Source organism: Paenibacillus lacisediminis, from assembly GCF_046567315.2.
The window spans coordinates 57,672-106,958 of record NZ_JBKIAX020000021.1 but is presented as its reverse complement, the minus strand read 5'-3'; the positions used below and the strand labels follow the sequence as shown (position 1 = coordinate 106,958).

Annotated in this window: 50 protein-coding genes (1 of these 50 cut by a window edge); 46 read left to right on the top strand and 4 right to left on the bottom strand. The window is 54.2% G+C overall.

The genetic code is table 11. The annotated features are described in order from the left end of the window. Positions 1-405: 405 nt before the first annotated feature. From ACLD72_RS28240 to ACLD72_RS28195, 10 genes are all read left to right on the top strand, one after another. A complete protein-coding gene (locus ACLD72_RS28240; protein WP_411002252.1) occupies positions 406-1,005 on the top strand; it encodes a histidine phosphatase family protein in 600 nt (199 codons plus the stop codon). Between the two features lie 105 nt (positions 1,006-1,110). After that, positions 1,111-2,199: a hypothetical protein gene (locus tag ACLD72_RS28235; RefSeq protein ID WP_411002253.1), complete on the top strand. Its 1,089-nt coding sequence runs from the start codon at positions 1,111-1,113 to the stop codon at positions 2,197-2,199. Positions 2,200-2,268: 69 nt separating this feature from the next. After that, positions 2,269-2,775, top strand: a complete 507-nt coding sequence (locus ACLD72_RS28230) for a gamma carbonic anhydrase family protein (RefSeq protein ID WP_411002254.1) — start codon at positions 2,269-2,271, stop codon at positions 2,773-2,775. A gap of 57 nt (positions 2,776-2,832) precedes the next feature. Beyond that, on the top strand, positions 2,833-3,012 hold the full coding sequence (locus ACLD72_RS28225; protein ID WP_411002255.1) for an IDEAL domain-containing protein: 180 nt from the start codon (positions 2,833-2,835) through the stop codon (positions 3,010-3,012). A gap of 166 nt (positions 3,013-3,178) precedes the next feature. Continuing rightward, on the top strand, positions 3,179-3,610 hold the full coding sequence (locus ACLD72_RS28220) for a DUF2487 family protein (RefSeq protein WP_411002256.1): 432 nt from the start codon (positions 3,179-3,181) through the stop codon (positions 3,608-3,610). 174 nt (positions 3,611-3,784) lie between these two features. Beyond that, positions 3,785-4,327 (top strand): ubiquinol-cytochrome c reductase iron-sulfur subunit, encoded by a 543-nt coding sequence (locus tag ACLD72_RS28215; RefSeq protein ID WP_251586358.1) that lies wholly within the window; start codon positions 3,785-3,787, stop codon positions 4,325-4,327. A 16-nt stretch (positions 4,328-4,343) separates the two neighbouring features. Continuing rightward, entirely contained in the window at positions 4,344-5,015 is a 672-nt protein-coding gene (qcrB, locus tag ACLD72_RS28210) for a menaquinol-cytochrome c reductase cytochrome b subunit (protein ID WP_016311825.1), read from the top strand. A 42-nt stretch (positions 5,016-5,057) separates the two neighbouring features. After that, a complete protein-coding gene (locus tag ACLD72_RS28205) occupies positions 5,058-5,930 on the top strand; it encodes a c-type cytochrome (protein ID WP_411002257.1) in 873 nt (290 codons plus the stop codon). Positions 5,931-6,000: 70 nt separating this feature from the next. Continuing rightward, a complete protein-coding gene (locus ACLD72_RS28200) occupies positions 6,001-6,627 on the top strand; it encodes a DUF1405 domain-containing protein (protein WP_411002258.1) in 627 nt (208 codons plus the stop codon). Between the two features lie 470 nt (positions 6,628-7,097). After that, on the top strand, positions 7,098-7,997 hold the full coding sequence (locus ACLD72_RS28195; RefSeq protein WP_411002259.1) for a sporulation protein YpjB: 900 nt from the start codon (positions 7,098-7,100) through the stop codon (positions 7,995-7,997). Between the two features lie 100 nt (positions 7,998-8,097). Here ACLD72_RS28195 and ACLD72_RS28190 read toward each other — a convergent pair whose 3' ends face one another. Further along, on the bottom strand, positions 8,098-8,967 hold the full coding sequence (locus tag ACLD72_RS28190) for a YitT family protein (protein WP_411002260.1): 870 nt from the start codon (positions 8,965-8,967) through the stop codon (positions 8,098-8,100). A 185-nt stretch (positions 8,968-9,152) separates the two neighbouring features. On the opposite strand from ACLD72_RS28190, the gene ACLD72_RS28185 reads away from it, so the two are divergent. The 24 genes from ACLD72_RS28185 to ACLD72_RS28070 all read left to right on the top strand — a co-directional run bounded on the left by ACLD72_RS28185 (position 9,153) and on the right by ACLD72_RS28070 (position 33,558). Next, positions 9,153-9,467 (top strand): nucleotide pyrophosphohydrolase, encoded by a 315-nt coding sequence (locus ACLD72_RS28185; protein WP_251587215.1) that lies wholly within the window; start codon positions 9,153-9,155, stop codon positions 9,465-9,467. Between the two features lie 92 nt (positions 9,468-9,559). Then, a complete protein-coding gene (locus ACLD72_RS28180) occupies positions 9,560-10,090 on the top strand; it encodes a tetratricopeptide repeat protein (RefSeq protein ID WP_411002261.1) in 531 nt (176 codons plus the stop codon). Between the two features lie 22 nt (positions 10,091-10,112). Beyond that, positions 10,113-10,916 carry a 4-hydroxy-tetrahydrodipicolinate reductase gene (gene dapB / locus ACLD72_RS28175; RefSeq protein WP_411002262.1) on the top strand — a complete coding sequence of 268 codons (804 nt, stop codon included), beginning with the start codon at positions 10,113-10,115 and terminating at the stop codon, positions 10,914-10,916. Between the two features lie 20 nt (positions 10,917-10,936). Further along, positions 10,937-11,359 carry a methylglyoxal synthase gene (gene mgsA / locus ACLD72_RS28170; protein ID WP_411002263.1) on the top strand — a complete coding sequence of 141 codons (423 nt, stop codon included), beginning with the start codon at positions 10,937-10,939 and terminating at the stop codon, positions 11,357-11,359. Then, positions 11,356-12,069: a bacillithiol biosynthesis deacetylase BshB1 gene (gene bshB1 / locus ACLD72_RS28165; protein WP_411002264.1), complete on the top strand. Its 714-nt coding sequence runs from the start codon at positions 11,356-11,358 to the stop codon at positions 12,067-12,069. Before mgsA ends, bshB1 begins: the two co-directional genes overlap by 4 nt. A gap of 41 nt (positions 12,070-12,110) precedes the next feature. Next, positions 12,111-13,271 (top strand): N-acetyl-alpha-D-glucosaminyl L-malate synthase BshA, encoded by a 1,161-nt coding sequence (bshA, locus tag ACLD72_RS28160; protein WP_411002265.1) that lies wholly within the window; start codon positions 12,111-12,113, stop codon positions 13,269-13,271. 63 nt (positions 13,272-13,334) lie between these two features. Further along, complete coding sequence (locus tag ACLD72_RS28155) at positions 13,335-14,690, top strand: CCA tRNA nucleotidyltransferase (RefSeq protein WP_411002266.1); 1,356 nt, start codon at positions 13,335-13,337, stop codon at positions 14,688-14,690. Next, complete coding sequence (locus ACLD72_RS28150) at positions 14,672-15,652, top strand: biotin--[acetyl-CoA-carboxylase] ligase (protein ID WP_411002267.1); 981 nt, start codon at positions 14,672-14,674, stop codon at positions 15,650-15,652. Before ACLD72_RS28155 ends, ACLD72_RS28150 begins: the two co-directional genes overlap by 19 nt. 281 nt (positions 15,653-15,933) lie before the next feature. Continuing rightward, positions 15,934-16,803: a 3-methyl-2-oxobutanoate hydroxymethyltransferase gene (panB, locus tag ACLD72_RS28145; RefSeq protein ID WP_128634086.1), complete on the top strand. Its 870-nt coding sequence runs from the start codon at positions 15,934-15,936 to the stop codon at positions 16,801-16,803. Continuing rightward, positions 16,800-17,702 carry a pantoate--beta-alanine ligase gene (gene panC / locus ACLD72_RS28140; protein ID WP_411002268.1) on the top strand — a complete coding sequence of 301 codons (903 nt, stop codon included), beginning with the start codon at positions 16,800-16,802 and terminating at the stop codon, positions 17,700-17,702. Before panB ends, panC begins: the two co-directional genes overlap by 4 nt. Then, positions 17,703-18,086: an aspartate 1-decarboxylase gene (gene panD, locus ACLD72_RS28135; RefSeq protein WP_251586330.1), complete on the top strand. Its 384-nt coding sequence runs from the start codon at positions 17,703-17,705 to the stop codon at positions 18,084-18,086. A gap of 172 nt (positions 18,087-18,258) precedes the next feature. Continuing rightward, a complete protein-coding gene (locus tag ACLD72_RS28130) occupies positions 18,259-18,864 on the top strand; it encodes a hypothetical protein (protein WP_458476319.1) in 606 nt (201 codons plus the stop codon). Positions 18,865-19,062: 198 nt separating this feature from the next. Beyond that, positions 19,063-21,945, top strand: coding sequence for an ATP-dependent DNA helicase DinG (gene dinG / locus ACLD72_RS28125; protein WP_411002270.1), 2,883 nt, complete (start codon positions 19,063-19,065; stop codon positions 21,943-21,945). A gap of 12 nt (positions 21,946-21,957) precedes the next feature. Continuing rightward, a complete protein-coding gene (locus ACLD72_RS28120) occupies positions 21,958-22,614 on the top strand; it encodes a redox-sensing transcriptional repressor Rex (protein WP_411002271.1) in 657 nt (218 codons plus the stop codon). Further along, positions 22,604-23,902: an amidohydrolase gene (locus ACLD72_RS28115; protein ID WP_411002272.1), complete on the top strand. Its 1,299-nt coding sequence runs from the start codon at positions 22,604-22,606 to the stop codon at positions 23,900-23,902. Before ACLD72_RS28120 ends, ACLD72_RS28115 begins: the two co-directional genes overlap by 11 nt. A 475-nt stretch (positions 23,903-24,377) precedes the next feature. Further along, positions 24,378-24,863, top strand: coding sequence for a cell wall elongation regulator TseB-like domain-containing protein (locus ACLD72_RS28110; protein ID WP_411002273.1), 486 nt, complete (start codon positions 24,378-24,380; stop codon positions 24,861-24,863). Between the two features lie 143 nt (positions 24,864-25,006). Further along, positions 25,007-26,002, top strand: a complete 996-nt coding sequence (locus ACLD72_RS28105) for a phosphotransferase (RefSeq protein ID WP_411002274.1) — start codon at positions 25,007-25,009, stop codon at positions 26,000-26,002. A gap of 180 nt (positions 26,003-26,182) precedes the next feature. Continuing rightward, complete coding sequence (locus tag ACLD72_RS28100) at positions 26,183-26,716, top strand: hypothetical protein (RefSeq protein WP_411002275.1); 534 nt, start codon at positions 26,183-26,185, stop codon at positions 26,714-26,716. Beyond that, positions 26,709-28,214, top strand: a complete 1,506-nt coding sequence (locus ACLD72_RS28095) for an AAA family ATPase (RefSeq protein WP_411002276.1) — start codon at positions 26,709-26,711, stop codon at positions 28,212-28,214. The genes ACLD72_RS28100 and ACLD72_RS28095 overlap by 8 nt, the downstream gene beginning before the upstream one ends. 136 nt (positions 28,215-28,350) lie before the next feature. After that, positions 28,351-29,223: a 3-hydroxyacyl-CoA dehydrogenase family protein gene (locus ACLD72_RS28090; protein WP_128634077.1), complete on the top strand. Its 873-nt coding sequence runs from the start codon at positions 28,351-28,353 to the stop codon at positions 29,221-29,223. Next, positions 29,220-30,428 (top strand): acetate/propionate family kinase, encoded by a 1,209-nt coding sequence (locus tag ACLD72_RS28085; protein WP_411002277.1) that lies wholly within the window; start codon positions 29,220-29,222, stop codon positions 30,426-30,428. Before ACLD72_RS28090 ends, ACLD72_RS28085 begins: the two co-directional genes overlap by 4 nt. Before the next feature lie 60 nt (positions 30,429-30,488). Continuing rightward, positions 30,489-31,784 carry an asparagine--tRNA ligase gene (gene asnS, locus ACLD72_RS28080; RefSeq protein WP_411002278.1) on the top strand — a complete coding sequence of 432 codons (1,296 nt, stop codon included), beginning with the start codon at positions 30,489-30,491 and terminating at the stop codon, positions 31,782-31,784. 33 nt (positions 31,785-31,817) lie between these two features. Then, a complete protein-coding gene (locus ACLD72_RS28075) occupies positions 31,818-32,504 on the top strand; it encodes a DnaD domain-containing protein (protein WP_411002279.1) in 687 nt (228 codons plus the stop codon). Positions 32,505-32,649: 145 nt separating this feature from the next. Continuing rightward, on the top strand, positions 32,650-33,558 hold the full coding sequence (locus tag ACLD72_RS28070) for an ATP-grasp domain-containing protein (RefSeq protein WP_251586308.1): 909 nt from the start codon (positions 32,650-32,652) through the stop codon (positions 33,556-33,558). Between the two features lie 409 nt (positions 33,559-33,967). On the opposite strand, the gene ACLD72_RS28065 is transcribed toward ACLD72_RS28070, so the two are convergent. Next, on the bottom strand, positions 33,968-34,336 hold the full coding sequence (locus ACLD72_RS28065) for a DUF423 domain-containing protein (protein WP_411002280.1): 369 nt from the start codon (positions 34,334-34,336) through the stop codon (positions 33,968-33,970). A gap of 230 nt (positions 34,337-34,566) precedes the next feature. On the opposite strand from ACLD72_RS28065, the gene ACLD72_RS28060 reads away from it, so the two are divergent. The 3 genes from ACLD72_RS28060 to ACLD72_RS28050 are packed head-to-tail and all read left to right on the top strand — an operon-like array spanning position 34,567 to position 37,584. Continuing rightward, entirely contained in the window at positions 34,567-35,574 is a 1,008-nt protein-coding gene (locus ACLD72_RS28060; RefSeq protein WP_458476313.1) for a FecCD family ABC transporter permease, read from the top strand. After that, positions 35,575-36,588: a FecCD family ABC transporter permease gene (locus ACLD72_RS28055; protein WP_411002282.1), complete on the top strand. Its 1,014-nt coding sequence runs from the start codon at positions 35,575-35,577 to the stop codon at positions 36,586-36,588. It abuts the gene before it with no gap. Positions 36,589-36,612: 24 nt separating this feature from the next. After that, positions 36,613-37,584 carry an iron-hydroxamate ABC transporter substrate-binding protein gene (locus ACLD72_RS28050; protein WP_411002283.1) on the top strand — a complete coding sequence of 324 codons (972 nt, stop codon included), beginning with the start codon at positions 36,613-36,615 and terminating at the stop codon, positions 37,582-37,584. 46 nt (positions 37,585-37,630) lie between these two features. On the opposite strand, the gene ACLD72_RS28045 is transcribed toward ACLD72_RS28050, so the two are convergent. Continuing rightward, on the bottom strand, positions 37,631-38,791 hold the full coding sequence (locus ACLD72_RS28045) for an asparaginase (protein ID WP_411002284.1): 1,161 nt from the start codon (positions 38,789-38,791) through the stop codon (positions 37,631-37,633). Between the two features lie 395 nt (positions 38,792-39,186). Between ACLD72_RS28045 and ACLD72_RS28040 the strand changes: the two genes are divergently transcribed. The 9 genes from ACLD72_RS28040 (at position 39,187) to ACLD72_RS28000 (ending at position 47,523) form a co-directional block, all read left to right on the top strand. Further along, positions 39,187-39,687 carry an RNA polymerase sigma factor gene (locus tag ACLD72_RS28040; RefSeq protein ID WP_411002285.1) on the top strand — a complete coding sequence of 167 codons (501 nt, stop codon included), beginning with the start codon at positions 39,187-39,189 and terminating at the stop codon, positions 39,685-39,687. Continuing rightward, positions 39,684-40,130: a hypothetical protein gene (locus tag ACLD72_RS28035; protein ID WP_411002286.1), complete on the top strand. Its 447-nt coding sequence runs from the start codon at positions 39,684-39,686 to the stop codon at positions 40,128-40,130. Before ACLD72_RS28040 ends, ACLD72_RS28035 begins: the two co-directional genes overlap by 4 nt. A gap of 31 nt (positions 40,131-40,161) precedes the next feature. Then, a complete protein-coding gene (locus ACLD72_RS28030) occupies positions 40,162-41,253 on the top strand; it encodes a hypothetical protein (RefSeq protein ID WP_411002287.1) in 1,092 nt (363 codons plus the stop codon). A 109-nt stretch (positions 41,254-41,362) separates the two neighbouring features. Continuing rightward, entirely contained in the window at positions 41,363-42,058 is a 696-nt protein-coding gene (locus ACLD72_RS28025; protein WP_411002288.1) for a response regulator transcription factor, read from the top strand. 3 nt (positions 42,059-42,061) lie between these two features. After that, positions 42,062-43,066: a sensor histidine kinase gene (locus tag ACLD72_RS28020; RefSeq protein WP_411002289.1), complete on the top strand. Its 1,005-nt coding sequence runs from the start codon at positions 42,062-42,064 to the stop codon at positions 43,064-43,066. A gap of 82 nt (positions 43,067-43,148) precedes the next feature. Continuing rightward, positions 43,149-43,919 (top strand): ABC transporter ATP-binding protein, encoded by a 771-nt coding sequence (locus ACLD72_RS28015; protein ID WP_411002290.1) that lies wholly within the window; start codon positions 43,149-43,151, stop codon positions 43,917-43,919. Further along, positions 43,894-45,861, top strand: coding sequence for an FtsX-like permease family protein (locus tag ACLD72_RS28010; protein WP_411002291.1), 1,968 nt, complete (start codon positions 43,894-43,896; stop codon positions 45,859-45,861). Before ACLD72_RS28015 ends, ACLD72_RS28010 begins: the two co-directional genes overlap by 26 nt. A gap of 45 nt (positions 45,862-45,906) precedes the next feature. Then, positions 45,907-46,527, top strand: a complete 621-nt coding sequence (locus ACLD72_RS28005; protein WP_411002337.1) for a DedA family protein — start codon at positions 45,907-45,909, stop codon at positions 46,525-46,527. Positions 46,528-46,611: 84 nt separating this feature from the next. Further along, positions 46,612-47,523, top strand: coding sequence for an undecaprenyl-diphosphate phosphatase (locus ACLD72_RS28000; RefSeq protein ID WP_411002292.1), 912 nt, complete (start codon positions 46,612-46,614; stop codon positions 47,521-47,523). Positions 47,524-47,904: 381 nt separating this feature from the next. On the opposite strand, the gene gcvPB is transcribed toward ACLD72_RS28000, so the two are convergent. Beyond that, positions 47,905-49,287, bottom strand: the 3' portion of a protein-coding gene (gcvPB, locus tag ACLD72_RS27995; protein WP_411002293.1) for an aminomethyl-transferring glycine dehydrogenase subunit GcvPB. 138 nt of this gene lie beyond the right edge of the window; 1,383 of the gene's 1,521 nt are visible here — the last part of the coding sequence; its start codon lies off the right edge, out of view; the stop codon is at positions 47,905-47,907.

Here is a 49,287-nt window from a genome sequence, read left to right as displayed (position 1 = left end):
TCCATGCTTCCATGTTTGAGCGGAATCGCAGCAAAGCGGTCGAGTTGCTTGCCCGATTTAGAGATCATGCAACCGTCACATTTTACAAGGGATCTCCTATGCTCTTGATCAACGAAGTAGCCCAAAAAGCCGAGAAGACACTGTCCGCCTCTGATTCAGCGTAAACTCCGGCAATGGATTGCTGCTTTGCCCAGCTAAATCAAGGCTTGTCCGCCGATTTTTTGCTGCGAAAGTTGAGTTGCAAATTTTCAGCGGATCTGAACAATTCTATAATCGCAAGTAAAATTTCCTTAAAATGCGGTCTGTCTTCATAGGGTGTACGGCGATATAAATTTTTCTTATAATAAAGTAATACTCGCTAAAGCCGTATACGGGAATGTGAAAGCACACATAAGGAGGATGATTATGCTCGTTGGGTTAGTACGCCATGGACTTACCGATTGGAATGCAGCGGGAAAAATCCAGGGGCAAAGCGATATTCCGCTAAATGAAGAAGGAAGAAGGCAAGCGAAGCGGCTGGCGCACAGATTGCAGGAGGAGCGGGAATACCGCTGGGATTTTGTCATTACGAGCGGGCTGTCGCGGGCGCAGGAGACAGGCTCCATCATTGCCGAGGCGCTGGGCATTCCGCTGTACGATCCCGATTCGCGGCTGATGGAGCGTGCGTTCGGTCAGGCCGAAGGGCTGACGTCGGAAGAGCGGGAGACGTTATGGGGCAAAAACTGGGATGAGTTGGAACTGGGACAGGAAAAAGACGCGGATATTCGCAAACGCGCGCTCGCTTTTATGAAGGATTTGGCGGAGCGGTACCCGGACAATAACGTGCTTGTCGTTTCGCACGGCGGATTGCTTGCTCAACTGTATATTGCCTTGTACCAAAATAAATACAGCGAGCGGATCGGCAATTTGTCGTTGACGATTTTGGAGAAAAACGACGAGGATTGGCAAATGCGCTTGTACAATTGCACCCGTCATTTGGAAGAAGCGATCGAAGAAAAGAAGTAACCCCGGCTGAGGCCGGGTTATTTTTTTCTGTATAAAATCGCTTGCCGCGGAATAAACACCGGTAAATAATCCCATAATGGAATTAAAACGGCGAGGCGGTAAACTATGAATCTGGCGGATATGCTTTCTTTTGCCGATATCGGACAGCTTAGCAGAATAGCGGATCATTACAGGTGCGAGTGCAGCGGTCATTCCAAGCATGAACTGATCCAATCCATCCTGCAAACCGTGGGACGCCGTGATTTTATCGATCGGCACTTCAGCGGAATGAGCATGGAGGATTTGCGTTTCTTGAATACGCTGCTATTTTGCGGGCGCCGTCAGTTCAGCCTGGAGGAGCTTATCGCTTCCGCGCAAGCGTCGCGGTTTACGCAGGATGCCAAGGACCGGGAGAGCCCGCGGGAAATGATCGCCAGGTTCCGGCAGCGCGGCTGGCTGTTTAACGGAAGCACGCACCAGACCCGTTACCTGTTTGAAGTCCCCGAAGACTTAAAACAGCGGTTCAGGGAAGCGCTGGAGATCCGGTTTAAGTCCGAAATGAGATCCGCGCCGGCCGAGCCTCCGGTCTACCGTGAGGAGCCGGACATGCTGGCGGCCGATCTGCTGCTGTTTTTGCGGTATGTATGCAATCATGACGTTCCGCTGAACAATGAAGGCGTGATGTACCGGCGCAACCAGCTGCAAATCATGGAGTCGCTGCACGTGTCCGAGGCGCTGGCCGGCAAGGGCTGGCGGTTCGGGTATGGAAGGCGGTTCAAGGATTATCCCAACCGGTTTGCTTTGCTGTACGATTATGCCTACCATTCCCGTTTCATTCAAGAGAATGGCAGCCAGCTAGAGTTGACGGAGACCGGACAAGCGTATCTGACGGAAGGTAAAAAAGAGCCGGCAATCCAGTTCGTCCGTTTTTGGTTAAGGCTGTACAAAGGTCCTATTCCCAATTTGCTGTCGCTTGTCTATTGGATCGAACGCTGTTCGAACCAGTGGGTGACGGTGTCCTCGCTGTACGGCAGAATAGAGTCGCTGATCAAGCCGTTTTATTATGATGCTCCCGCTGCGATATTTGAGGAGCGCATCCTGTTCATGATGCTGCATCTCGGCATGGTGCGCATTGGGGAGGACGAGCAGCGTGAACGTTACGTTCAGGCGACGCCCTTTGGCCATACGGCGGTGGCGAAACTGCAGGAAAAATAGGTTTGACAACGCCTGAAGGTACTGCTACAATCACTCCCAAATTCTAAGCAAAAGGGGAGCGTGAGCAGCGTGCTGATTCGTTATCAAGGAAAGCTGCCGGTCGTGGATGCAAACGTATTTGTTGCCGATGGCGCCAAGCTGATCGGCGATGTAACGGTAGGAAGTTGGGCCAGCATTTGGTACAATGCCGTGCTGCGCGGGGATTTGGCGGAAATCGTGATCGGAGATCGGACGAACATCCAGGACGGCGTAGTTGGACACGTCAATACTTCCCAGCCGTTGATCGTAGGAAACGATGTATCCGTCGGGCATTCTGCGATCATTCACGGGTGCCATATAGGCCATGGCACATTAATCGGGATGGGGGCGATCGTCCTAAACGGCGCCGACATCGGTGAATATGCTTTAATAGGAGCAGGTTCGGTGGTTACGGAAAACAAAAAAATACCACCCTATACACTTTCTCTGGGCTCGCCGGCCAGAGTCGTACGCGAACTGACGGAAGAAGATTTGCAGCGCATGAAGCTGACGACGGAAAGCTACGTGGCGAAAGGAAAAGAATATAGGATCTCTTAGAGAGGCAGTTGAACCCAGTTGAACTCGTTTTAAAACCATGGTTTGGAGGTGCATCCTATGGATCAGATGAAGGTTACTTATGAAGCAATGCTTAGTTTGGCGGCCGAAATGGTATGGGACGAAGCGCTCCGGAAGCATCGCTCGGAACAAATCTACAGTGAAATTGATACCGCCTTGGCGAACGGCGATGAGGTTGCCTTCCGGCTCCTGACGGATGAACTGAAGACATTGGAATAACGTTGAGATTGGATCATCCGCAGCAATATATAATGTAGAAAAAGGTCGAGCGGCGACGAAAAACGCTGCCCGATCTTTTTTTAGATATCAGGACGGAAGGATGGTATTGTCAATCGTTCGTGTTTATAATTGGGAAGGAAATCATCAAGAAAGGGGATAAGGACTTATGAAGTTCAGTGAAGTGGAAGCTTCCGGGTGGGAGGAGCTGCGCCCGTATTTGGACACCTGCCTCATCCCGGTCACAGGGTTAACCGGTCTGGAGCAACCGTATGAAGTGACGGGAAAATTGGAAAGACTTAAGGGTGTCATGGATTGGGTGGAAATCCCTTTTAAGGGCAGAGTCGTCACATATCCCTCGTTTCAATATACAGGCGATCGTTTGTCCCAAACGATCAATGAGGTTTGCGAAAATGTCAAGCGGAGCGGATTTGCCTATGTGATCGTTATATCCGCCGACCTCGATTGGGCTGACGAGGAGCTGCCGAACGCCGATCTCATTGTGACGCCGGGGCGTTTTTCCGATCTCGATGGCGAGACTGCGGCTGGAAGGGTTAAAGAAAAAGTCCAGCATTTGTGGACAACCGGGTCAAGAGTTTGAATGTGACAAATTATTGACATTTTCGAGGATGACAAGGTTTTGCAGCCGCAAAAAGATGTGACAAATTCTTGACGCTCTTAAAACGCTAATATATTATTAATATGTCTTAGACGATATTGTGATTATTGTCATTGTAAGTCAGGAATAATTGGTTGCAAAGGGGGTTGAAGACATATGAGCAATCAGCACGACCAGCATGAATCATCGCATAAACCGCCCATTCGCAAAGAAATGTCCCGTCGGCAATTTCTTACATACACCCTTGGGGGCGCCACTGCATTTATGGTGGGTGGTGTGACACTTCCCATGGTTCGGTTTGCCGTAGATCCAATTTTGCACAAGAAAGGCGAAGGCACTTTTGTAAAAGTGGTCGAAGTCAGCAAAATTACAAATGAGCCGCAGGAATTCTCCTTTGAATTGCAGCAGCAGGATGGATGGTATCAGAGTACGGCATCGCTTACGGCGTGGATCCGTAAAGACGAGAGTGGAAAAATTTATGCGCTTTCACCGATCTGTAAACATTTGGGTTGCACGGTTGGCTGGAACAATGACAAAAGCTTTCCGAACGAATATCATTGCCCATGCCATGGAGCTCATTACACGATCGAAGGCAAGCAGCTGGCGGTTGCGCCAAAGCCGCTTGACGAGTACAAGGTCATGGTGAAAGACAATTGGGTGTATTTGGGTCAAACGGTCCCGAATACGATCGTGAAATAAGGAGGCGTAGATACGGATGTTTAAAAACGTATACAACTGGATTGACGAACGTCTGGATATCACGCCGATTTGGCGGGATGTCGCCGATCACGAGGTTCCGGAGCACGTCAACCCGGCGCATCATTTTTCCGCTTTTGTTTATTGCTTCGGCGGTTTGACGTTTTTTATCACGGTCATCCAGATTTTGTCGGGGATGTTTCTTACGATGTATTACGTTCCCGATATCATTAACGCTTACGCCAGTGTCGAATATTTGCAGACGCAGGTCGCTTTTGGCCAGATCGTCCGCGGGATGCACCACTGGGGGGCGAGCTTGGTTATCGTTATGATGTTCTTACATACCCTTCGCGTGTTCTTTACCGGTTCCTATAAAGCGCCGCGCGAAATGAACTGGGTTGTGGGCATGCTGATTTTCTTCGTCATGATCGGTCTCGGCTTGACGGGATATTTGCTGCCGTGGGATAACAAAGCATACTTTGCGACAAAAGTTACTTTGGAAATCGCCAACTCCGTTCCGGTACTCGGTCCGGTCATTAAAGAACTGCTGCAGGGCGGTACGATCGTCGGCGCGGAAACGCTGACCCGTTTCTTCGCGATTCACGTGTTCTTCCTTCCGGCCGTGCTGTTGATCCTTCTGGTGGGGCATTTCATTATGATCCGCCGTCAAGGGATTTCCGGCCCGCTATAAGCTACCTCTAACTAAAAATGGAGAAGGGAGGGCATAGAGGTTATGGCCCACAACAATTCGAAGGAAAAGATCGTATACGTCGGAGATTCGCGTGTACGTAAAGGCAACGGATTTATCACGCCTCCGGATTACACGGCATACCCGGGTAAATCCGAAGCGTTTATCCCTAACTTCTTGCTGAAGGAATGGATGGTAGGCGTTGTGGTGCTGGTCGGCTTTTTGGTGCTGACGATCGCCGAACCGGCCCCGCTCGGTTATCCGGCGAATCCGACCGCATCGGTCATTCCGATGCCGGACTGGTATTTCTTGTTCCTGTATCAATTCCTGAAATATCCGTACGCATCGGGCGATTATGTCGTGCTCGGTACGCTCGGGATTCCCGGGGTTGCTTTCGGCAGCCTGCTGCTGGCGCCGTTTTTGGACCGCGGCAAGGAGCGCCGCTTCTACAAACGTCCGATCGCTTCCTCGCTGATGTTCCTTTCGCTGGCGTCGATCGTTTATTTGACGAACTTCGCTTGGACGCATTACCAAGAAGAACTGAAAGCTACGGGGCAAGTTCCGGAGCATATTCAGCGGGAAGAAGAGGCCCGGGAGAAGCGGGAGCAAGGCTTGCCGACTTCCAATGCGCCCAAACAGCAGGAAGTTGCGATCGTGGACAAAGATGATCCGGCGATGGAAACCTATAAGAAAGCGACTTGCGTTTCCTGCCATGCGGCTGACCTGAAAGGGGCTGCGGGTCCCTCCTTGCGTGGTGTAGGCGACAAACACAGCAAGGAAGAAATCATGTCGATCATCAAAGAAGGCTACAACGGCAAAATGCCGGCCATGTACGACACGGCGATCGGCGCCGGGGTAACGGACGAGGAACTCGACCACTTGGCCGAATGGCTTGCGAAACAAAAAACGGAACAGTAAAATAAGAAGTATGCGAAAACCTGGTCGTTGATTCGATCAGGTTTGGTTTTTTTAAGGAAGGAGCAGTCCGTTGAAATTATCGTATTTCTGGAGCCGGGCCTTTTTGTCGTCCCGTCCGATTTTGTGGGCCTTATTCGTATGCAACTTGCTGGGGACGATTTACGGGTATATTTGGTACGATTCGCAGCTGCGGTTTACGTGGGAGAACCATCCGCATTGGCAGATTATATTTGTGCCCGACAGCCCTACGGCAAGCCTCTTTTTCACGTTAACACTGCTGTTTCTTCTGTTTCCGCAGGCGCTGGGGAGGTTCACGGGGATACGCACGCTGCTCGAAGGACTGGCTGTCGTAACGAGCGTGAAATACGGCGTATGGGCGGTGTCGATGATCTTTGCCGGCGCCTATCAAGGCGGACCGTTGGTCTGGCAGGACTGGATGCTGGTCGCATCTCATTTGGCGATGGCCGTGGAAGCGCTGCTGTACGTACGCCTGTACCGGTTTGGGCCGATCATGCTGCTCGGCGCCGGGGCCTGGACGCTGTTGAACGATACGGTCGATTATACATATGAAGTGTATCCGTGGCTGCCGGAAACGTTGTGGGACGATGTACCTGCGGTTACGGTGTTTACCGTCGCTTTGACCGCCGCCAGCGTTATTGCCGGGTGGCTGGCGCTGAAAGGCGCAAAAAGAGACTAGTGGACGATTCTGGAAATAACGTTAGCATGATGACAAGTGAAGACTTGAAAAACGGCAAAATTGGTCTATTTGAAGATCTCGGGGTGACACCATAAAGGAAAAAAAGGGCGCTATTTCAGCGATATCCCTCATGTTGCGTAAAATAGAGGAATTTTATGGCGCTATTTTCACGATTTAGTAGAGAAAGGCCCCCTTTCGACCTGTTCGTCGAAAAATAAGACCCAAAAGTTCCCCTATGGTGATGAATAGGGTCAAATTCGGAAAATAAGACCCTAAAGTTCCGCTATTTTATGGGGACGATACTGAGCACAATACTAATATAGAACAAAGTGATCTACTTTTAATCACGAAACAGGTCACGAAACAGGTCACGAAGCGGACTCGACATCGAATCTTTAAATATGTACTTAAGCGTTCAAGGTTCTACGCATGGACAGCCTGCCATACGATGATGGTAGGGAGGGATGTCCGTGAAAGCGAAAGGAAAGCTTGGGTGGCTGCTTGTGCTGTTGCCGCTGCTGTTGCTGGCGGATGGTGCGATGGCTGCGGCCTCACCGGTAGAGAAGCAGTCAAGCGGCCCGGCTCCGGTTTCACAACTGTCCGATGAGGAGCGCGGCGATAAACTGCAGCAGCTGGAAGCGGCGGCGGAAGCGCTGTACAGCCATATGCAGCAAGGGCACGCCGAGGAAGCTCATGCTGAGATGGAAAGGCTGATCGCCGCGCTTGAAGGTGTTTCCTTCAAAGGCTTGACGTCGGTGGAAGGCATTCATGCGCTTGCGGAAAGCATTATGGACGTGAGGGAGACGCTGGCAAGGGCCGAGATCGTCTCCGAAGAATGGACGCATTCTTCCGCCGTACTGCGGCTGGCCGTAAACAGCCTGATCCATAAGGACAAAGGGCTGTGGCTGCAATATTATAAAGTGATGGCCGACGACATGCAGCAGATGAGCAACGCTCGCGTGGAGGGACAAGCGGAGAAACTGCGGGCGGCTTTTCAAAACTTGCAGCAGCATTATGAAACCATCCGTCCGGCCGCCGCCATTCGCCGCGATCCATCCACGGTCAACCGGTTTGATTCGTGGATGTCTTACGCCGAAAGGTTAAGCAGCGACCGGCCGGTGGACGAAGCAGCTCTTAAACAGGCGGTTCGCCAGGGGGAAAGCGCACTGAAGGCGCTGTTCGGACGCAAAGGCGAGGAACCCGTCTTCCTGCCGATCGCCGGCTACGAAAACCCGTGGTATTGGAGCGGCCTGATCGGATTATGGATCGTACTCGCTTTAGGATACACGGGTTTGCGCAAATACCGGGCCGCCCAGGCGATTACGGGGGTGGGCAAAACGGATGAGGATTCGTACCGGTACCGCTTTTAACACCAGCGAAATAGCCAGTGGTAAGGGATCATTGCCAATCCTTTGCCACTGGCTATTTTTGGTCACGTTGGCGGCGCGGTAACCGCGATTTTTTCTCGCCTCAGTCTTCTTTAAACCCTTCCCCGTGCACATCATGCACATCGCTGATAATGATGAACGCCCGCGGATCGACCGATTTGGCGATGCGCTGGAGCCGCCGGATTTCCTGCCGGGAGACGACGCAGTAGGCCATATGCTTCGCCTGCTTGGAATAGGCGCCGACTGCCGGAATCAGCGTAACGCCGCGTTCCATTTCCTTCGTGATGATCTCGGCGATTTCCGGCGCGTGATCGCTGATGATCGTAAACGCCTTGGCGGAATACGCGCCTTCCTGAATGAAATCGATCACTTTGGAAGCGATAAACACAGCGACCAGCGTATACAAAATATTTTCTTTCCTAATATAAAACAGCGACAGCCCGATGATGATCACGTCCAGCGTCAGGATAACCTGGCCCATGCTGAACCCAAATTTGCGCCCCAAAATCCGGGCGACGATGTCCGAGCCTCCGGTCGTGCCGCCGAAACGGAAGACGATGCCAAGGCCGGCGCCCAGCGTCACCCCCGCGTACAGGGAAACAAGAATATAGTCGGTTTTTGTTTCAAAAGGCAAAATCCAGCCGTGATCGATCAGCCGCTCGAACAACCACAGAAAAAAAGAAAGCGAGCCGATCCCGATTCCGGTCCAGACGATGGAGCGGCCGCCCAAAACCTTCCAGCCAAGAAGAAAAAGCGGAATGTTAAGCAGCAGGTTGGAGAGCGACGGTGAAATGCCAAACGCATAATTGAGCAGCAGCGTAATCCCGGTAACGCCGCCTTCCATCAATTGATTCGGCAGTATAAAATAAAGAAGTCCAAACGCGTATACCGCGGTACCAAGCAGTATCGGCAAAAGCGTTTTAAAGAACCCGGCCAGCTTGTTCGAAAACATTCAATCCCTCACCTGTTCCAAAATATAACTCTTTGTATTTTTTAACCTATAATAGTATACCTTTTTCTGCCCTGATTAAAAAAGGATTTGTTTTCGCCCCGCCTTTACGATAACATAGGGAAAAACGGGAATATTGTCGGAGGGATAGGCGCTTGAAGACGTTGAAAGAAAAAACTCTGGCGGAGATGCAGCGCGAAGTGGATCGTTACATATCGCAGTTTAAGGAAGGCTATTTCAGCCCGTTGTCCATGCTGGCCCGCATGAGCGAAGAGGTCGGTGAGCTGGCCCGTGAGGTAAACCATACGTATGGAGAGAAGCCGAAAAAGCCGGAAGAAGCCGAAAATTCCATCGAGCTGGAGCTCGGCGATATTTTATTTATTACGATCTGTTTCGCCAATTCCCTGGGCATCGACCTTACGGAGGCGCATGACAGGGTGATGCATAAATTCGCAACCCGCGATGCCGACAGGTGGACCAAAAAGAACACCGAACAACCATAACTTTCATATGCTGTCAGTATGATCATCCCTACAAGAGGATGTTCAAAAAGTCATGACTTTTTGAACACGTACTATAAATAGGGGGGCGGCAGATGAAGGCGGAGGAATTTCTGTATAAAGCTTACCGGAGCATCTACGAAAACGACTTTGAGCAGGCGCAGCATTGGTTTGAACAGGCGCTGGCCGCCGAGCCGGATCATGCGGATATCCATTACCGTTACTCGATTACGTGTGCCCGAAGCAATCGTCTAGACAAAGCGTTGATGCATGCCAGGTTAGCCGCGGCGCTTGCTCCGGACCAGGAAGAATACAGGCTGCATTATGACCGGCTGCAGTCGATGGAATTGACTCTTATGGCCAAGAAACAGCTGGAGGGAGATCAAGGGGGCGGAACGAACGGGGCCGAACCGGCTTCGCGGATGCTCAAGCGAGCGGTCGAGCTCGATCCGCTATCCGTGGATGCCCAGGTATGGCTGGCGATCGCATACGGGGAACTGGGACGGTATCAGCAAGCGTTGCACGCCGTGAGGGAAGCGTCTGCGCTGCCCGTGAACGCCAGTATAGCCGAAGAGCTGCAAGAGTTGGAGCAGCGTTTCAAGTCCAAAATCAAACAATCATCATAGTTAAGAATGCGAGGAGATGTACATGTCGGATCCAATTAAAGTAGCCGTGGCCGGCGCTGCTGGCAGAATGGGGAAGGAAGTCGTCAAAATGGTGCTCCAGGACCCCGATCTCCAGCTGGTGGCGGCCGTTAGTGTATCGAATGCAGGGCTGGACGCCGGGGTTATGGTTGGCCTGCCGGAATGCGGAGTGACGCTTTCAGACAACCTGGAACAGGCTTTGTCGGAGCATCGCCTGCGGGTGCTGGTCGATTTTACGACGCCGGCGTCCGCTTACGCCAACACCGAACTGGCAATCCGGCTCGGCGTTTCTCCGGTTGTCGGCACGACCGGATTCACCCCGGAGCAAATCGAAGAGTTGGACAAGCTTTGCCAAGCCCAAGGGATCGGCGGGCTGATCGCTCCGAATTTTTCGATCGGGGCGATCTTGATGATGAAATTCGCGGCGCAGGCGGCGAAATATTTCCCGCATTTGGAGATTATCGAATACCATGGGGATCAGAAGCTGGACGCCCCTTCGGGGACCGCGGTGAAAACGGCCGAACTGATCGCGAAAAACCGGCAGGAGCTGCGGCAGGGTAATCCGCAGGAGGAAGAAACAATCGAAGGTTCGCGCGGCGGCTATTACAACGGCTTCCGGATTCACAGCGTCCGGCTGCCGGGCGTGTTCGCCCAGCAGGAGGTCGTGTTCGGCGGTTTTGGCCAAACGCTGAAAATCCGCCACGACTCCTATGAACGGGCAGGATATATGCCGGGAGTCAACCTGGCGATCAAAAAAGTGCTGGAGTATGAAGGCATGGTTTACGGATTCGACCATTTTGTTGAATAATAAGGGGAGATTATGACCGCATGATAAACATTGCATTTATTGCTCATGATCGTAAAAAAGAAGATATCGTCAATTTCGCCATCGCTTATGAACATGTGTTTAAGGATAAAAAGCTGTATTCCACCGGAACGACAGGCAAACAAATTATGGAGAATACGAGCTTGAAAATCCATCGTTTTCTGTCCGGTCCGCTGGGCGGCGACCAGCAAATCGGTTCGCTGATCGCCCAGAATGATATGGATCTTGTCATTTTCTTGCGCGATCCGCTGATGGCTCAGCCGCACGAGCCGGACATCACGGCGCTGCTGCGTCTGTGCGATGTGCACGGCATTCCGGTCGCCACGAACATGGCGAGCGCGGAAATTTTGGTGCGGGCGCTGGACCGCGGCGATTTCGCTTGGCGCGAGCTGGTGGAGCAGTATAAACCGGGACTGGGCCAATGAGCACGCCGCTGGATATTTTGATTTTCGGCGCTCATGCGGACGATGCCGAGATCGGAATGGCCGGCACGATCGCCAAACACGCCGCCGCCGGATACCGGGTCGGCATTTGCGATTTGACGGAAGCCGAGCTGTCCTCCAACGGCAATCCCGAGCTGCGCAAGCGGGAAGCGGATGCAGCGGCGAAGGAGCTCGGTCTGGCCGCGCGCCTGAATTTGGGATTGCCGGACCGCGGGCTGTTCGGTATGCCGGAACAGATCGCCGCCGTAGCCGAAACGATTCGCGAGCATGCGCCGCGCATCGTGTTCGCCCCTTATTGGGAAGACCGGCACCCGGATCATATCGCCTGCAGCAAGCTGGTGGAAGAGGCGGTTTTTAACGCCAAGCTGCGCCGTTATATGCCGGACAAGCCGTCGGTCCCGGAGCCGGAGCTGTACTATTATTTCATCAACGATTGGAAGACGCCCGATCTGGTGGTGGACGTTACCGATTATTATGAGGCAAAAGAGCGGGCGCTCGGCTGCTATCGTTCCCAATTCGGGCAAGGCGCCCCCGGCGAGGATGTCGCCGGGACGCCTTTGAACCAGGGGTATGTCGAACGCGTAAAGGCCCGTGACGCGCTGCTTGGGCAGCGGAAGCTCATCCCGTACGCCGAAGGTTTTGCGGTAAAATCGGCTTATCAAGTTAATCTATTCGGGTCCCGACGCACATAATCATAATCAGGGAACTTGAACATGAAGGAGGCCCCCGCCATATGGATCCATTTTTGAAAATAGGCATCACTTGTTACCCTTCTTTGGGCGGTTCGGGGGTTGTAGCCACCGAGCTGGGGAAGCTGCTGGCGGAAAAAGGGCATGAGGTGCATTTTATTTCGCATAGCGTTCCTTTCCGTCTGGGAGGTTACCATAAAAACATTTTTTATCATGAGGTGGAAGTTAGCGATTATTACGTGTTCCGCTATCCTCCTTACGATTTGTCGCTCGCGACGAAAATGGCGCAAGTCGCCAAATCGCAGAAGCTGGATGTTCTGCATGTCCATTACGCGGTTCCCCATGCCGTTTGCGCTTTTTTGGCCAAACAGATGGTCGGCGACTCGCTGAAGGTCGTCACCACGCTGCACGGGACGGACATCACCGTGCTGGCCCAGGACGAATCGCTGAAGGACCTGATCCGGCTGGCGATTAACGAAAGCGACGCGGTAACATCGGTTTCGCTCGATTTGACGCGGGAGACGCGGGAGGTGCTGGACATCACCCGGGATATTGATTTGACTTACAACTTCGTCGACGAACGGGTGTATTATCCCCGGGACGCGGCCGGCTGCCGCGCGGATTTCGCCGAGCCCGGCGAAAAAGTGCTGATGCATATTTCCAATTTCCGCCCGGTCAAACGGGTCGGGGACGTCGTGGACATTTTCCATCGCGTCAATGAAGAAGTGCCGTCAAAGCTGCTGTTCGTCGGCGAAGGTCCGGATCTCCCGAAAATCCAGTTGAAAATCAATGAGATGGGACTGAGCGACCGGGTGCATTTTCTCGGCAAACAGGACGATATCGCGCACGTCATTTCGATGGCCGATATTTTGCTGCTGCCTTCGGAGAAGGAAAGCTTCGGGCTGGTCGCTTTGGAAGCGATGGCCTGCGGCGTGCCGACGGTCGGAACGATCGCCGGGGGCATCCCTGAACTCGTGAAGCACGGTGAAACCGGTTTTCTCGCCCCGATCGGCGATACGAAACGGATGGCCGAATACTGCCTGACATTGCTGAAAAGTCCGGAGCTTGGCGCAAAGATGCGGGAAGCCTGCCTGAACCGGGCGAGAAACGATTTCAGCAGCCAGCAAACCATGGCCAATTACGAAGAGATTTATTACCGCGTGTTGAACCTTGAGGCTCCGCAGTTGAAGCCGGCTTGCAGCTAAATCGGAACGGGCGCGGTATGCCCGCTTCGGTTGGCTTGAGCGGGAACGTTTGGAGGTAAGCAAATGAATCGCTGGACACAGGTAGACCCCCTGATGGTGAATCAGGGGGAAAAGGTGCTGCATACTTTGCTGGAACGCGGGTTCCAGGCTTTTTTTGTCGGCGGATGCGTGCGCGACGAGCTGATGGGCCGGCCGGTTCACGACATGGATATCGCCACCTCGGCGAAACCGGAGGACGTAATCGCTATTTTTGAGCGTACTGTTCCGACGGGGATCGAGCACGGCACGGTTACGGTGCTGATGGATGCCTATGCGTTTGAGGTAACGACGTTCCGCAAGGAGTCGCAATACGAGGACCATCGCCGGCCGGCCTCGGTGGAGTTCGTGGACGCCGTTGCCGAGGATTTGCTGCGCCGCGATTTTACGATGAACGCCATCGCCCGGGACATCCATGGGGCGCTTATCGATCCGTACGGAGGCCAAGGCGACATCAAACGCGGTCTGATCCGCTGTGTCGGCGCGGCCGAGGAGCGGTTCGAGGAGGACGCCCTGCGCATGCTGCGGGCGGTCCGCTTCGCCTCGGTGTTTGGCTTCCGCCCGGCCAAAAGCCTATGGAGAGCGCTGCTGCGGGGCAAGGACAAGCTGACCTACATCGCGATGGAGCGCGTACGGACCGAGCTGGAGAAAGTCGTGCTCGGTCCGCGTCCGCTGCGCGGCTTGGCCTTGCTTGAGCGCAGCGGGCTGCTGCGGCATGTGAAGGCGGCGCTGCCGGAGGCCGTGGCGGGCGATGCGGAGCCGGCGCGGCTGACGCGGCAGCTGCTTGCGGCCGAGCCGCGGCGGGAGCTGCTGGCGGCGCTGGCGGAGCTGCCGACAGAGCCGCAGGCGCTGCGCTGGTCGCTGCTGCTGCAGGCGCTCGGCACCGCCGGTGAGGACGTCATCCCTTTGATGAAAGGGTGGACGTTTCCGAATAGGGCCGCCGAGGAGACGGCGGCGATCGTCCGCTTCGACGAAGCCTGGGCGCGGGCCGAGGCCGAGGAGCGCAACGAGGTACCCCTTCGCCGCCGCTGGGTCGTCCTGCAGGTGACGCTTGGTCAAGCGGCGGCTGCGTTTTGGCTGCGCCGGCAGGCGGCCGTTTTGGCAGCCGCGTCCCTCCCCGAAGCGCAGCGAATAACAGAGCGGGAGCGGCTCGCACTCGCGCAGTATTGGCATGGGGAAGTGCAGGTGCACGCTTTGTCCGAGCTGGCCATCAGCGGCAAAGACGTGCTGGAGCTGGCTGGCAAAAAAGGCGGCCCATGGCTTGGCGAGCTGATGAAGCGGCTGCTTATTTCGGTGGCTGCCGGGGAGATACATAACGATAAGCAAGCATTGCTGAATTACGTGAAAGCGGGGTTAAGCGAAGCATGGAAGCAAACCGATTGATCGACATGCTCCTGGAGCATCCGGGGCAATATATATCCGGAGAGGAGATTAGCCGCCGCCTCTCGATCAGCCGGACGGCGGTCTGGAAGCAAATCGCCAAGCTGCGCGAGGAGGGCTACGAGTTTGAATCCGCCCCGCGCCGGGGTTACCGGCTTGTCCGCAAGCCCGATAAAATCACCCATTCCGCCTTGGTCCGGGCGCTGCAGGACCGCATTTTATTCGGGCGGCAAATCCGGCTGCTCGAAAAGACGGTCTCTACGCAAGCGGAGGTGCGGGAGCTGGCCGAGGCCGGAGCTCCGGCCGGCACCCTGGTCGTCGCCGACGAGCAGACGGGCGGCCGCGGCCGTCAGGGCCGGGCCTGGTATTCGCCGCCGGGCAAAGGCGTATGGATGAGCCTGCTGCTGCGTCCGGACCGGCAGCCGCTGTCCTTTGCGCCGCAGCTCACCCTGCTGATCGCGGTGGCCGTGTGCCGCGCCGTGCGCCATACAGCAGGCGTTGACGCAGGCATCAAATGGCCCAATGATTTGCTCGTGGGCGGCCGCAAGATATGCGGCATCCTCGTCGAATCGGTTGGCGAGGACGAACTGATCCGCTACGCCATCGCCGGCATTGGGATCGATGTCAATCTGGAGGCCAAAGACATCCCGCCCCAGCTTCAGGACGTCGCGACATCGCTGCAGATCGAAAGCGGCCGCCGCATCGACCGGGCGGAGCTGATCGGAGCGGTGCTGGCGGAAATAGAACAACTGTACGAGCTTTACCGTCAGGAGGGCTTTGCGCCGATCGGCCATCTTTGGGAAGCTTTGTCGGTTACGCTGGGCCGGCGGGTCACCGTCAAAACGCCCGCCGGAGACGTAACGGGGCTGGCGAAGGCTCTCGATCCTTCCGGGGCGCTGGTGCTGGCGGGGGATAACGGAAACATGCGCATTATATTTTCCGGCGAAGTGCAATTTGGCGGATGAAAAACGTGACGTAATTTGTTATACTGTGCTCAGGAGGCGGTATCGGCACCCGTTCGAACTGCACTCTTAGCGGCTGTAGGTTAATGTGATGAAGCCTGCGTTGGATTCTGCTCTGAGCCGAAGAGGACCGAGACAGAAGGGACGAAGCAAGTGACTCCTTCTATGAATTCGGACCTTTTTAGTGCCAAACTAAAAGGTTTTTTTGTTGTGCGCGTTTTTTCGGTATACAAAGGTACGCGAATGGACGCGGGCGGCAAGCCAAACCGAAGGAGATGGGAAAATTGGCTGGAAAACAAGCATTAAACATCGTGAAATTGAAAAAGATGAAGCAGGATGGTTCGCCGATTGCGATGATTACCGCCTACGATTATCCGTCGGCGCAATTGGCGGAAGAGGCCGGCGCGGATGTGCTGCTCGTCGGCGATTCGCTCGGCAATGTAGTGCTGGGCTACGATACGACGGTCCCGGTGACGCTGGACGATATGGTCTATCATAGCCGCGCCGTGGCCCGGGGGGCGCAGCATACGTTTATCGTCACGGACATGCCGTTTATGACGTATCACGGAAGCCTTGAAGAGACGCTGAAGAACGTCCGCCGCCTGATGCAGGAAGGGCACGCGCATGCCGTGAAAATGGAAGGCGGGGCCGAAATCGCCCTGGCTGTTCAGGCTATCGTGCAGGCCGGAGTACCGGTGCTGGGCCATATCGGACTAACGCCGCAGTCGGTCAACCAAATCGGCGGCTACCGCATTCAGGGCAAGGATGCGAAGGACGCCCGGCGCCTGCTGGAGGACGCCAAGGCGCTGGAGCGCGCGGGGGCGTTTGGGATCGTGCTGGAGCTGGTCACCGAGGAGGTGGCGGAGGCGATTTCCAAGGAGCTGTCCATTCCAACGATCGGCATCGGCGCGGGCCGCGGCTGCGACGGCCAGGTGCTCGTGTTTCACGATGTTCTTAAATATACCCCGGATTACCGGGAAAAACGTTTCGTCAAAACGTATGCCGACATCGGAGCGCAAATCCGCAGCGGCATTTCGGAATATGTACGCGAGGTCAAAACCCGCGCTTTCCCGGCCCAGGAGCATGTGTTCGCCGCGGAAGACGGCGTGCTTGAGACGTTGTACGGCAAAGGAAAGGTGGAAACAAAAGCATGAAGACCTTTACGGAAATCCGGGCGCTTAGGGAGCATTTGCAGGCGGAGCGTTTGGCGGCGGCGGGAAAAGGAAAAAAACTGCGGGTAGCGCTTGTCCCGACCATGGGATATTTGCATGAGGGCCATGCCAGCCTGCTGCGTAAAGCGCGCAGCGAAAACGACCTTGTAGTGCTAAGCGTGTTCGTCAATCCGATTCAGTTCGGGCCGAACGAAGACTTCGAACGATATCCGCGCGATGCCGAAAAGGACCTGGCGCTCGCCGAACGGGAAGGCGTGGATGCCGTGTTTATGCCGAGCGTAGAGGAAATGTATCCCCGTCCGACTCATACCAAGGTCAAAGTCGCGGAACTTACGGAGCGCCTCTGCGGCGCTTCGCGGCCGGGGCATTTCGACGGCGTGACGACCGTCGTGAGCAAGCTGTTCCACATCGTGCAGCCGGACCGCGCTTATTTCGGGCAAAAGGACGCGCAGCAGGTGGCCGTGATCGCCCAGATGACGGAGGATTTGAATATTGACGTTGAAATCGTTCCCTGCCCGATCGTACGGGAGCCGGACGGGCTCGCGCTCAGCTCGCGCAACGTATATTTAAGCCCCGAGGAGCGCAAGGCGGCGCTTGTGTTGTCCGTAAGCCTCCTTCAGGCGCAGGAGAAAGCCCGTGGGGAGGAGCCGGTCACGGCCGGGGAGATCCGCGCGGATCTGATCCAGGCCATTGGTGCGGAACCGCTGGCCGATATCGATTACGTGGAAATCACCGATTTTCCCGGTTTGTCTCCGCTCGTTGATACGAAGCGGCTTGACGAAGGGAGCCGCGAAGCCGGCGTGCTCATCGCGGTGGCCGTGAAGTTCGGGACGACGCGATTGATCGACAACGTGATTTTGACCAAAAAGGGGATGGCCTAATTGTTCAGAACGATGATGAAATCGAAAATCCACCGGGCGACCGTGACGGAAGCGAATTTGAACTATGTCGGCAGCATTACGATCGACGAAGATCTGATGGAAGCCGCCGATATCCTGGAGAACGAAAAAGTGCAGATCGTCAACAACAACAATGGCGCGCGCCTGGAAACATATGTGATCCCGGGACCGCGCGGCAGCGGCGTCATCTGCCTGAACGGCGCGGCCGCACGGCTCGTGCAGCCCGGCGACAATGTCATTATTATTTCCTATGCGATGATGTCTCCCGAAGAGGTGCGCAGCCATAAGCCAACCGTCGTGTTCGTGGACGAAAACAACCGGCCCGTGGAAAAAGCGCATCAAGAGCTGCACGCGGCTATCCGTTGATTTGCCCGTCACGCGCGCCTGAATTTCGCCGCCAATCGGAAGCAAATATATGCAATTGAAGCTTGCGGGAATGAAAAACCCGCCCGGAACAAAAAATGATCTTAAGGCTCGGACCGATTTCATTTTCGTTAAGGGTGGGATGCGAATGATGTTTCAGCATGTTTTTGCGGAAATGAATGAGATGTTGGATGATATTTCGCGTAAATATCCGCTGGCCCAGGGCGTCCAAAAGCAGGAACTCGCGCAAAAATGGCACCTGCTTAAGCACATGAGCGACGGGATCATTGAGGAGTGGCTTTGTTTCGAAGAGAAGATGGCCGCGATGCGCCAAAGATGGGGCAACCTTGAAACTGAGGAGGTTCTGTCGCTCCCCGAGATCGAATCGGGCCCGTTTATCAAAGGGCAAGGTTATTACAAATTGATGATGTTTACCCAGGCGTTGGAGCAGTTTGAGCAGGTGCTGAAGCAGTATCCCGGGAGCGTGCTTGGCCGGACCTTCCTGGGTATGTGCCATCTGCATCTGGAGCAAAGCGAGGAAGCCGCGCGGCAGTTTTGGCTCGTTCTGGAGAACGCCGGAAACAAACGGCTTCGCTCGATCATTTATAATGCGCTGGGCTGCATCGAAGCGCAAAAAGGGATTTTGGCCAAAGCCAAGGAATACTTTACTTTGGCTCACCACAGCGATCCGTCCCTCGCCGAGCCTTTGGCAAATCTTGAGGCTTGTCTGAACAGCACGGGCAAATTGTATTATGGCAATGAATTAGCTTCTTTGCTGTAAACCGTTTTTATCGTTGGCATGATCGAACGTTATTTTGCGTAAACCGGTTGAGCGATGCGTAAATCCGCCTATGAGCGCGGGCGCATCGCTCTTTTATTTTGTGATTTTAATTACACATAACGCCCGCCATGAATTTTCAAATCGCTCTTCTTCTGTTATGCTGTAAAAGAGACTGGAACGAAAGGGACTTAAAAAGCAATGAAATATGCCGTGCTCGATTTTGAAACGACGGGCAACCAGTCCTCCGATGAAATTATTCAAGTGGGACTTGCCATTATAGAACCGGATAAGTCGATTTCGCAGGTATATCACTCCTTCGTCAAACCGGGAATACCGATCCCGCCATTCATCACGGGATTGACCGGCATCACGGAAGACGATGTCAAGGACGCGCCGGACCTGGACGAAGTGATGATGGAGATGGTTCCGCTGCTAAACGATGTGGTGCTGGTCGGGCACAATGTCGCTTTCGACTTCAACTATCTGCAAAGCGCTTTGGACAAAACGGGCTATCTGCCGTTTACGGGGCGGATTCTGGATACGATGGATTTTCTGAAAATCCTCTTTCCTTCGCTGACCTCCTATCAGCTTGGGCTCGTGGCCGCCGAATTCGAGATCCAGCACGACCGGCCGCACCAAGCGGACAGCGACGCCTTGGCGACGGCGCTGATCTTCCTGAAATGCCTGGAGGAATGCGAGCGGCTGCCGCTTTTGACGCTGCAGCGCCTCGCGGATTTGTTTGCGGGCGAGGACAGTGATCTCGGTTGGTTTTTTGACGCCATGGTCCAGGAGAAGGAACGCGAAACCGAGCAAAGCGATGACGGTTACATCTACTACCGCCAATTCGCATTGCAGGCGGAGGATTGGATGGATATCGAATCTCCGCGGGGCGTTATGGCGGAGAATCCGCTGGAGGGTGTGTCCTTCGAGCAGTTCATGGAGCAGGTAAGGGAGCGCTTGCGCGAAAGGCTGCCCCAATACGAGGAGCGGGACGCGCAAAACAAGATGCTGGAGAAAGTGAGCCAGGCTTTTGCCGAGGATAAGCACCTGCTGATCGAAGCGGGCACCGGAACGGGGAAATCGCTTGGTTATTTGCTGCCCGCTATTTATCACAGCGTCAAACGGGAAGAAAAAGTGATGGTTAGCACGCATACCATCAATCTGCAGGAGCAGCTGCGGGAAAGAGATGTTCCGCTGCTTACCGAAGTGGTGCCGTTTCCTTTCCTGGCTGCCGTATTCAAAGGAAGGCAGCATTATTTGTGCTTGCGCAAATTTGAACATAAAATAAATAGAAAAGACTTTGCTACGCCGAAAGAAGAGGTGATGACGGCGGCGCAAATGATCGTGTGGCTGACACAAACGGTCAACGGCGACGATGAAGAGCTCAATTTGGGCAATCGCGGCGGCGATTTCTGGGAAACGGTGGCCAGCGAGTCGGACTCCTGCCTCGGACGGTCCTGCCCGTGGTTCCGCAAATGCTTTTACCACCGGGCCAAACATGAAGCCGGGGTAGCCGATGTGGTCATTACGAACCACTCCAAGCTGTTTACCGATATCCAGGCCGGGCATCAGCTGTTGCCGGGGTACGAGCGCTTGGTCATCGACGAAGCGCATCATTTGGAGGATGTGGCAGGCAAACATCTGGGCATTCATATGAAGTATTTTACCGTCATTCATACGCTTACCCGGCTGTTCAAGGACAGCAAGACCGGCCAGTTGCCGAATCTCCGCATCGCTTTGCAAGCGGCGGGAGGTGAAAAAACGGGCGAATGGTGCTCTGTCATCGACGAAATGTACCCGACGCTGATCGATGTGAAGGAGAGCTGGGACAAGCTCAGCGAGCTGTTGTTTGCGCTCATGCCGGAACGGAGTGACGCGGCGCCCGGCGATCCGGGGCAATTCGTTTACCGTCTGCTTCCGCTAAAGAAACCGCAGGAATGGGATAAGCTGTCGGCGCTGGAGAACCAGATTTACGTCGCGCTTGGGGACGTGCTTCGCAAGGGCGACCGCATGCTCGCCCAAATCCGGGAAGATCAGGAGGATTTCGGCTCCGAAAGCCTGATGACCGACATCAACGGTTTATTCAAGGATTTGGCCAACGAGCGGGAAGCGCTGCGTTTCTTCATGAAGCTGGAGAGCGAGGAGACGGTTTACTGGATGGAAGCGAACGGGAATTTCCGCAGCCGCTCCTTGCAGATGTATGCCGTTCCGATCGACGTTAGCGCACAGCTAAAGGAATATTTTTTCGACAGGAAAAAAAGCGTGGTGATGACCTCGGCAACCCTGTCGGTCGACAAGTCGTTCCAATATATGATCGAACAGTTGGGACTGACGGAAGCGGCCGAGCAAGAGCGGCTGAACACGACGATGCTGCCGTCGCCGTTTGATTACCGGAACCAGGCGCTGCTCGTTATTCCGCGCGATTTTCCAAGCGTGAAGGGGAGCGTGGGCGACGATCATTTCGTCAGTACGCTGGTGCATTCGCTCGCCGATACCGCAGTGGCGACTAAAGGCCGCATGCTGGTGCTGTTTACGTCTTACCGGATGCTGCGGCAGGTGTATGATCCGCTGAAGGAGCTGCTGTCGCCGCAGGGGATCACGGTTATCGGCCAAGGCATGGACAGCGGCAGCCGCAGCAAGCTGACAAGGCGGTTCCAGGGCCAGGCGGCGTCCGTGCTGCTGGGAACGAGCAGCTTCTGGGAAGGCGTGGACATTCCGGGCGAAGCTTTGACGAGCTTGGCGATCGTCCGCCTGCCTTTCCAGCCCCCCAACCATCCGCTGGTGGAAGCGAAAAGCGAACGGCTGCAGAAGGAGAAGAAAAATCCTTTCATGAAACTGTCCGTGCCCCAGGCGGTCATCCGCTTTAAGCAGGGATTTGGCAGGCTCGTCCGCTCCTCGCAGGACCGGGGGATCGTGGTTGTTTACGATACCCGCATCTTGGAATCTTACTATGGGAAATACTTTTTATATTCACTGCCCGGGCCGAAGATGGAGCATATGCCGCTCTCTCAGATGGTTCCGCGCATATCGGAATGGTTAAGTCCGGGAGACGAAGACGTTTCTAAGTCTGCGTCAGAATAGGGGGATAAACGTATGAAATCCGAAAAAATTTCCGATGCCGTAGTACGCCGGCTGCCGGTGTATTTGCGCTTTCTCAACGAACTGAGCCGGCGCGAGGTGCCTACGGTTTCCTCACAGGAGCTCGGCCAGAAGCTCGACCTCAATCCGGCCCAGATCCGCAAAGATCTGGCCTACTTTGGCGATTTCGGGCGAAAGGGCATCGGCTACGATGTCGCGTATTTGATCGAGAAAATCCAGGAAATTCTCAATCTGGACCAACAGGTCAACGTTGCGCTGGTCGGCGCCGGTAATTTGGGGCACGCGCTTTCGAATTACAACGCTTATTTGAAGGACAACATGAAAATCGTGGCGGTGTTTGACGCGTCTCCGGCGAAGATCGGCACGCAGATCAATAACATCACAATCCAGCCGATCGAAGAGCTGACGGAAACGGTGCGGGAGAAAAATATCCGGATCGGGATTATTACCGTGCCTGATTTTGAAGCGCAGCGCGTGGCGGATCAACTGGTGGCGGCGGGAATCGGGGCGATTCTGAACTTTGCCCCTACAATTCTGAAGGTGCCGCCGGAAGTCCGCATTCATGCCGCCGATTTCACGACCGATTTGCTCAGTTTGGCGTATTACTTGGATAACGGAAACGGAAAGGAACAACCTGCTCATGAGTCGTAAATGGTTAATCAAGAACGGAACCTTTGTCGTGTTCGACCAGGCCCGTTCTATTGTTAAAGGCTATATGCTCGTTGAGGGCGATACGATCTCCTATATCGGCGAGCAGCTTCCGGAAGGCGCGGCAGACGCGGAAACTTTTGACGGAAACGGGCTGCTGTTTATGCCGGGGCTGATCAACACGCATGGCCATGCGGCGATGTCGCTATTGCGCGGTTACGGCGACGACATGGTGCTGCAGACATGGCTTCAGGAAAAAATGTGGCCGATGGAAGCCAAATTCACCGCCGGCGACGTGTACGCCGGGACGGCGTTGGCTGTGCTGGAGATGCTTAAGGGCGGGACGACCACCTTCCTGGACATGTACGACCATATGGATGAAGTGGCCAAAGTCGTGCAGGAATCGGGCATTCGGGCTGTGCTGATGCGCGGCGTTATCGGGTTGTGCCCGTCGGATGTGCAGCAGCAGAAGCTGAACGAAGCGATCGCGTTTGCGAAAAATTGGCACGGTCAAGCGGACGGCCGAATCACGACGATGATTTCGCCGCATGGGCCGTACACGTGTCCGCCGGAATTTTTCGAGAAATTCGTGCAAGCGGCTCATGATCTGGATCTGCCGATGCATACGCATATGTCAGAGACGCGGGCGGAAGTGGAGCAAAACGTGAACGATTACGGGGTCAGACCGGTTCAGCATTTGCTGAACCTCGGGATGTTCTCCCGCCCATCGCTGCTTGCTCACGCCGTGCATTTGACCGATGAAGAGATCGAGATTTTGGCGGCGCATAACGTGGCGGTGTCGCACAATCCCGGCAGTAACCTGAAGCTGGCCAGCGGCGTGGCGCGAGTACCGGAACTGCTAGGCAAAGGCGTGGTCGTGTCGCTTGGGACGGACGGGGCCGCCAGCAACAACAACCTTGATATGTTGGAGGAGGTCCGCCTTGCCGCGTTGATCCACAAAGGCGTTTCCGGCGATCCTACCGCCGTTCCGGCGCTGGAAGCCCTCAAAATGGGTACGGAATACGGAGCGAAATCGGTGTTTTTGCCGAATACGGGGAAACTTGCGGCCGGCATGAAGGCGGATTTTATCGCGCTGAATACGGAACAGGCCCATTTCCTGCCAAGGACGGATTACGTTTCCCATGTCGTCTATTCGGCCGGTTCCAAAGACGTAGAGCATGTGTGGGTTAACGGTGAGCAGGTGGTCAAACACGGGGCTTGCCTTACCCTCGACGAGGAGCGTATCCGCCATGAGGCGCAGGCGGCCTTCGAAGGGCTGCTGGCCCGGTAGAGGTTTGGTCTTGAACGGTGCGTGAGGTTGCAGTTGCAGCAGTGTGGCTAGGGTCGTGATCGTGTTGCGGTTGCAGTTGCAGCAGTGGCTTTGGTCATGATCGTGGCTGTGACTGAGCCTGTGATTGCGCCTATGGCTGCGTTAATGACTGCGTTAATGACTGCGTTAATGACTGCGTCAATGCCTAAGCCTGCGATTGCGCCGATTTAGCGGTAAAAAAAGGCGTTATTTTCGGATTTGAAGAGGTCTCGGCCACAATAAGGGACATTTTTGTCGTTATTTTCCTGCCCTGGCCGTGATTAAGGTGGATATTGCCGTCTTCGGAGGAAATAAGGCCTAAATTTACCGCTATTTTGCGGACACAAGGTAAAATTGTTCGAATAACGACCCAAATTACCGTTATTTTTCTGCGATTGTGCGAGTATGTGCGAATGGTGGGTTTAAACGACTGGCTACAGGGGAAAGGAAGAGAAGGTTGAGAAAGAGAACCAAGTGGCTCCTGCTTTCGCTGCTGATTTTAGTGATCGTGCTTTTTGCCCTTCACCGTTTTTATATCTATGTTCTTCAAGATACTTGGGCAAGCGAGAATGCAGTGATAGAGCAGGCGAAACAGGAGACGGACCTGGTCCAGGGCGATAAAGTCTGGAAATCGGTATGGGACGAAGTGTGCTGGGTGGTGCAGGGCAAAGACGCATCCGGCCGCGCGATGATGGTGTGGCTGCGGGAAGGGCATACACCCGAGGTGCGGCTGCTTTCGGAAGGCGTGTCGGAGGACCAGGTGCGGGCGATCATCAACAAAGGCCTGCCCGGAATCAATATCGTCAGGCTAGTGCCCGGCATCTATAATGAACGGCTGGTGTGGCAGTTGTTTTATAAACAAAAGGATCATCATTACTACCGTTTTTATGATTTCGGCACCGGCGAAGCGTTAGAGGATGTATTTACGCTTCCGAACCGCTGATCCTCCATGGCGTTAACCGAATAAGAGATTTGAAGCATACGGTTTCTATGTTCAGTTGCTTGAACGTGGAAGCCGTTTTTTTGTAATATAGAAACAAACGTTCGCTATGCATGATCATTTTATTTTTTAGGAGGGGTATGCACTTGGCGGGTTCTGATCAAATGCTGCACGAGGAAGGTATTTATAACGATTTAAGAAAATCGTTTCAGGACTATTTTGGATTACGTATCCTGCACGCAACCACGATCAAACGCGGCTGGCTTAATTTAAAATGGAAAGTTGCAACGGATTCCGGAGAATATGTTCTTAAACAATACAATAAAGAAAGGTATCGGTTATACAATCCGAGCCAGCTTTCTATTGCGCTTTCCCAGCAAATAAGATTATTCCGCCAAGGTATTGCCTGTCCTAATATTGTTACATACCAAGACCAAATCTTGCTGGAGTCCGAGCATGGGGAAAAATTCATTGTCATGCAATATTGTAAAGGGAAACTGGTCCCTCCGGGGGAGGTCAACTCCTCTCAAATTCATGATTTAGGGAGAATGGCGGGCAAAATGCACCGGCTGCTGAATGACGGAACGCTTGCCAGGAGAAACGCCCCAAATTTTATACCGCCAAGTCGTGAGGAACGTTTAACTTATTGGAAATCGGTCTGGGCTCAAGCGGAAGCGGCAGGTAAAACGAACATTCTCGAACCTATCGAAAAACAACTTTTGGCCACCGAATTGGCGGATGTGGAAGTTTTTGCGGGAATACCGCAAGGTTGGGCACACCGCGATTTATGGGTGGATAATTTGTTGTTTGACGATCATCGGTTATCGGCTATTTTGGATTTCGACCGGCTCAATTTTGAATATCCCTGGCTTGATGTTGCTCGGGCGACCATGTCATGCGCCTTTAAGGAGACTCTGGATGTTTCTTTAGCTGCGGCGTTTCTTCAAGGATATGGCGAAGAATGCCCGTTGCAGGAAGGATTGTTGGTTCGCTCGTTGCAACTGTTGTGGTATATGGAAAGTGTTTGGTGGATTAATGAAAAGATGGATCAACACAGCGTCCCGCCTGCCCGGTTCGCCAAAGAAATGGGGTGGCTCGCCGACCATCTAAACGAATTGCCTGTTCTGCTTGAGAATATGTAGCAGTGAACCCATTTAAAATTTGAAATATAGTCATACTTTTTTTCGATAATTGATAGATCATGTGATATACTCTTATTTGTGGATTTGATATATGGTTTGATATATCGAAAATTATATCCGATAAGCAATGGTTTTTGCTAAAAGTAACCATATCAGAAATATAGATAAGGGGGACATCACGTGAAACTGCGTATTGGACCAATTGTATCGAGTGTTGTCATTTCCGCCGTATTACTGTTTGGCGGATGGTTCATATATCGGCAGTGGGCGATTGAGCGTCCGCTGGAAAATATCGTAAAAACTTATGATGGCGTAAACGGCGTTCAGTTGGATATTAAGCCGAATGAACTTGCCGTGAAGCTGGATCTCGCACCCGGGACGGATCTCGGCAATCTGGTAAAGAAAATAGAACAAGACGGAAAGTGGCAAATCGGCAGCCGGACGCTGAAGCTGGACGTGAAAGATCATTCCTCGCCGGTTTTGGACGAGTTGTGGCAGAAGGCGCTGTTCAGCGTGGCGCAGGCGATGGAAACAAAGAAGTATACGGAAATCACGTCCGCGCTGGAGCAGATGGAGCAGGCGAACGCCAAGGTGACGGCCAGAGCGGAGATGGACGAGGATAATGTCTACATTACGCTGACGGACGGACAAGCCAGCAAGTTTATCATTTTGCCGCGGACTCCGGAACGATTGGGGGCATGGCCGAATGCGTAAATGGATGGTAGAGGCGGCGGTAGGATTTATTCCGGTGCTGCTCGTGTTCATGGCGATCGTTGGTTATAACGTCGTGCCGCTTGTGATTTTATTTGTTTTGTTCGGCGTGTTGTTTGCGGCGATCAAAATGCGCGGGGGCGGAATTGCGATCGGAGCGGCCCAGCAGCGGAAAAGCCAGCAAAGAGGCCCGGCCAAGCTGACGTTCGAGGAAATCGGCGGCCAGGAGAGCGCTAAGCAGGAATTGCGCGAAGCGCTTGATTTTATGGTGCGCCACGAGGAAATCAGCAAATTTGGCATCCGGCCGATCAAAGGGATTTTGTTGACGGGTCCTCCCGGGACCGGGAAAACGCTGCTGGCGAAAGCAGCCGCACAGCATACCAACGCGGTGTTCGTGGCGGCTTCGGGCTCCGAATTTGTGGAGATGTACGTCGGTGTGGGCGCGAGCCGCATCCGCGACCTGTTTAAGGAAGCGAAGACGCGCGCGGCCAAAGAAAATAAGGAGAACGCGGTTATTTTCATCGATGAGATCGAGGTGATCGGCGGCAAACGGGAAGGCGGACAGCAGCGCGAATACGACCAGACGCTGAACCAGCTCCTGACGGAGATGGACGGCATTTATTCGTCTGACGCGCCGCGCATTCTCCTGATCGCCGCGACCAACCGTAAGGAAATGCTGGACGGCGCTTTGCTCCGGCCGGGCCGTTTTGACCGGCATATTCAGGTCGATCTGCCCGATAAAAAGGGCCGGCTTCACATTCTGGAGCTGCATGCGAAAAACAAGCCGATGCACGAAAGCGTCAGCCTGGAGAAGGTGGCCGAGGAATCGTTTGGATTTTCGGGGGCGCAGCTCGAAAGCGTCATGAACGAAGCGGCCATCTACGCGATGCGCGAAGGCGTGGCCGAAATCCTGCAGCCCCATCTGTCGATGGCGATCGATAAGGTGATGATGGGCGAGAAGACGGACCGGCAGGCGAACGAGGAAGAGAAGCGCCGTGTGGCGATCCACGAGCTCGGCCATGCAATCGCCGCTGAGGTTGTGGCTCCGGGCAGCGTGAATCAAGTCGCGCTTAGCCCGCGCGGCAGAGCACTTGGCTATGTACGGCATAACCCGCAGGATGAAAAATATTTGTACACGAAAGACTATCTCGAAGGACAAATCATGGTTGCTCTGGCGGGCGCGGCCGCGGAAGAAATTTATTACGGCGGGCGCAGCACGGGCTCGAGCAACGACTTTGAACAAGCGCTGAGAATCGTCCATACGATGATGACCTCCGGACTGACTTCGCTTGGCATCGTCAACATGGATATGGTGACGACGGAGGTTTTGATGAACGAAAATACGCGGATTTTGGATGAACTGTCCGCAAAGACAAAAGAAATGCTAATCCAATATTCAACAGTATTCGACAAGTCGCTCGAAGTATTATTTAAAGAAGAACGCCTTTCCGGCGAACAATTCCGATGTCATTTTCGTGACAGTCTGCATTTACCGGCATAAAACTTGATGCCGGTTATTTTTTTTACTTTTTCGTCATGCTAAGATATTATTATATGTTGGGTATAAAAAGATGTATTATTCGACATCTGGGGAACAATATTATGCAGAGATCATGAAAGGATGGAGCGAGAGGACCATGAATTACAAAAAAATAGGCGTCATCGGCGGCGGCACGATGGGGCAGGGCATCAGCGAAATGCTCGCGGGCAAAGGGCTCGATGTGCTGCTGGTGGAGGAAACAAACGAAAAATTGGACCATGCTTACAGCATGATTGAGACGAGTCTCGATAAGCAGCTCGAAAAATGGGCGATTACGCAGGCCGAGAAAAAGCTGATTTTATCCCGAATCCATAAAGTAACTCATTTTGCCGAACTCGGCACCTGCGATATGGTCATTGAGACTATTTCGGAAGATGTGAACGCTAAAAAAGAAGTGTTCAAGCAGTTGGATCAGGTTTGCCCTAGCCACATTATTTTGGCAAGCAATACGTCGACCCTCAGTTTGACGGAAATCGCCGGTTCCACGAAATATCCGGAACGCGTCATTGGCATGCACTTTATTTATCCTGTTGCCAAAATCGATCTGGTTGAAATTATCCGCGGCTTGAAAACTTCGGATTCCACATTCGAAGAAACGAAACGTTTCGTGGAGGAAGTTGTGGAGAAGCGCGGCATCATGGTATATGAATCCCCGGGCTTCGTTACGTCCCGGATTATTTGCGTTATGATCAACGAAGCGCTGCACGTGCTTGGCGAAGGTGTCGCCTCCGCGGAAGAAATCGACGAAGCGATGCGCATGGGATACCAATTCCAATACGGGCCGTTGGAAATGGCCGACCGCTTCGGCCTGGATTCGGTGCTGGCCGCGCTGGAACGGATGTTCCGCGAATTCGGCGAACTGAAATACCGTCCATCCTTTGTGCTGAAGAAAATGGTTCGCGCCGGCAATCTGGGCGTGAAAACGGGCGAAGGATTTTTCAAATACGATAAGGACGGTGACCGGCTGTGAAAATTTTAGTTATTAATGCGGGCAGTTCCTCGCTGAAATACCAGTTGTACGACATGGCGGACGAATCCGTATTGGCCAAAGGACTTGTTGAACGGATCGGTATGGATTCCTCCATTTTGACCCATAAGCCGACAGGGAAAGAAGAAGTGACCGAAGTCAGCGATATTTTGGAGCACACCACGGCGATGCGTAAAGTGCTGGACAAACTTATGGACAAAACGCACGGCGTTCTGGATTCCATCGACGAAATTGATGCCGTTGGCCACCGCGTCGTTCATGGCGGGGAAGCTTTCAAAAGCTCGGCGTTGATCACCGGGGAAGTCAAATCGGAAATCCGCCGCCTGTTCGATCTGGCTCCGTTACATAATCCGCCAAGCATGATGGGGATTACCGCGGCTGAAGCGAATCTGCCGAACGTACCGCATACGGTCATATTCGATACGGCGTTTCACCAAACGATGCCGGAGAAAGCGTATCTGTACGCGATTCCGAAAGTGCTCTACAAGAAGCATAAGGTTCGCCGTTACGGTTTCCACGGCACATCGCATGCTTATGTGAGCAAGACAGCCGCTGAATTTTTGAACCGTCCGATCGAAGATCTCAAAATTATTACTTGCCATATCGGCAACGGTGCCAGCCTGACCGCGGTTAAGGATGGGGTTTCCGTCGATACTTCCATGGGGATGACACCGCTCGAAGGCCTGATCATGGGCACGAGAAGCGGAGATCTTGATCCGGCGATCGTTCCGTACGTGATGAACAAAGAGGAGCTTACGATCAATGAAGTGAACTCCATGTTGAACAAGCACAGCGGGCTTTTGGCCATTTCCGGCAGCAGCAGCGACATGCGGGACATTACGGACGGCTGGGAAGCCGGCAAGCCGAATGAAACGCTCGCTTTTGAAATGTACGAATACCGTCTGCGCAAATATATCGGCGCTTACGCCGCAGCGATGGACGGCGTCGACGTAATCGTCTTTACCGCCGGGGTCGGCGAAAATTCGGCGATCGTCCGCGAGGCGGTGTGCCAAAACCTCACTTATCTTGGCGTCGAAATCGACAAAGAGCTGAACAAGGTTCGTTCCGGCGACCCGCGCCGCATCTCTACGGCGAATTCCAAAGTGGAGGTTCTGGTCGTGCCGACGAACGAAGAGCTGATGATCGCCCGCGATACGCTCCGGATCGTGCAGGAATCAAAGGGCTGAACCGCGAATTAAATTGACTATAGGTTAAATATATTGTGACGTTAGAGGAGAGATAAAGACATGGCGGTCAAAACCGTGATTCGTCAAGTGAATGAGCATGTCGGGGAGACGGTTGTTATCGGCAGCTGGCTGAATAACAAACGCTCCAGCGGAAAAATCCAGTTTCTGCAGCTGCGCGACGGCACCGGATATATCCAGGCGGTCATCGTGAAAAGTGAAGTGTCGGAGGAAACCTGGGACCGGGCCAAAAGCTTAACCCAGGAATCCTCGCTGTACGTGACGGGAGTCATACGCGAGGAGCCCCGTAGTACGTCCGGTTACGAAATGACGGTAACGGATCTGGAAATCATTCATTTGACCGAAAACTATCCGATAACGCCGAAGGAACATGGCGTCGATTTCTTGATGGACCATCGTCATTTATGGCTTCGTTCCAGCAAACAGCGGGCGATCATGGTGATTCGCGCGGAGATCATCCGCGCCGTGCAGCAGTTTTTTGACCAAAACGGATTTACGCTGGTGGATCCTCCGATTTTAACGCCGACCTCCGCGGAGGGAACGACCAACCTGTTCCATACCAAATATTTCGATGAAGACGCCTATTTGACGCAAAGCGGACAGCTTTACATGGAAGCGGCCGCCATGGCGCTCGGCAAAGTGTATTCTTTCGGGCCGACGTTCCGTGCCGAGAAATCGAAAACGCGCCGCCACTTGATCGAATTTTGGATGATTGAACCGGAAATGGCGTTTACGGATCATGAGGAGAGCCTGGTGATTCAGGAGAAATTCGTTACCTACGTGGTGCAGTCGGTGTTGAAAAACTGCCGCACCGAGCTGGAAACCCTTGACCGCGACATCTCCAAGCTGGAAAACATCCAGGCTCCGTTCCCGCGGATTACTTATGATGAAGCGATTGAATATCTGCATACGCAGGGCTTTGATATTCCTTGGGGCGAGGATTTCGGAGCGCCGCATGAGACGGCGATCGCGGAACGTTACGACAAGCCGGTGTTTATCACGCATTATCCGGCGGCGATCAAGGCGTTTTACATGAAGCCGGACCCGAACCGGCCGGAAGTGGTGCTGTGCGCCGATATGATCGCGCCGGAAGGATACGGCGAAGTCATCGGGGGCTCCCAGCGGATCGATGATCCGGAATTGATGGAGGCCCGGTTCCAGGAGCACAACCTGTCACCGGAAACCTATCAGTGGTACCTCGATTTGCGGAAGTACGGCTCGGTACCGCACTCCGGTTTCGGGCTCGGGCTCGAGCGTACCGTCGCCTGGATCTGCGGACTTGACCATGTGAGGGAAACGATTCCGTTCCCGCGTATGCTGTATCGTTTGTATCCATAACGGACGGCGGGAGAGGAAGGTGGGATAACGGCGATGACCGAGAGTAAAAAATCGCTGGCCAAGGGCATCGTTTTGGGGATGCGCAGCGGATCGGTGAATGTGCCTTATCCGCTGCTGCTCCATTACCGCGACCTTCATTTAAGCGATACGGAAGCGATGCTGCTGATCCAATTGCTGGCGTTCCAGCAGGCCGAACAGAACGATTTTCCTTCGATGGAGCAATTGGAGCTGCGGCTGGATATTGCCCCCGGAGGGCTTGCCGCCGTTTTGCGCCGCCTGTTGAAGGAAGGTTGGATCAGCATCGATGAAACGGTCGATGAGACCACGGGCGTTCAGTCGGAACGCTACAATTTGTCGGGGATGTACGAGCGGCTAGGCCAATTTCTCGCGGAAAAGCAAAGCTCCTTGGAAAAGGACCAGCTTTGGGGAGGCCTCGGGTCCGAGCCGCCGGAAGACCAGGAGCGCAATCTCTTCGTCATTTTCGAGAAAGAATTTGCCCGCCCGTTGTCTCCGATGGAATGCGAAACGATCTCCGGCTGGGTGGACCAGGATCAATATCCGGAAGAACTCATTTTGCTGGCTTTGAAGGAAGCCGTATTTGCCGGGAAAGTGCATTTCCGCTACATTGACCGTATCCTGCTTGAATGGAGCCGCAACCGCGTACGGACGGCGGAGGACGCAAGAGCCTACACGCAGCGGTTCCGCGGCGGCATGCGATAAATTGAAAAGGACTGCTCGCTTCTTGACAGAAGCAGCGGTCCTTTTTTTGTATTTTACATGAATCATGATTTAAAAACATACTAGTAACTATCTATCAGCGTATGATTGAATCAGGAGACTGTAAATTTAACTGGAGGTCGTTCGCATGCAAGGCTGGATCATATACAAAAGCTCCACCAATGACGTAAAGCCGGAAACCTATGAAATAAAACGGCTGATGGAAGAGGCTGAAAAGCAAGGGGTCAATGTGCGGGTGTTTACTCCGGAACAGTTTGAGTTGATCGTTACCCGGGACGATCGCAAAAGTGTGATGGTGGGCGGGGAAGTGCTGCAGCTGCCCGATTTCGTGTTGCCGAGGATGGGTGCGGGAACGAATTATTTCGCTTTGGCGCTGATCCGCCACTTGGAGCGGCTGGGGGTGCGCACGTTTAATTCGTCCCAAAGCATCGACACGGTCAAAGACAAGCTTTTCACCCTGCAAATATTAGCCGAATACAATTTGCCCGTCCCGAAAACGATGCTGATCCGCTCGAAAGTGGATGTGGACCTGGTCGAAAAGCATTTGGGTTTCCCGGTCGTCGTCAAGACGATTTCCGGCTCGCAGGGGAGCGGCGTGTTTTTGGCGGAAACGAAATCGAAATTCATCGATTTGCTGGAAATGATCAACGCTTATAAAGAAAACGCCACGATGATCCTGCAGGAATTCGTCGAGTCCAGCCGGGGGATGGATCTGCGCGTACTGACGATCGGCGGGCGCGTCGTTGCGGCGATGAAGCGAATGTCCGGCAATGACAGCTTTAAGGCCAACTATTCCCGCGGCGGGTCGGTCGAGCCGTTTGAAATCAACCCGGAAATCGAGTGGCTGGCGCTGGAGACGGCACGACTGTTGAATCTTGACATTGCCGGCATCGACCTGCTGTTCGACGGGGACCATTACAAAATTTGCGAAGCCAATTCCTCCCCGGGATTTGAAGGGCTTGAATCCTGCTGCCGGGTGAATATTGCCGAGGAGATTTACAATTTTTTGCGGGTGCGGTTGAACGTGTTTGAGTAGGGGAATTTCGGGTAGAGAGGGGTGCGTTGCCTGCGTTTTTGTAGAAGTTGCTGAAATAGCGGCATAATGCACAGGTGATAGAGGAGGATCAGAGGGGGCTGGAGGCTAAAGGACACCAGAGACGTTATCTGCGGAAAAACGAAGGTTTGCAAAATCTAACGGACAGAGATGACTCTATTTACCTCGAATTGGCCAGGTTGAGCTCGTTTAGAGCGAATTAGGGTCATATGAGTCCGTTACACTGGGAAATACCCGGGAAATAGGCGGATAAGGCCGCTGGTGTCCGTTAGAGCAGCATCCCAGCGTGCAAAGAGCCGAAGACTCGGTGCTTATAGGTTTGCACCACGAAGGACCTCGCCAGCGGCGAGGTTTTTTTACTCTCCTTCTTGTTGCCTCCCGGTTACCGGGCTTATCCCTGAATCGCCGCCGCCACGAATATGGCCCATCCCGTCAGGAAGCAAACGCCGCCGAGCGGCGTGATTGCGCCGAGCTTGCGGATGCCTGTCAGGCTTAAGGCATACAGACTGCCGGAGAATAACACGATTCCGGCAAACAGGAACCAGCCGGCCAGGACGATCTGCGAAGCGTGCGCGGACTGGCCGGCGGCAAGCCCTAGCAGCACTAGCCCCAAACCGTGGGCAATATGGTACTGGACGCCTGTTTGGTACGTCTTCTGCCGTTCCTCGGTCAGTATATTTTTCAAGGCATGAGCGCCGAACGCGCCGAGGGCCACGGCGGTAAACATCATGATTCCCCCAAGTGCGAGCATTGTTTGCATGACTGATCACCTCGCTATTATATTACTCTACTGCGGATACGGGAGCAATCGGAACCACCGGCATGGCTGCGGTTCGATACTTAAAAAATAAATGGCTTGTCGTCACCGGACAGCCAAGCTATAATTGATCATGATAATCATTATCATTACGTGTGCATGTGCATGGATTTACGCTTAAGCATCTGCAGTTCGAACTTTAAACTCGGGAAAGGGTAAGATTCGGTTTTGACATGAAAATAACAGGAAACGTAATGCGCATAGGTTTTTGGTATCTGGCAGCTGTATTGATATTGCTCGTTACGATGTTCCTAGCCATATCATATGGGGCTAAAGAGATGACGCTGGGCACGGTATATTCGGCCATTTTTCATTATGATCCCGCCGTGACCACGCATCAAATCATCCACGATTTACGGCTGCCCCGGGTTTTTGGAGCGGCGCTGGTAGGCTCGGCTTTGGCGGTGGCCGGCGCCCTGATGCAGGGAATTACCCGCAATCCGCTGGCGGACACGGGAATTTTGGGGATCAACGCAGGGGCGGCTTGCGTGGTGGCGTTAAGCTTTGCCTTTTGGCCAGGGATTTCTTATAGCGGCCTTATGCTGTTGTCCTTCGCGGGGGCTGCCGCAGCTTGCCTGATCATTACGGCGCTGGCTTCTTTTTCCGCCGGTGGCATGACCTCGCTGCACCTGACAGTTGCGGGGACGGTAATGGCCTCGATTCTTAGTTCGGTCAGCAGCGGCATCGCTATTTACTTTGACCTCAATCAGGATCTCGCCTTCTGGTACGCCGGAGGCGTGGGTGGCGTAACTTGGGAGCATCTTCGAGTGCTTACGCCGGTCATTCTCTTAACGCTGCTGGGGTCGGTTTCGTTAGGCAAACCCCTGTCTTTTTTGGCGTTGGGCGAGGAATCCGCATCCAGTTTGGGCGTGAAGACCGGAAGAATCCGGCTGCTCGGGATGGCGGCGGTCGTCATCCTGGCCGGTTCCGCCGTATCCGTGGCGGGATCGATCAGCTTTGTCGGCCTGGCGGTTCCGCATATCGTCAGAAAGCTGGTTGGCGTAAACTACCGCAATATTATCGGGTTATCGGCTTTGCTGGGGCCGGTACTGCTGTTGTGGGCCGATTTTGGAGCCAGGATGATCAATCCGCCGCGCGAGCTGGCGATCGGGATTCTCGTGGCCCTAGTTGGCGTTCCTTTCTTTTTATATCTTGCCCGGCAGGAAAGGAGGGAGCTGTAAATGGCGGCAAACCGTTTGCGGCGCGCTGTGGCGGCGGGCATTATTTTGCTTGGAATCGCGGCTGCGGTGGTGCTGATCAGCATCAATACCGGAACGATCCGCTTGTCGCCCGCGGCGGTGATTCGGACGCTGTTCGGCAACGGCACGGCGGAAGAAAATTTGATTCTCTTCGATTACAGGCTGCCGCGAATTATCATCACGATCCTGGCAGGAGCGGGCTTGAGCGTGGCGGGGGCTGTTTTGCAGGGGATATCACGCAATGCGCTGGCCGATCCCGGGATCCTCGGCATTCATTCCGGCGCAGCGTTTGGTTTGATCGTGTTCGTTTCTTTTTTTCGGACGATGGAAGGTCCTGTATCCTTGCTTATTCCGCTGTTCACCTTCGCTGGCGGTCTGATCGCCGCGCTGATCATTTTTGCGTTTGCTTACGACCGGCACCGCGGAATCATTCCGATCCGCTTGATATTGGTAGGAATATGCATCGGTGCGGGGCTCAGCGCTCTGACGCTGATGCTGTCGCTTCATCTGGATGAAACGACCTACACGTTTACGGCGCGCTGGCTGGCGGGAAGCGTCTGGGGGAGGGAGTGGGTGCATGTCTGGACCTTGCTGCCCTGGATCGTCATTCTGACGCCGATCGTCTATTTCCATTCCAGTACGATGGACGCGTTTGGGCTGGGAGACGAACTGGCGGTCGGCGTCGGCACGAAGCTGACGCCTAAGCGTTTGATGCTCCTGCTGCTGGCGGTCGCTTTATCCTGCATCAGCGTGGCCACGGTAGGGGGCATCGGCTTTATCGGCCTGATTGCCCCGCATATCGCCAAACGGCTGGCAGGTCCGGCGCATCGTCATTTCCTGCCATTGGCCGCGCTGATCGGCGTCATTGTTCTGACCGGTGCGGATACGGTCGGAAGAGCTTTGTTCCAGCCTGTTTCCATTCCGGCCGGGGTGGTCGTATCGCTGATCGGCGGGCCTTATTTTCTTTATTTGCTGTTTCGCTCCAAACATGAATAGATTATCGGGAGGTCTTCTTGGAATATGAAAAAAATGTTTAGTGTACTGCTTGCTTTGGTGTTCATCATGGGGGTGCTTACGGCCTGCGGCGGTACTGCCGCGCCGGCTTCGTCCACGGAGGGCCAGCCGGCCGCAAGCGGCAACTTGGAAGGTGACGGGAAGTCTTCGTCCGGCGGCGAACTCGTCATCGATCCCGCGACAGCCAAAATCGCTTCGATGTCCATCCATATTACGAACAATTTGCTGGCCCTGGGGGTTAAGCCGGTTGGTTCCGTCATCGGCGGGGATGTGAAGGATTTTCTGCCTCATGTGAAGGAGCAGCTGGAAGGGACGGTTAAATACGGCGCCGTTGCCGACCCGGATATGGAAGCTCTGCTGGCCAGCAAACCGGACTACATTTTTATCGATTCAGTATACTCGGGGGCGGACCTCGCCAAATTCGAGAAAATCGCGCCTACGATTTCCATAAACATGGACGAGGGTACATGGCGCGATCATTTAAAGCAAATCGCCGGATACGTCGGTCGCGAGGCTGAAGCGGAGAGCTTTATCGCCGGCTACGATGCCAAAGCGCAGCGGGTAAGCGAAAAGATAAAAGCCAAGCTGGGCGAAAACGCCAAAGTCATGGCGATTCGCATGACCGCCAAGGAATTGCGCGTGATGAGCACCGCCAGACCGCTTGGCCCGATCCTGTTTAAGGATCTGGGGCTCCACATGGCGGACGGCGTGGAGAAGATTTCCGCGGATGAGCCTTATGAAGTGATTTCCAAAGAGGTACTGCCGGATTTTGACGCCGACGCGATATTTGTGATCGTCAGCAAAGGCAATGAAGCGGCCGCCAATTTTGCGGAACTGGAGAAAAACGCGGTTTGGCAAAATTTAAAAGCGGTCAAACAAAAGCGCGTTTATGTGCTGGACGGCCAAAAATGGCTGGATTACTCGTCCCTCGGCCAGGATATGGCTTTGGATGACGCGGAGCAGCTGTTTACTAAATAGCAAAAACCGCCCCGAACGACTCTGCCTTTCGTTCGGGGCGGTTTTGTTATTTTTCCGGAAGTTCGATCTGCCCGTAGCCGATCGTTGTGAACCAGTTTTTGACCGTATCGAAGTCGCCTGAGAAGGACAAGCAAAGCAAGAGCAGGATGCGGGCGTGCGCCGCGTTCAAGTTGTCGCCGGCGATGATACCGTCTCCGCTCGAGTAGTTGCTGCCCGAGCCGGTACGAGTCGTCGCGACGAACACGACGCCTTTTTCGATCGCGGCTTTACGCTCTTCGCTCATCGCTTTGGAAATGCCGCCTGCGCCTGTTCCGGCGGTGACGATTCCTTTGGCTCCACCCGCCACAAAACCACTGATCGCTCCGGGGCCGGCATCCTGATAGGAGTAGGCGATTTCGACCTTGGCAAGATCCGTTTTGGAGATTTTGCCCAGGTCAAACGGGGTGGCCCATTCGCCTGCGGATTTCAACGCCCGGAAGGGGGCGCGGTAAACGCGGATGTTGTTTTCGTCGATATATCCAAGAGCCCCGATCTCCGGTGTAACGAAGGTGTCGGTGCGGTAGGAGTTCGTTTTGGTTACATCGCGGGCGGCGTGGAATTCGTCGTTCAGCATCAGTACGGTGCCGAAATGTTTCGTTTTGCCGCTGGCGGCAAGCTTGATCGCGTTAAACAGATTGGCCGGCGCGTCCGTGCCGATCACGGTCCACGGTCTCATCGATCCGGTGACGACAACCGGCTTCGGACTGCGTACGGTCAGATCAAGAAAATAAGCGATTTCCTCCATGGTGTCCGTTCCGCTTGTTACGACGACGCCGTCTTGGGTTTTGAGCGCTTCGTCAACTTTTAAGGACAAATCGTATAATTGCTCAATCGTATAGGCGCTGGACCCGGAATTGCCGAATTGATAGGTGGAGACTTCGGCGATTTGGTCTTTATTCGGGAGGGAAGATACCATATCGGCGATCGGCAGCGAGCCGGCTTTATAGGTCTGAAAGCTCGTTTTATCCGTGGATAATCCGGCAAGAGTCCCGCCGGTGGCGATCACCTGGACTTTGGGCAGCTGCTTGGCGGTTTCGGTTACCACTGTGCCGTTTATGTTCGCTTCGGCAGCGGAAGCGGGGGACAGGTACAGATTGGGAAGCAGGACGGTTACGGCGAGTCCGGCAACCAATATTGTTTTTAAATTGCGGTAATTCCATTTCTTCATTTGATCAGCCTCCAAGATGTGTGGTCAAGTTAACAATATGTAATATAAAGTGACGTATTTAGTGTTAACTTGAAATGATTATAGATTGATGTCATATTATTTGCCAAAACACTTATAGCTTGATGTAAGCGATTAAACGGCGTGTTTTCATACACTTATCATTCATTTTCTTTAGATTAAACATAAAGAATCATGTGGTTCAATTGTTCGTAATGTCAGATAATATTACATATAAATAATGATGCAAATAAGATTGTAGAAAATCGGCGTTTTCAAACGTTAATTTAAAAAGAGTGCAGGGGCAGGATGGGCGGCCAACGTCTATTATTAGGGAGGAGGGGAGAGCGATTGACGAAGCATCGTTTATATTAAGATTCCGGCAGGGGGATCGCAGCGTGTTCCGCTGGCTGGTTCAGGAGTATGGAACCTACATCTACCGCGTAACTTACTCGGTGCTGCATGATGTCAAAGAAGCGGAGGACGCCGCTCAGGAAACCTTCCTGCAAATCTACAAATCTCTCCCGGAATACCGGTCCCAGGGGCTTAAAACCTGGATGACGCGGATCGCCGTCAACAAGGCGATCGATCTGAAGCGGCGCCGCGACCGCCGCAAGGAAGAGCAATGGGATCCGGCCGACCTGGCTGTAAAGCTCCCCGTTCAGGATGACGAGATTTTGCTTAAATTGGTGGATGCGGAACGAAGCCTGGAGCTTCACCGCAAAATCGCCGAGCTTCCGGCGGGACACCGCGAAATCGTGACGGAGTTTTATTTGAAGGGAAAAAGCCATGAACAAATTGCCGCGGACCTGAGTCTTGCGGTAAAAACGGTGGAATCGAGACTGTACCGGGCAAGGGCATACATACGCCGGCATTGGACAAAGGAGGGATGGGGATGAGCGCAGAGAAGGAAATGGATCGCCGGCTGTGGCTCGATTATATTCACGGGAACGTGGACGCCGGGAAGGCGGAGCGGATGGAGGCGCTGCTGCTCGGCGATGAGGAGGCTTTTGCCGCTTACGCGGAAGCTTTGTCATCCCTCGAACAGGAGCTGCCGAAACCTGTGGACGAGCGCATGTTTATGCGAAGCGTGCTCGCGGCGCTGCCGGAAACGGAGCTGCGGCCGCATATGGATAAGCAGGCCAAACGCTGGAGCAGGCATCCTCTGTTTCATTATGTGATCGCCGCGTCCGTTACCTTGCTGCTGCTTAGCGGCGGCTTTTTTGACCGGCTTGCCGCCGGCGCGAACTATATGATGGATTTGAACCGTTCGCAGGATGCTTCGATCAGCCGGCAAATGATGGATACCGCCGCGGGCTGGCTTGATAGATGGAAACGATAAACATTTAAATTTGGAGAAAGGATGAGTACACATGCCGTATGAGCGCAATCGGCTGCTCGGTTTGCTATTGAATTTAATTCCCGGCTTGGGCCATTTATATTGGGGGAACCGGATGAGGGGAGTTTTTTACCCGGTTTGCTTTTTTGGAGGTTTGCTGTTTGGCTTTGTAGTAGCGCTCGCGACCGATACTGAGGAATTGGCGATGGTAACCTTTGTTGCGGCGATCGTTCTTTGGCTGATTTCGATGCTTGATCTGCTCATTTCCATGCTTCGCGAGCCGGCGGAAGTGAAGGCTTATCGCGATCATATGCGGCAGATGTCCGGAGAAGGGCTGGAGTCGGAAAAATTTTTCACGATTCTGCTGTCATTCGTACCGGGTTTGGGGCATTTTCAGCTTGGGCTGATGCAGCGGGGGTTGTCGTTTCTGGTCGCTTTTTTCGGATTGATTACGGTCTTGATTTTCGTAACAGGGGTTACCCATGAATCGGGATTTCTGCTGTTTTTGGGCCTATTGCCGATCATTTGGCTATACGCCATGTTTGATGCGGTGCAGCTGGTGCACCGGAAGCTGGCCGGGGAAATACTCGTCGATCGTACTCTGCTGGATGATTGGGAGTCCGGGCGGATCGAAGGGCGCCGCAGCAAGGTGCTGGCCACGCTGCTGTCCGCTTTCCCCGGCGCCGGCCAAATGTACCTGGGTCTGCAAAAACGCGGCCTGCAAATGATGGTGTTGTTCCTAGGGAGCTTCTACATCATCGACGTGCTGCGGTTGTCGGTATTTCTGTTCCTTATTCCGATCATTTGGTTTTATTGCTTTTTTGACGGCCTGCAGCAAACGAGCCGCTACGGAATTTTGCCGATGGAGGACCGGCCGCTTATTGAAACCGGGGGGAATCATCAGCATTTGCTGGGCATCGTTCTGATCGTGCTGGGGATCTATTTTATCGGCATGGAGCTGATCGTACCGGCGATCGACGCCCAGTTCCCCGAGCTTAGGCTTCACAGCCGGATTCGCGAATATTTGCGCCCGCTCGTTGTGGCCGTGGTTCTGATCGGCGGCGGACTCAAACTGCTGCTCAAACCGAAGCGGCGGGACCATCTCTGGAGCGGTGAGGATTTGTGATAGACGAGAGAGATTTTTGCCTAGGGGGCGGGAATCTCTCTATTTTCTTTTCATAGCGCGAATTTGTTACAATGCAAAAGTAGGTTTTGCTAAAAAGGAGAATCGATCGATGTTTAAAATATTTATCGTCGAGGATGACAAGCAGCTTGTAGTCTTGCTGGAGCAATATTTGCACAAGTTTGGCTACAGCACTTTTGCGGTAACGGATTTCGGCGCGGTGAAAGAGGAGTTCGAGCGCTACGCTCCCCATCTCGTGCTGCTGGACGTGAATCTGCCGAAATATGACGGGTATTACTGGTGCCGCCAGATCCGCAACTTATCCACCTGTCCGATCGTGTTTTTATCGGCGAGGGAAGGAAAGATGGATCAGGTGATGGCGCTGGAAAATGGCGGGGACGACTATATCACCAAACCGTTTGATTACGACATCGTTATCGCCAAAATCAAAAGCCAATTGCGCCGCGCGTACGGAACGTACGCCGGAAACGGGAATGAACGCCACGTAACTGCGGCCGGCTTGCGCCTGGACCGCGACCGGCTTCAACTCAGCCTGGGCGAGAACCGGGTGGAGCTTAGTCTGACCGAAATGAAAATATTGGATGAACTGATGAGCAAAAGCGAACAGGTGGTCAGCCGCGACCGGCTGCTTGAGAAAATATGGGACGACCAGGCTTTTGTCGACGACAACACGCTGAACGTTTACGTCACCCGGGTGCGGAAAAAGCTGTCCGCGTTGGGTATCGACGATGCGCTGCAAACCGTGCGCGGCCAAGGCTACCGGCTGGTGCCGAATTGGGGGGAATAGGGGATGCGCCTGTTTATGCGGGAGCAACGTCCGCTGATTGTGGTTTATGTGCTGCAGCTCATTGTGATCACGCTTGTTTACTGGCTGGACGGTTACCGCCATTTGACGATCAGCTTGTACGCCGCGCTGCTGAGCACTTGCTTGCTGGCCGCTTATCTTGTTTTCCGCTACGTAACGAACCGGACGTTCTACCGCCGGCTGGAGGAGCCGCGCGCGGCGATTCGCGGGTTTGGCGAAGTAGAGCCGGGCTCGCCGTTGTCCGACAATTTGCAGCAGTTGCTGAAAACGCAGCACCGTTATTATTTAGCGGAAATCAGCGAACAGCAGAGTAAAATCGAGGGACATCGGCATTTCATCAACCAGTGGGTGCATCAGATGAAGACGCCTTTGTCCGTGATTCATTTGATGGTGCAAAACGACGACGACCCCAAAGCGATAGCGATCGGCGATGAGGTGGACCGGCTGCGCAAAGGCTTGGAGATGGTGCTGTATACCGCACGTTTGGACACGTTTGAGCATGATTTTCTGGTCGAAACGCTTGATTTGGAGCAGCTTGTGAGGTCGGTGGTTTCAGCGCAAAAACGTCTGTTCATCCGGCGCAAAGTGTTTCCGGTCATCGAAATGGAAGAAAAGCTAACGATCGCATCCGACGAGAAATGGCTGTCGTTCGTGCTGACGCAAATCGTAACAAACGCCGTGCGGTATACGACCGAGGAAAACGGTAAAATCCGCTTCCGCGGGTTTGCCCGGGGGCGCGAGGCGGTGCTGGAGATTTCCGACGAAGGCGTAGGCATACCGGAGAGCGATTTGCCGCGGGTGTTTGACGCCTATTTTACCGGGGAAAACGGACGAAGCTTCCAGGAATCCACCGGGATGGGCCTGTACCTCGTCAAACAGATCTGCGGCAAATTGGGGCACCGGGTGGAGCTGGAGTCCCGGGCCGGCCATGGAACGACGGTGCGGATCATGTTTTCCGGCGTCTTTCAATCTTACAACCCTGTAAGGTAACTGTAAGATTAAGCCATGGAGCCGGGGGCGGCCGGCTTTATATAATGGAGACATCCCACCGAGTAAAGGAGCTTAAGGCCATATGGCGGTGCTGGAAGTGCATGGACTATCCAAAATATATGAAGGCAAAATCGCCACCAAAGCGCTGGACGGTGTCACGTTCCGCATCGATAAGGGCGAATTCGTCGGCATTATGGGGCCGTCGGGCAGCGGCAAAACGACGCTGCTGAACGTCATCGCCACCATCGATGAGCCGACCTCGGGAGAAGTGATCCTAAACGGTCAGGATCCGCACCGGCTGAACAAGGAGCAGGCGGCTTTGTTCCGGCGGCGTGAGCTCGGGTTTATTTTTCAGCATTTTAACCTGCTGGACACGCTGACGGCGGAAGAAAACATCGTCCTGCCCTTAACGCTGGACGGGGCGCCGGTCACGGAAATGAAGGCGCGGGCGCGGGAGATGGCGCGCCGGCTCGGCATCGAAGGCATTCTAAGCAAGCGTACCTTTGAGATGTCGGGCGGGCAAATGCAGCGGACGGCGATCGCCCGCGCGCTGATCCATGAGTCGTCGCTGATTTTGGCCGACGAGCCGACGGGCAATCTCGACTCCAAAGCGTCGCGGGACGTGATGGAGGCGTTCGCCGCCATGAACGGGGCGTACGAAGCGACGATCATGATGGTCACGCATGATGCGCTGGCGGCGAGCTACTGTCACCGGGTCATTTTTATCAAAGACGGCAAGCTGTATAACGAGATATATCGCGGGGACAACCGGCAGGCTTTTTTTCAGAAAATCATCGACATGCTGTCGCTGCTGGGAGGGGACAGCCATGACCTTTCGTCAATTCGCCTTTAACAACGTGCTCCGCAACAAACGGACGTATGCCGCTTATTTCCTGAGCAGCTCGTTTTCCGTGATGATTTTTTTCGTCTGCGCGCTGTTCCTGTTTCATCCCGGCCTGCGCGGGCAGGTCGTGTACAGCTCGGCGCTGCTCGTGCTCGCTACGGCGGAAGTGGTCATGTATGTGTTCGCTTTTTTCTTCGTGATTTATTCCGTGGGCTCGTTCCTGCGTTCCCGCAAGCGGGATTTTGGCATTATGCTGCTGCACGGGATGTCGGAGAGGCAATTGCGGAAGCTCGTGTTTCTGGAAAATATGCTGATCGGCGCAAGCTCGATATTATGCGGAATCGGGGCCGGGCTGCTGACGGCCAAGCTGTTTTTGCTGGCTGGTTCCGAGCTGCTGGGCGTATCTCCGCTGCCGTTTCACGTTCCCTGGCCCAGCCTGTTGCTGACGGTCGCCGCGTTTTTGCTGCTGTTTCTGCTGATCTCGCTTTGCACGACGCTGCTGCTCGGCTCGCACCGGCTGATTGAGCTGTTTCAGGCCGGGATGAAGCCGGCGGGGCCGCCGCAGACGTCGGCCGTCTTATCGCTGCTCGCGGCCGGGCTGCTTGGCGGCGCGTATGCGCTGGCGGCGACGGCGACGGCCTCAAGCGTGCTGGTCCGCATGCTTCCGGTCACGGCGATGACGATCGTAGGAACGTATTTTTTCTATACGCAGCTCAGCGTCTTTTTGATCAGGGCGGCGCAAAAACGGCTGCATTTTTATTGGAAAAAAACGAATATGGTCACGGTGTCGAGCCTGGCCTACCGGATGAAGGAAAACGCGCGGATGTTTTTTCTCGTTACGATCATCGCGACGATGGCGTTTTGCGCGGTAGGGACTTTTGCCTCGATTAACCGGCTGGCGGACGGGTTTGCGCAGGATTATCCGGCCGATATCGGGTACGTCGCCAAGGCGGGAAGCAGCGTGGAGGAGAGCCAGCTGCGGCGAATTCGCGGCGAGTTGGACGCTAAAGGAGTGCCGTATCGTACGGAAAGTTTGCCGATTTATTATGCCAAGGTCGTATCTTCGACTTCCGATTTTCCCGTAGCGTGGATGCCGCTGATTTCGTTTTCCGGCTATAAACGGGCCGTGGTGGCGGCGGGGATCGCTTTTGACGAGAAGGCGCCCGCGGACGGGGAGGCGTTGATGCTGCTGAGCTCGGAGCGGGAGTTTCGGCTGTTGGAGCAACGAAAACCGGCCGTTTATGTGTTCGCCGGAGGGGCGGGCATCCAGGTCCGGGAAAGCGGACTGACGCGGCATGTAGCCATCCCGGAATCTTTGATCGAGCGGGCGGGGAACGATCTGGAGGGCTCTTTTTCCGGCCTGGTCGTAAGCGATAACCTGCTGGAGCGGCTGGAGGCGGCGGCAAAGGATGGGGAGCGGCGGGTCGACCGTTTTACCGGATTCTATGTGGATAAAGTGGAAACGACGCTCGGCTTAGCGGCGGAGCTGACGGATCACGGGCGAATGCGCTACGACATGGATAAGCCCTATGCCATGACGGTAAGCGGCACATTATACGAGGTGCAGCGGACGACGTACCGGGCGCTGCTGCTGTTTGCCCTGCTGGTCGGAACGGTGTTTTTCATCGCGGCGGGAAGTTTCCTTTATTTCCGGCTGTACAGCGATCTGGAGTATGACCGGCGGCAGTACGGGGCGTTGGCGAAGCTGGGGCTGACGGAAAAAGAACTGGCCGGCATCGTCACCCGGCAGGTGGGCTTGTTGTTTTTCGTTCCGATCGCGCTGGCGATCGAGCACAGCTTATTCGCGTTTAAGGCGATGCAGAGCTTGTTCAGCTTCTCCGTGGCCTGGCAGACGGTTGTGGTTTTGGCCAGCTTTTTGCTTGCGCAAGCCGCCTATTTTCTGATGATTCGGGCCCGTTATTTGCGCAACGTGAAAAAAGCGATTCGATAAAACGTTTGGAGGTACGACGTGGAAAATAATTGGATTACGGATTTTATGGAGCAGTACGGGTATTTCGGTATTTTTCTGCTCATCGCCTTGGAAAATGTGTTCCCCCCGATTCCGTCGGAAGTGATTTTGACGTTCGGCGGTTTTATGACCACTTACACCAGCCTGACTCCGGCCGGGGTCATCATCGCCTCCACCTTGGGTTCGATCTTGGGGGCGGTGATCCTGTACGGGATCGGTTTGCTGATTAACGTAGACCGGCTGGAAGGATGGATTGACCGCTACGGGCGTTTTCTCCGCCTCAAAAAGGAGGACATCCGCAGAGCGGACGCCTGGTTTGAACGCTACGGCTACTGGACGGTGTTGTTCTGCCGCATGATCCCGCTGATCCGCAGTCTGATTTCCGTGCCGGCGGGAATGGCCAAAATGAAGTTCGGACTGTTCCTGCTGTTTACGACGCTCGGCACGTTGATTTGGAACGTGGCCCTCGTATTGGTCGGCGCGGCGGTGGGAGGCTCCTGGGAAAAAATCGTCGAGTTTATGGACGTTTATTCCCATATCGCCTACGGGGTGATTGCCGTCGCCGCGGCGGCCGTGCTGGTGCTTTGGCTGCGCAAAAGAGGCGCCACCCGCCAGACACCCGAGCAGCCGGAGAAGTCGGCGGACTGATGGACGAAATCATAGGCAGAATGATAGAATGAACGAATGGTAGAATGACAGATGGATTGATTGACTAGCAAAGGAGAAGCTGAAATGATTGATTTTTTGCATCTGATCAAAGCAATTATTCTGGGAATGGTGGAAGGACTTACGGAATTTGCCCCCGTCTCGTCGACAGGGCATATGATCATTGTGGACGATATGTGGCTGCGGACCGAACACCTGCTGGGCTCCAAATATGTAGCCAACACGTTTAAAGTCGTGGTCCAGCTCGGCTCGATTTTGGCCGTGGTAGTCGTGTTCTGGAACCGGTTTATGGAACTGCTTGGATTGTCGCGTTTTTTTGGAAAAAAAGGGGTCTCATCGGAGTGGTCCGATGAGACGATGGTGGCGGAGGACGGGGCGTATCAGCCTCGACAGCTTAAACATGGCAGCGGTTCGCGCCTCAAGCTGGCCCAGGTCATTGTCGGATTGATTCCGGCCGGAGTTTTGGGCGTTTTGCTTGAAAATTATATCGATGAGTATCTTTTCTCGACGGCAACGGTATTGATTGGTTTGGTGGTTGGGGCCGTGCTCATGATTGTGGCCGACCGCTTTGCGCCAAAGCGGGCCAAGGTAGAAACCGTCGACCAAATTACTTACAAGCAGGCGTTTGCGATCGGCCTTTTCCAATGCTTGTCGATTTGGCCGGGCTTCTCCCGCTCGGGATCGACGATTTCCGGCGGGGTGCTGCTGGGCTTAAGCCACCGGGCGGCCGCCGACTTCACCTTCATCATGGCGGTGCCGATTATGGCCGGGGCGAGCGCCCTTTCGCTGGTCAAAAACCTGCAGTATTTTACGCTGGATGTCCTGCCCTTTTTCATCGTCGGGTTTATAAGCGCATTTGTGTTTGCGCTGCTGTCGATCCGCTTTTTCCTGAAGCTGATCAACCGCGTCAAACTGGTGCCGTTTGCGGTGTACCGGATTTTGCTGGCGATCGTGATCTATTTCGTATTCGTTTTTTAAGCCGGGCCTTAAATGCGCCACAGCCGGGTGTTAACGTTGGAGTCCGCCGTGGTTTATAGCAGCCAGGCAATAGCAATACGGCGTGCTGGTTTATTTTGCATTAACCGCCTTCCCGGGAAGGCGGTTTTGTTTTTATTCGTGTCTTTGTTTCCTGGCCGTCTCGACTTGTTGCAAGGAAATGCAAAAGTGCATTTCGTCTGTCGTAAATTCCCATGTTTGAGCGATTGAAATGCAAAAGTACAGTTAATTCGGTCTGAACTGGAAAATATTAGTATGTTATCCGGAAATGAACTGCACTTTTGCACTTGATCAGCTATTTCGGGGCGTTTTGGCGAAAATGAACTGCACTTTTGCATTTGGTGTGGTATACATTGATTTATGTTACCCGCAGGAGCAGTTCAGCACCGGCTTTCGGGCGGCACCGGTTTCGTCAAGGCGCGTGACCGGTGTGGTATGCGGCGCGTTTAGCAGGATGTCCGGGTTCGTCTCCGCTTCCTTGGCGATGGCAATCATACAATCGATAAAGCCGTCCAGCGTCTCCTTGCTTTCGGTTTCCGTTGGCTCGATCATGATGCATTCCTCGACGTTCAGCGGAAAATAGATGGTCGGCGGGTGGTAGCCGAAGTCCAGCAGCCGCTTGGCGACGTCAAGCGTGCGGATGCCGTATTGGGCCAGCCCGCTGCCGGACATGACGAATTCGTGTTTGCACGGCTGATCCTCGTAAGGCATCTCGTAATAAGGAGCCAAGCGTTTCATCATATAGTTGGCGTTCAGCACGGCGTTTTCCGAAACCTGGCGGAGTCCCTCCGGGCCCAGGCTGCGGATATAGGCATAAGCGCGAACGAGAATGCCGAAATTACCATAAAACGCTTTGACCCGGCCGATGGAGGCTGCCGAACCGCTCGCTCCGGTCAACTCGCCAGCCCCCTCCGCACGCCGGCCGCGAATGGCGTAACGACCGGATGATTCATCCAGGACGACCGTCGGCTCGGGCAGGAACGGCGCGAGCCGCTTTTTGACGCCGACCGGACCGGCGCCGGGGCCGCCGCCGCCATGCGGCGTGCTCATCGTTTTGTGCAGGTTGAGGTGGACGACGTCAAAGCCCATATCGCCAGGACGAGTAATCCCCATGATGGCGTTTGAGTTGGCGCCGTCATAATACAACAGCCCGCCGGCCGTATGGACGATTTCGGCGATCTGCACGATTTGCTGCTCAAACAGGCCAAGCGTGTTCGGGTTGGTGAGCATGAGGGCGGCGGTATCTTCGCCAACGGCCGCCCGCAGCGCGTCCAGATCGACCATGCCGCGCTCAGTCGAAGGGATGGTCACCGTCTCAAGGCCGGCGACCGCAGCGCTGGCCGGATTGGTGCCGTGCGAGGAGTCCGGCACGATCACTTTCGTCCGCTTCTCACCGCGGCTTTCGTGATAAGCGCGGATCATCATTAGGCCCGTCCATTCCCCGTGCGCTCCGGCGGCCGGCTGCAGGGTGACCTCGTCCATACCCGTAATCCCGGCCAAGTCCCGCTGCAGCCGGTACATCAGCTCCAGCGCACCCTGCAGGCTGTCCTCCGGCTGATACGGATGAATTTTGGCGAAACCGGGGTAACGGGCCACATCTTCGTTGATTTTCGGATTGTATTTCATCGTGCAGGAACCGAGCGGGTAAAACCCGTTATCGACGCCGAAATTGCGGCGGGACAAGGCGGTATAATGGCGCACGACATCAACCTCGTACACTTCCGGGAACGAAAGCCCATCACGGCG

Coding starts and splice junctions, on each gene's coding strand:
- ACLD72_RS28240 (WP_411002252.1), top strand. CDS start 406: ATGCTCGTTGGGTTAGTACGCCATGGACTTACCGATTGGAATGCAGCG.
- ACLD72_RS28235 (WP_411002253.1), top strand. CDS start 1,111: ATGAATCTGGCGGATATGCTTTCTTTTGCCGATATCGGACAGCTTAGC.
- ACLD72_RS28225 (WP_411002255.1), top strand. CDS start 2,833: ATGGATCAGATGAAGGTTACTTATGAAGCAATGCTTAGTTTGGCGGCC.
- ACLD72_RS28220 (WP_411002256.1), top strand. CDS start 3,179: ATGAAGTTCAGTGAAGTGGAAGCTTCCGGGTGGGAGGAGCTGCGCCCG.
- ACLD72_RS28215 (WP_251586358.1), top strand. CDS start 3,785: ATGAGCAATCAGCACGACCAGCATGAATCATCGCATAAACCGCCCATT.
- qcrB (WP_016311825.1), top strand. CDS start 4,344: ATGTTTAAAAACGTATACAACTGGATTGACGAACGTCTGGATATCACG.
- ACLD72_RS28205 (WP_411002257.1), top strand. CDS start 5,058: ATGGCCCACAACAATTCGAAGGAAAAGATCGTATACGTCGGAGATTCG.
- ACLD72_RS28190 (WP_411002260.1), bottom strand. CDS start 8,967: ATGTTTTCGAACAAGCTGGCCGGGTTCTTTAAAACGCTTTTGCCGATA.
- ACLD72_RS28185 (WP_251587215.1), top strand. CDS start 9,153: ATGCAGCGCGAAGTGGATCGTTACATATCGCAGTTTAAGGAAGGCTAT.
- ACLD72_RS28180 (WP_411002261.1), top strand. CDS start 9,560: ATGAAGGCGGAGGAATTTCTGTATAAAGCTTACCGGAGCATCTACGAA.
- dapB (WP_411002262.1), top strand. CDS start 10,113: ATGTCGGATCCAATTAAAGTAGCCGTGGCCGGCGCTGCTGGCAGAATG.
- mgsA (WP_411002263.1), top strand. CDS start 10,937: ATGATAAACATTGCATTTATTGCTCATGATCGTAAAAAAGAAGATATC.
- bshB1 (WP_411002264.1), top strand. CDS start 11,356: ATGAGCACGCCGCTGGATATTTTGATTTTCGGCGCTCATGCGGACGAT.
- bshA (WP_411002265.1), top strand. CDS start 12,111: ATGGATCCATTTTTGAAAATAGGCATCACTTGTTACCCTTCTTTGGGC.
- ACLD72_RS28155 (WP_411002266.1), top strand. CDS start 13,335: ATGAATCGCTGGACACAGGTAGACCCCCTGATGGTGAATCAGGGGGAA.
- ACLD72_RS28150 (WP_411002267.1), top strand. CDS start 14,672: ATGGAAGCAAACCGATTGATCGACATGCTCCTGGAGCATCCGGGGCAA.
- panC (WP_411002268.1), top strand. CDS start 16,800: ATGAAGACCTTTACGGAAATCCGGGCGCTTAGGGAGCATTTGCAGGCG.
- ACLD72_RS28130 (WP_458476319.1), top strand. CDS start 18,259: ATGAATGAGATGTTGGATGATATTTCGCGTAAATATCCGCTGGCCCAG.
- dinG (WP_411002270.1), top strand. CDS start 19,063: ATGAAATATGCCGTGCTCGATTTTGAAACGACGGGCAACCAGTCCTCC.
- ACLD72_RS28120 (WP_411002271.1), top strand. CDS start 21,958: ATGAAATCCGAAAAAATTTCCGATGCCGTAGTACGCCGGCTGCCGGTG.
- ACLD72_RS28115 (WP_411002272.1), top strand. CDS start 22,604: ATGAGTCGTAAATGGTTAATCAAGAACGGAACCTTTGTCGTGTTCGAC.
- ACLD72_RS28095 (WP_411002276.1), top strand. CDS start 26,709: ATGCGTAAATGGATGGTAGAGGCGGCGGTAGGATTTATTCCGGTGCTG.
- ACLD72_RS28090 (WP_128634077.1), top strand. CDS start 28,351: ATGAATTACAAAAAAATAGGCGTCATCGGCGGCGGCACGATGGGGCAG.
- asnS (WP_411002278.1), top strand. CDS start 30,489: ATGGCGGTCAAAACCGTGATTCGTCAAGTGAATGAGCATGTCGGGGAG.
- ACLD72_RS28075 (WP_411002279.1), top strand. CDS start 31,818: ATGACCGAGAGTAAAAAATCGCTGGCCAAGGGCATCGTTTTGGGGATG.
- ACLD72_RS28070 (WP_251586308.1), top strand. CDS start 32,650: ATGCAAGGCTGGATCATATACAAAAGCTCCACCAATGACGTAAAGCCG.
- ACLD72_RS28065 (WP_411002280.1), bottom strand. CDS start 34,336: ATGCAAACAATGCTCGCACTTGGGGGAATCATGATGTTTACCGCCGTG.
- ACLD72_RS28060 (WP_458476313.1), top strand. CDS start 34,567: ATGAAAATAACAGGAAACGTAATGCGCATAGGTTTTTGGTATCTGGCA.
- ACLD72_RS28055 (WP_411002282.1), top strand. CDS start 35,575: ATGGCGGCAAACCGTTTGCGGCGCGCTGTGGCGGCGGGCATTATTTTG.
- ACLD72_RS28050 (WP_411002283.1), top strand. CDS start 36,613: ATGAAAAAAATGTTTAGTGTACTGCTTGCTTTGGTGTTCATCATGGGG.
- ACLD72_RS28045 (WP_411002284.1), bottom strand. CDS start 38,791: ATGAAGAAATGGAATTACCGCAATTTAAAAACAATATTGGTTGCCGGA.
- ACLD72_RS28035 (WP_411002286.1), top strand. CDS start 39,684: ATGAGCGCAGAGAAGGAAATGGATCGCCGGCTGTGGCTCGATTATATT.
- ACLD72_RS28030 (WP_411002287.1), top strand. CDS start 40,162: ATGCCGTATGAGCGCAATCGGCTGCTCGGTTTGCTATTGAATTTAATT.
- ACLD72_RS28025 (WP_411002288.1), top strand. CDS start 41,363: ATGTTTAAAATATTTATCGTCGAGGATGACAAGCAGCTTGTAGTCTTG.
- ACLD72_RS28020 (WP_411002289.1), top strand. CDS start 42,062: ATGCGCCTGTTTATGCGGGAGCAACGTCCGCTGATTGTGGTTTATGTG.
- ACLD72_RS28015 (WP_411002290.1), top strand. CDS start 43,149: ATGGCGGTGCTGGAAGTGCATGGACTATCCAAAATATATGAAGGCAAA.
- ACLD72_RS28010 (WP_411002291.1), top strand. CDS start 43,894: ATGACCTTTCGTCAATTCGCCTTTAACAACGTGCTCCGCAACAAACGG.
- ACLD72_RS28005 (WP_411002337.1), top strand. CDS start 45,907: ATGGAGCAGTACGGGTATTTCGGTATTTTTCTGCTCATCGCCTTGGAA.
- ACLD72_RS28000 (WP_411002292.1), top strand. CDS start 46,612: ATGATTGATTTTTTGCATCTGATCAAAGCAATTATTCTGGGAATGGTG.